The 57,671-nt window shown below is 65.3% G+C and carries 49 protein-coding genes and 2 pseudogenes (2 of these 51 running past the window's edge); 26 read left to right on the forward strand and 25 right to left on the reverse strand.

All coding sequences use genetic code 11. From position 1 onward, the window contains the following. The 17 genes from V5734_RS10385 to V5734_RS10465 all read right to left on the reverse strand — a co-directional run. Positions 1-935 carry the 5' portion of a TRAP transporter small permease subunit gene (locus V5734_RS10385; protein WP_347313427.1) on the reverse strand. The gene continues 391 nt to the left of window position 1, outside the view, so the window shows 935 of its 1,326 coding nt (coding positions 1-935); the start codon lies at positions 933-935; the stop codon falls past the left edge of the window. A gap of 90 nt (positions 936-1,025) precedes the next feature. Continuing rightward, positions 1,026-2,126, reverse strand: coding sequence for a TRAP transporter substrate-binding protein DctP (gene dctP / locus V5734_RS10390; protein WP_347313428.1), 1,101 nt, complete (start codon positions 2,124-2,126; stop codon positions 1,026-1,028). Positions 2,127-2,787: 661 nt separating this feature from the next. Further along, positions 2,788-3,915, reverse strand: coding sequence for an S-(hydroxymethyl)glutathione dehydrogenase/class III alcohol dehydrogenase (locus V5734_RS10395; RefSeq protein WP_347313429.1), 1,128 nt, complete (start codon positions 3,913-3,915; stop codon positions 2,788-2,790). 185 nt (positions 3,916-4,100) lie between these two features. Continuing rightward, positions 4,101-6,485 carry a phosphoenolpyruvate synthase gene (ppsA, locus tag V5734_RS10400; RefSeq protein WP_347313430.1) on the reverse strand — a complete coding sequence of 795 codons (2,385 nt, stop codon included), beginning with the start codon at positions 6,483-6,485 and terminating at the stop codon, positions 4,101-4,103. Between the two features lie 322 nt (positions 6,486-6,807). Further along, complete coding sequence (locus tag V5734_RS10405) at positions 6,808-8,013, reverse strand: ABC transporter permease (RefSeq protein ID WP_347313431.1); 1,206 nt, start codon at positions 8,011-8,013, stop codon at positions 6,808-6,810. Beyond that, entirely contained in the window at positions 8,010-8,720 is a 711-nt protein-coding gene (locus tag V5734_RS10410; RefSeq protein WP_347313432.1) for an ABC transporter ATP-binding protein, read from the reverse strand. Before V5734_RS10410 ends, V5734_RS10405 begins: the two co-directional genes overlap by 4 nt. A gap of 1 nt (position 8,721) precedes the next feature. Then, positions 8,722-9,969: an efflux RND transporter periplasmic adaptor subunit gene (locus tag V5734_RS10415; RefSeq protein ID WP_347313433.1), complete on the reverse strand. Its 1,248-nt coding sequence runs from the start codon at positions 9,967-9,969 to the stop codon at positions 8,722-8,724. 133 nt (positions 9,970-10,102) lie between these two features. Then, positions 10,103-11,107 (reverse strand): ABC transporter ATP-binding protein, encoded by a 1,005-nt coding sequence (locus V5734_RS10420; RefSeq protein ID WP_347313434.1) that lies wholly within the window; start codon positions 11,105-11,107, stop codon positions 10,103-10,105. After that, complete coding sequence (locus tag V5734_RS10425) at positions 11,104-12,099, reverse strand: ABC transporter ATP-binding protein (protein WP_347313435.1); 996 nt, start codon at positions 12,097-12,099, stop codon at positions 11,104-11,106. The genes V5734_RS10420 and V5734_RS10425 overlap by 4 nt, the downstream gene beginning before the upstream one ends. Then, positions 12,096-13,247 (reverse strand): ABC transporter permease, encoded by a 1,152-nt coding sequence (locus tag V5734_RS10430; protein WP_347313436.1) that lies wholly within the window; start codon positions 13,245-13,247, stop codon positions 12,096-12,098. Before V5734_RS10430 ends, V5734_RS10425 begins: the two co-directional genes overlap by 4 nt. 3 nt (positions 13,248-13,250) lie before the next feature. Then, complete coding sequence (locus V5734_RS10435) at positions 13,251-14,258, reverse strand: ABC transporter permease (RefSeq protein ID WP_347313437.1); 1,008 nt, start codon at positions 14,256-14,258, stop codon at positions 13,251-13,253. Positions 14,259-14,346: 88 nt separating this feature from the next. After that, positions 14,347-16,386, reverse strand: a complete 2,040-nt coding sequence (locus V5734_RS10440) for an ABC transporter substrate-binding protein (RefSeq protein ID WP_347313438.1) — start codon at positions 16,384-16,386, stop codon at positions 14,347-14,349. A 316-nt stretch (positions 16,387-16,702) separates the two neighbouring features. After that, complete coding sequence (locus tag V5734_RS10445; RefSeq protein ID WP_347313439.1) at positions 16,703-18,217, reverse strand: alkaline phosphatase family protein; 1,515 nt, start codon at positions 18,215-18,217, stop codon at positions 16,703-16,705. 82 nt (positions 18,218-18,299) lie between these two features. After that, positions 18,300-18,779 carry a DUF6505 family protein gene (locus tag V5734_RS10450; RefSeq protein WP_347313440.1) on the reverse strand — a complete coding sequence of 160 codons (480 nt, stop codon included), beginning with the start codon at positions 18,777-18,779 and terminating at the stop codon, positions 18,300-18,302. A 1-nt stretch (position 18,780) separates the two neighbouring features. After that, complete coding sequence (locus V5734_RS10455) at positions 18,781-19,503, reverse strand: biotin/lipoate--protein ligase family protein (RefSeq protein WP_347313441.1); 723 nt, start codon at positions 19,501-19,503, stop codon at positions 18,781-18,783. Next, a complete protein-coding gene (locus tag V5734_RS10460) occupies positions 19,500-20,567 on the reverse strand; it encodes an Mrp/NBP35 family ATP-binding protein (protein WP_347313442.1) in 1,068 nt (355 codons plus the stop codon). Before V5734_RS10460 ends, V5734_RS10455 begins: the two co-directional genes overlap by 4 nt. Further along, positions 20,564-20,764 (reverse strand): DUF6494 family protein, encoded by a 201-nt coding sequence (locus V5734_RS10465; protein WP_347313443.1) that lies wholly within the window; start codon positions 20,762-20,764, stop codon positions 20,564-20,566. The genes V5734_RS10460 and V5734_RS10465 overlap by 4 nt, the downstream gene beginning before the upstream one ends. Before the next feature lie 73 nt (positions 20,765-20,837). On the opposite strand from V5734_RS10465, the gene V5734_RS10470 reads away from it, so the two are divergent. After that, the gene (locus tag V5734_RS10470; RefSeq protein ID WP_347313444.1) at positions 20,838-21,578 is read left to right on the forward strand and encodes a hypothetical protein; all 741 of its coding nucleotides are present in this window, start codon (positions 20,838-20,840) and stop codon (positions 21,576-21,578) included. A gap of 8 nt (positions 21,579-21,586) precedes the next feature. Here V5734_RS10470 and V5734_RS10475 read toward each other — a convergent pair whose 3' ends face one another. After that, on the reverse strand, positions 21,587-23,542 hold the full coding sequence (locus V5734_RS10475; RefSeq protein WP_347313445.1) for a 4Fe-4S binding protein: 1,956 nt from the start codon (positions 23,540-23,542) through the stop codon (positions 21,587-21,589). A 355-nt stretch (positions 23,543-23,897) separates the two neighbouring features. Between V5734_RS10475 and V5734_RS10480 the strand changes: the two genes are divergently transcribed. The 10 genes from V5734_RS10480 (at position 23,898) to V5734_RS10525 (ending at position 34,378) form a co-directional block, all read left to right on the forward strand. After that, positions 23,898-24,461 carry a DUF3305 domain-containing protein gene (locus V5734_RS10480; protein ID WP_347313446.1) on the forward strand — a complete coding sequence of 188 codons (564 nt, stop codon included), beginning with the start codon at positions 23,898-23,900 and terminating at the stop codon, positions 24,459-24,461. Beyond that, positions 24,461-25,057 (forward strand): DUF3306 domain-containing protein, encoded by a 597-nt coding sequence (locus V5734_RS10485; protein WP_347313447.1) that lies wholly within the window; start codon positions 24,461-24,463, stop codon positions 25,055-25,057. Before V5734_RS10480 ends, V5734_RS10485 begins: the two co-directional genes overlap by 1 nt. Then, the gene (locus V5734_RS10490) at positions 25,054-25,662 is read left to right on the forward strand and encodes a TorD/DmsD family molecular chaperone (RefSeq protein WP_347313448.1); all 609 of its coding nucleotides are present in this window, start codon (positions 25,054-25,056) and stop codon (positions 25,660-25,662) included. The genes V5734_RS10485 and V5734_RS10490 overlap by 4 nt, the downstream gene beginning before the upstream one ends. Positions 25,663-25,715: 53 nt before the next feature. Then, the gene (locus tag V5734_RS10495) at positions 25,716-25,907 is read left to right on the forward strand and encodes a twin-arginine translocation signal domain-containing protein (RefSeq protein ID WP_347313449.1); all 192 of its coding nucleotides are present in this window, start codon (positions 25,716-25,718) and stop codon (positions 25,905-25,907) included. 80 nt (positions 25,908-25,987) lie between these two features. Further along, on the forward strand, positions 25,988-28,903 hold the full coding sequence (locus V5734_RS10500) for a formate dehydrogenase subunit alpha (protein ID WP_347313450.1): 2,916 nt from the start codon (positions 25,988-25,990) through the stop codon (positions 28,901-28,903). Between the two features lie 12 nt (positions 28,904-28,915). Then, a complete protein-coding gene (gene fdh3B, locus V5734_RS10505) occupies positions 28,916-29,512 on the forward strand; it encodes a formate dehydrogenase FDH3 subunit beta (RefSeq protein ID WP_347313451.1) in 597 nt (198 codons plus the stop codon). A gap of 81 nt (positions 29,513-29,593) precedes the next feature. Next, positions 29,594-30,808 carry a formate dehydrogenase subunit gamma gene (locus tag V5734_RS10510; protein WP_347313452.1) on the forward strand — a complete coding sequence of 405 codons (1,215 nt, stop codon included), beginning with the start codon at positions 29,594-29,596 and terminating at the stop codon, positions 30,806-30,808. 37 nt (positions 30,809-30,845) lie between these two features. Next, complete coding sequence (locus V5734_RS10515) at positions 30,846-30,971, forward strand: hypothetical protein (protein WP_347313453.1); 126 nt, start codon at positions 30,846-30,848, stop codon at positions 30,969-30,971. A gap of 22 nt (positions 30,972-30,993) precedes the next feature. Continuing rightward, positions 30,994-32,367 carry a sigma-54-dependent transcriptional regulator gene (locus V5734_RS10520; RefSeq protein ID WP_432759682.1) on the forward strand — a complete coding sequence of 458 codons (1,374 nt, stop codon included), beginning with the start codon at positions 30,994-30,996 and terminating at the stop codon, positions 32,365-32,367. Beyond that, positions 32,360-34,378: a sensor histidine kinase gene (locus tag V5734_RS10525; RefSeq protein WP_347313455.1), complete on the forward strand. Its 2,019-nt coding sequence runs from the start codon at positions 32,360-32,362 to the stop codon at positions 34,376-34,378. The genes V5734_RS10520 and V5734_RS10525 overlap by 8 nt, the downstream gene beginning before the upstream one ends. Here V5734_RS10525 and V5734_RS10530 read toward each other — a convergent pair. Beyond that, positions 34,366-35,985, reverse strand: a complete 1,620-nt coding sequence (locus tag V5734_RS10530; protein WP_347313456.1) for an amidohydrolase — start codon at positions 35,983-35,985, stop codon at positions 34,366-34,368. The two genes, V5734_RS10525 and V5734_RS10530, sit on opposite strands and share 13 nt — an antisense overlap. Positions 35,986-36,150: 165 nt before the next feature. On the opposite strand from V5734_RS10530, the gene V5734_RS10535 reads away from it, so the two are divergent. From V5734_RS10535 to V5734_RS10550, 4 genes are read left to right on the forward strand one after another with little or no spacing between them, the layout of a single operon-like run. Then, on the forward strand, positions 36,151-37,272 hold the full coding sequence (locus tag V5734_RS10535) for an ABC transporter substrate-binding protein (protein WP_347313457.1): 1,122 nt from the start codon (positions 36,151-36,153) through the stop codon (positions 37,270-37,272). Between the two features lie 7 nt (positions 37,273-37,279). Further along, positions 37,280-38,239: an ABC transporter permease gene (locus V5734_RS10540; RefSeq protein WP_347313458.1), complete on the forward strand. Its 960-nt coding sequence runs from the start codon at positions 37,280-37,282 to the stop codon at positions 38,237-38,239. A 2-nt stretch (positions 38,240-38,241) separates the two neighbouring features. Beyond that, entirely contained in the window at positions 38,242-39,045 is an 804-nt protein-coding gene (locus tag V5734_RS10545; RefSeq protein ID WP_347313459.1) for an ABC transporter permease, read from the forward strand. Beyond that, positions 39,045-40,133: an ABC transporter ATP-binding protein gene (locus tag V5734_RS10550; protein ID WP_347313460.1), complete on the forward strand. Its 1,089-nt coding sequence runs from the start codon at positions 39,045-39,047 to the stop codon at positions 40,131-40,133. The genes V5734_RS10545 and V5734_RS10550 overlap by 1 nt, the downstream gene beginning before the upstream one ends. Positions 40,134-40,151: 18 nt before the next feature. On the opposite strand, the gene V5734_RS10555 is transcribed toward V5734_RS10550, so the two are convergent. Further along, complete coding sequence (locus V5734_RS10555) at positions 40,152-40,790, reverse strand: TetR/AcrR family transcriptional regulator (protein ID WP_347313461.1); 639 nt, start codon at positions 40,788-40,790, stop codon at positions 40,152-40,154. A gap of 139 nt (positions 40,791-40,929) precedes the next feature. Here V5734_RS10555 and V5734_RS10560 point away from each other — a divergent pair, with 139 nt between their 5' ends. Next, positions 40,930-42,324, forward strand: a complete 1,395-nt coding sequence (locus V5734_RS10560; protein WP_347313462.1) for an aminotransferase — start codon at positions 40,930-40,932, stop codon at positions 42,322-42,324. Positions 42,325-42,419: 95 nt separating this feature from the next. On the opposite strand, the gene V5734_RS10565 is transcribed toward V5734_RS10560, so the two are convergent. Next, a complete protein-coding gene (locus V5734_RS10565; protein WP_347313463.1) occupies positions 42,420-43,016 on the reverse strand; it encodes a TetR/AcrR family transcriptional regulator in 597 nt (198 codons plus the stop codon). Between the two features lie 142 nt (positions 43,017-43,158). On the opposite strand from V5734_RS10565, the gene V5734_RS10570 reads away from it, so the two are divergent. The 3 genes from V5734_RS10570 to V5734_RS10580 are packed head-to-tail and all read left to right on the forward strand — an operon-like array spanning position 43,159 to position 47,476. Then, positions 43,159-44,763: a phytoene desaturase family protein gene (locus tag V5734_RS10570; RefSeq protein WP_347313464.1), complete on the forward strand. Its 1,605-nt coding sequence runs from the start codon at positions 43,159-43,161 to the stop codon at positions 44,761-44,763. Next, positions 44,760-46,277, forward strand: coding sequence for a phytoene desaturase family protein (locus V5734_RS10575; RefSeq protein WP_347313465.1), 1,518 nt, complete (start codon positions 44,760-44,762; stop codon positions 46,275-46,277). The genes V5734_RS10570 and V5734_RS10575 overlap by 4 nt, the downstream gene beginning before the upstream one ends. Next, positions 46,274-47,476: an aminomethyltransferase family protein gene (locus V5734_RS10580; RefSeq protein ID WP_347313466.1), complete on the forward strand. Its 1,203-nt coding sequence runs from the start codon at positions 46,274-46,276 to the stop codon at positions 47,474-47,476. The genes V5734_RS10575 and V5734_RS10580 overlap by 4 nt, the downstream gene beginning before the upstream one ends. Positions 47,477-47,603: 127 nt before the next feature. Here the strand turns inward: V5734_RS10580 and V5734_RS10585 are convergent, their stop codons facing one another. Continuing rightward, entirely contained in the window at positions 47,604-49,442 is a 1,839-nt protein-coding gene (locus tag V5734_RS10585) for a glucosyltransferase domain-containing protein (RefSeq protein WP_347313467.1), read from the reverse strand. Continuing rightward, a complete protein-coding gene (locus tag V5734_RS10590) occupies positions 49,429-50,370 on the reverse strand; it encodes a glycosyltransferase family 2 protein (protein ID WP_347313468.1) in 942 nt (313 codons plus the stop codon). Before V5734_RS10590 ends, V5734_RS10585 begins: the two co-directional genes overlap by 14 nt. A 381-nt stretch (positions 50,371-50,751) precedes the next feature. Between V5734_RS10590 and V5734_RS10595 the strand changes: the two are divergent. Together V5734_RS10595 and V5734_RS10600 are read left to right on the forward strand one after the other, a co-directional pair. Further along, positions 50,752-50,907: pseudogene (locus tag V5734_RS10595) on the forward strand (transposase); the annotation flags it as partial. Continuing rightward, positions 50,884-51,054, forward strand: a pseudogene (locus tag V5734_RS10600) (IS3 family transposase); the annotation flags it as partial. The pseudogenes V5734_RS10595 and V5734_RS10600, both read left to right, overlap by 24 nt. A gap of 297 nt (positions 51,055-51,351) precedes the next feature. Here the strand turns inward: V5734_RS10600 and V5734_RS10605 are convergent. Both V5734_RS10605 and V5734_RS10610 read right to left on the reverse strand, forming a co-directional pair. Further along, a complete protein-coding gene (locus V5734_RS10605; protein ID WP_347313469.1) occupies positions 51,352-52,443 on the reverse strand; it encodes an N-acetylneuraminate epimerase in 1,092 nt (363 codons plus the stop codon). 94 nt (positions 52,444-52,537) lie between these two features. Further along, a complete protein-coding gene (locus V5734_RS10610) occupies positions 52,538-53,407 on the reverse strand; it encodes a dihydrodipicolinate synthase family protein (protein WP_347313470.1) in 870 nt (289 codons plus the stop codon). Positions 53,408-53,535: 128 nt separating this feature from the next. Here V5734_RS10610 and V5734_RS10615 point away from each other — a divergent pair, with 128 nt between their 5' ends. The 5 genes in view from V5734_RS10615 to V5734_RS10635 are tightly spaced (at most 56 nt apart) and all read left to right on the forward strand, a layout consistent with a single transcriptional unit that may run on beyond the window. Continuing rightward, positions 53,536-54,264: an FCD domain-containing protein gene (locus V5734_RS10615; RefSeq protein ID WP_347313471.1), complete on the forward strand. Its 729-nt coding sequence runs from the start codon at positions 53,536-53,538 to the stop codon at positions 54,262-54,264. A gap of 10 nt (positions 54,265-54,274) precedes the next feature. After that, positions 54,275-55,234 carry a sialic acid TRAP transporter substrate-binding protein SiaP gene (locus V5734_RS10620; protein WP_347313472.1) on the forward strand — a complete coding sequence of 320 codons (960 nt, stop codon included), beginning with the start codon at positions 54,275-54,277 and terminating at the stop codon, positions 55,232-55,234. Between the two features lie 56 nt (positions 55,235-55,290). Then, a complete protein-coding gene (locus V5734_RS10625) occupies positions 55,291-55,776 on the forward strand; it encodes a TRAP transporter small permease (protein ID WP_347313473.1) in 486 nt (161 codons plus the stop codon). Beyond that, positions 55,773-57,047, forward strand: a complete 1,275-nt coding sequence (locus tag V5734_RS10630; protein ID WP_347313474.1) for a TRAP transporter large permease — start codon at positions 55,773-55,775, stop codon at positions 57,045-57,047. Before V5734_RS10625 ends, V5734_RS10630 begins: the two co-directional genes overlap by 4 nt. Further along, positions 57,044-57,671 carry the 5' portion of an N-acetylmannosamine-6-phosphate 2-epimerase gene (locus tag V5734_RS10635; RefSeq protein WP_347313475.1) on the forward strand. Its footprint extends 47 nt past the window's final position, so the window shows 628 of its 675 coding nt (coding positions 1-628); the start codon lies at positions 57,044-57,046; its stop codon lies beyond the right edge, outside the window. The genes V5734_RS10630 and V5734_RS10635 overlap by 4 nt, the downstream gene beginning before the upstream one ends.

Consider the following 57,671-nt stretch of genomic DNA (forward strand, 5'->3'; position numbering starts at 1 on the left):
CTTTCGGTCAGCATCGCGTAGGAACCGGCGATGAGGTATTGCATGCCGAACATCAGGTACATCGACTCGTGTGCCCAGTTGGTTGGCGAGTTGAAGACGTAGCGGCTGATAACCTCAAAATAGTAGACGAAAACGGCGATCACGGCCCAGTAACTGACGAACTCGCCGGCGAAGAGTGATAGCCGGTCGATCCAGTTCTCGGCCCATTCATGGTCGGCCTTGCGGGCATCGGGGTCGATCTGCGCGGCCTTCTCGGCCGTCTCGGCGTCGATCAGGCTTTCCTCGGGTACTTCCCTGGCGGCCAGCGCATCGGCGCGGCGGACGAGGCCCGGAATCAGCACGGCATCCACCGCCATGAGGGCGAGGATCGTGTAGAAGGCATAGCGGGCGACATTGGCCCAGAAGGCGCGATCCTTTCCGGCCGCCTCCGCAATTGGCGCCGCGCCTACCAGCTCGGCTTCGGCCGTCGTGATGCGATCCCGACCCGTGACGATCGCATCCTCGGCGCGCTTCAGCCGGCGCTCGGCGCTTTTCTTGGCGAAGCTGTCGGGTTCTGCCGCAGCGACCTCGGCGCGGAGCTGGTCGATATCGGCCTCGGCGGTCGCCAGGCGCGGCCGTTCCCGTTCCAGCGTCCGCTCGGCGACCTTCACGAGGTTGGTCGCGTCCGAAAGCACCGACCGCGCTTCCCGTTCCTGCGCGTTGCCCCAGAGGACACAGAGGAAGATCGGGATGTAGATGAGGCCAAGAAGGCTTTTCAGGTAGAACCGGTGCAGGCCGAGGATGCCACCGGTGACGAGCACCAGATAGGCAAGCGCCGCACTGTAGCCCGCCTGCCTGGGCCGCGCCCTGCGGGCAAGGATCATGCCCGCGACGGGAAAGATGATCAGGCCAAGCCAGTAGGCCCAATGGGGCAGCGTGAAGTCGATATGGGGCATTGCGGTTTCCTGAGGGTGGGCCGCGTCAGCGGGGCGCAAGGACCCGCGCGGGAACGCCCCGCGCGGGCCTCTGTCATTCCGTCGTGAGTGTCAGAGATCGAGCGTCAGGCCTTCGATCTGCGCCGGCGTCACATAGCCGAGCGAGCCGGACATCATGTAGTCGAGCTGGATCTTGAACACCCGCGCCGCGTTCTTGTCGCGGTTGGCGTAGCTGAACCAGATCGGCACCGCGACCTCGGTCAGAAGCTCCACGTCGTCCTGGCTCAGACGCGTGACTTCGGTGCCATCGGCCGCGAACTTGGCCCAGGCCTCCTGGTCGGCCTTCTGGATCGCGGCGTGGTGCATGTCGGAATAGACATGCGTCTCCATTTCCACGAACTGCTTCATGCCGGGCGAGAGGGCGTCCCAGGCGCCTTGCGCCACGGTGATGTCCATGAGGTCGACCGGCTGGTAGACCGACATGAAGCCCGGAGGGCCCATCGAGATGTAGTTGGTGACCTGGCTGAAGCCGAGCGCGTAGTTCACCGCCGGCCCGACATAGTCGGCGACGTCGATCGTGCCCTTTTCCAGCGCGGGGAAGATCTCCGACCCCGGAAGCACGGTGGTCTCGGCGCCGATCTCAGTGAAGACCTCGGCCACCATGCCGCCCGGCAGGCGCATCTTGCGGCCGCGGAAGTCGTCGATCGAATTGATCGGCACCTTGGAATGGATGATGTTCGGCCCGTGATGGACGGGGCCGACATAGTACATGCCCTGCGCCGCATAGAGTTCCCGCGCGATCTCGAGCCCGCCGAGGCCGTAGAAGAACACGTCGAATTCATGCGGATTGCGCAGCCCGAGGGGATAGGACGTCAGGAACGTTGCCGCCGGGATGATGCCTTGCGCGTAGATGGTGAAGGGGTTCACCGCGTCGAGAACACCGTTCTTCACCGCGTCGTAAAGCTGGAAGTCGCCGACGACGTCATTCGCGCCGAAGGGCTGGAAGGCCAGTTCGCCGCCGGTCTTCTCGACGATGGTCGCGCACCAGTCCTTGAAGATCTGCAAGCCGGCCCCGCCGGGCCAGGAGGTCTGGATCTTCCAGGTCGTCCCATTGGCCTGCGCCGACGCGATATACGGAGCGGCAACCGTGGTTGCGCCGGCCGCCGCGATGGTTCTCAGCGCTGCCCGCCGCGAACTGGGTTTCAATAGCATTGCGTTCCTCCCGATTTTCGGCGGCCCGTCATTTTCTCAGGATTGCGGTCGCCGCCTCGATCCGAAATCCCGTTCCTCGCCATTATTGGTAACATTAGTTTACCAGATGTCCACAATTGATATCGGTTACGCCGAACTTTCGGAGTGCGGCAAATTGGGCCTGCCGCCCGAGGGGCGCCGTTCCGCGGGCCGTCGTGCGGGTGCGAGACTGATCGCAGGAGGGCCGGGCCGCCGCCGCCGTCGAAGGTTGCGGTCCGGCCCGGTGCGGCAAGTCTGGGCAGGGAGGGAGCGAGGCAAGGGGCCGGTCCCGACAAGGACCGCCGGGCGGCATGGGCGCGGCCGGACCCGACAGGTGCCCCAAGACGGTAACCAAGGGGCCAAAAGACGGCAAAGGCAATCCCTGCTTCACAGGCGGTTGAGGTGCGGCGAAAGATCGGCCGGGATCCGCCGTATCACTGGTTCCGCGAGGCGAGTTCGATATCCTGCGTCATGCCCGCCCGCTTCCCTCTTTCCTGTCGGCAACGCCAATCCTGTCGGCAAAGAGACTTCGCGCTCCTTGCCGAGGGATCGAAACGGTGAGGCTGAACTCACATGTTGTTTTGCGTCAGTGTCTCGTGTCGATCTTCGCGCCTGAAACCGGCGCGAAGACGAAGGCCCTGCGTCAGTATACCACCACCGACCGGATGCTCTTTCCGGCATGCATGAGATCGAACCCCTTGTTGATCTCGTCCAGCTTCAGCGTGTGGGTGATCATCGGGTCGATCTCGATCTTGCCGTCCATGTACCAGTCGACGATCTTCGGCACATCGGTCCGGCCCCGCGCGCCGCCGAAGGCGGTGCCTTTCCAGACCCGTCCGGTGACGAGCTGGAAGGGCCGGGTCTGGATCTCGGCCCCCGCCGGCGCAACGCCGATGATGATCGACTGGCCCCAGCCGCGATGGGTGCATTCGAGCGCGTCGCGCATCACCTTGACGTTGCCGGTGCAGTCGAAGGAATAATCCGCGCCGCCGATCTGGTCGAAGGGGGTCTTGGTCAGGTTGACGATCTCCTGCACGACGTTCTCGCAGTTCTTCGGGTTGATGAAGTGGGTCATCCCGAAATGCTCGGCCATCGGCTTCTTGTCGTCGTTCAGATCGACGCCGATGATCATGTCCGCGCCGGCGAGCCGCAGCCCCTGAAGGACGTTGAGCCCGATCCCGCCAAGGCCGAAGACCACCGCCTTCGCGCCGATCTCCACCTTTGCGGTGTTGATCACCGCGCCGATGCCGGTGGTGACGCCGCAGCCGATGTAGCAGATCTTGTCGAAGGGCGCGTCCTCGCGCACCTTTGCGACCGCGATCTCGGGCAGAACCGTGTAGTTCGAGAAGGTCGAGCAGCCCATGTAGTGCAGGATCGGGTCGCCATCGAGCGTGGTGAAGCGCGAGGTCCCGTCCGGCATCAGCCCCTGGCCCTGCGTCGCGCGGATCGAGGTGCAGAGGTTGGTCTTCTGGGAAAGGCAGGACGGGCAGGCGCGGCATTCCGGCGTGTAAAGCGGGATGACATGGTCGCCCTTCTTGACGCTGGTCACGCCTTCCCCGACCTCGACCACCACCCCTGCGCCCTCATGTCCGAGGATTGCCGGGAAGAGCCCTTCGGGGTCGGCCCCGGACAGCGTGAACTCGTCCGTGTGGCAGATTCCGGTGGCCTTGATCTCCACCATGACCTCGCCCGCCTTCGGGCCCGCGAGGTTCACCTCCATGACTTCCAGGGGCTTGCCCGCCGCTACCGCAACCGCTGCACGTGTCCGCATTTACAGATCCTCCAAGAGTGATTTTTCCCACCTATAGCGGGTCACTTGGATGGAGTATAGGCGGGGAGGTACCCGATTATCGCGACCTTGGTTTGGAGGTCGGACCCTTGGGCGCGGGGCTGTACTCGGCCGGATCCAGGCGGAGGCGCGCGATGCATTGTTTCAGGGCTGCAGGGTCCTTTCAGTCATCCGTTCTCGGCCGCCGCAACGTGCCGTTTCACAGCGAGAAAACTGTCGGGCGTGACCGAGATCGAGTCGATTCCCGCCTCGACCAGAAGTCGCGCGAACTCGGGATCGTTGGACGGCGCCTGACCGCAGAGCCCGACCTTGCTGCCGGACCTGTGCGCCCGTTCGATCACCGTACGGATCATCCACAACACCGCAGGATCGCGCTCGCGGAAGAGGTCCGCCAGCGCCTCGCTGTCGCGGTCGACGCCGAGTGTAAGCTGCGTGAGGTCGTTCGAGCCGATGGAGAAGCCGTCGAAGCGCTTCGCGAAATCCTCGGCGAGGATCACGTTGGAGGGGATTTCGCACATAACGTAGACCTCAAGCCCGTTCTCCCCGCGCTTCAGCCCATTCTTTGCCATTTCGGCGATCACCCGGTCCGCCTCCTCGGGGGAGCGGCAGAAGGGGATCATCACGATGACATTTGAAAATCCCATCTCTTCGCGCAAGCGTTTGATCGCCCGGCATTCGAGCGCGAAACCGTCACGATAGGCATCGGAATAGTAACGGGAGGCGCCGCGAAACCCGATCATCGGGTTTTCCTCATGCGGCTCGAACTGCCGGCCGCCGAGAAGCTCGGCATATTCGTTGGTCTTGAAGTCGCTCATCCGCACGATGACAGGGTGCGGGAACCAGGTCGCGGCGATGCGCGACAGACCCATCGCCAGCGTTTCGACGAAATAATCCGCCTTGTCCGTATAACCGCGAGTCATCCGGTCGATCTCGGCCTTCGCCGCCTCGTCCTTCAACTCGCCGTAGCGGGTGAGGGCGACCGGGTGGACGCGGACGGCGTTGTTGATGACGAATTCCATCCGGGCGAGGCCGACACCGTCCACCGGCAATCGCCACCAGCGCGCGGCGGCGGCCGGATTGGCGAGGTTCAGCATCACCTTCGTCCTGGTCTTCGGCACGGCGTCGAGCTTCACGTCCTCGACCGTCACCTCGGCAGTGCCGGCATAGACGAAGCCCCGCTCGCCCTCGGCGCAGGACACGGTCACCTCCTGCGCGTCATGCAGGACATGGGTGGCGTTGCCGGTGCCGACGATGGCCGGCAGGCCCAGTTCGCGGCTGACGATGGCGGCATGGCTGGTGCGGCCGCCGTGATCGGTGACGATGGCCGCCGCGCGCTTCATGATCGGCACCCAGTCGGGGTCTGTGGTGGAGGTGACGAGGACCGCGCCATCGACGAACCGGTCGATCTCGGCGGCAGAATTCAGAAGGCAGACCTCGCCCGTCGCAACCGCCTCGCCGACGCTGAGGCCTTCGGTCAGGACCGGGCCCTTGGCGGCGACGGAGTAGCTCCGGAAACCGGCGGCACTGGCGCGCGACTGCACGGTTTCGGGCCGCGCCTGGACGATGAACAACTCGCCCGTCTCGCCGTCGCGCGCCCATTCCATGTCCATGGCCTGGCCGTAGTGATCCTCGATCGTCACCGCGAAGCGCGCCAGTTCGAGGATCTCGGCATCGCCCAGCACGAAAGCCTCGCGCTCGGCCATCGAGGTCGGCACGTTGCGGGTCGGATGCGCCGCGCTTTTGGCGTAGATCATCTTCTGCTCTTTGGCCCCGAGCGCCCGCGCCACGATCGGCGTCAGCGAGGGGGCCGAGAGGAAGGGCTTGTAGACCTGATATTCGTCGGGATCGACGGCGCCCTGCACGACATTCTCGCCAAGGCCCCAGGCGGCGTTAATCAGCACGACCTTGTTGAAGCCCGACTCGGTGTCGATGGAGAACATCACGCCCGAACCGCCGAGATCGCTGCGGACCATAAGCTGCACGCCAACCGACAACGCGACCTTTTCATGCGCGAAGCCCTTGAGGGTGCGGTAGGTGATTGCGCGGTCGGTATAGAGCGAGGCGTAGCAGCGCCGGCACGCGTCCAGAAGCGCTTTTTCGCCGCTGATGTTCAGGAAGGTTTCCTGCTGACCGGCAAAGCTCGCATCCGGCAGGTCCTCTGCCGTGGCCGAGGAGCGTACGGCGACCGCCGGGTTCTCGCGCCCGGTGCGGCGCGCAAGCTCGGCATAGGCGGCGCGGATCTCGGCGGCGATATCTTCGGGCCAGTCGGCGGTGGCGATGGCGGTGCGGATCGCGTGCCCTGCCGCCTGAAGGTCGATCCGGCCCTTGTCGAGCGCGGCGAGGCGTTCGGCGATCACGTCATCGAGCGCATTCGCCTCCAGATAGGCGCGAAAGGCCGACGAGGTCGTGGCGAAGCCGGGCGGCACCCGCACGCCCTTCTGGGACAAGGCCACCGTCATCTCGCCGAGCGAGGCGTTCTTGCCGCCCACCAGCGCCACGTCACCGCGCGCCACCTTGTCGAACCAGATCAGGTTCTGCTTGCTCCGGGACATGCGGACCTCCTCAGATTGACCTGCGGCGAAGATCGCCGATCCGCGCGGCCGTGCCGTTGATCTCGGTCAACAAGATCAGCCGCCGCCCATTGCCTGATCGTCGAGACCAATGGCGGGAAGCCCCTCCTTATCGACGAATGGACGATTTCGGAACCGATCCCGGTCGCCGGGTAGAAGACGTAAGGAATGAAATAAGACCAGCCGGCCGTCCGCAAGCGCGGCCGGTTTTCTTACGCGGATCACCTGAGTGATGAGAACGGGCCTCGGGGCGGCATGTCCTGTCACCCATAGTTCGCCTGTCAGCGGGAGGTGGTTGGAAGCTTCACTGGTAGCGCAGGGCCTCGATCGGATCGAGGCGGGCGGCGGAGCGGGCGGGGAAATAGCCGAAGACGATGCCGACGAAGGCCGAGAAAACAAAGGCCAGCGCGATAACCGGCAGGCTCGGCGAGAACGGAATCGTCATGATCTGCGCGCCGATAAACGCCAGCGCGAGGCCAAGGACGATGCCGATCACCCCGCCGATGAGCGACAGGACAATGGCCTCGATCAGGAACTGCATCAGCACCTGACGCGACTGCGCGCCGACCGCTAGACGGATGCCGATCTCGCGGGTGCGCTCGGTGACGGAAACCAGCATGATGTTCATAATCCCGATCCCGCCGACGAGCAGGCTCACCGCCGCGACGGCCGACAATAGCCCGGTGAGAACGTTGTTGATCCCGGTCAGCATGGAGGAGATCTCCTTCATGTCGGTGACCGAGAAGTCATCCATCTCGCCGATGTCGATCCGGCGGCGTTCGCGCATCAGGGCCTCGATCTCGCGGATGCCGCGGTCGGTGGTGACGGCTTGCGCCAGCGCGACCCGGATCGAGGAGACCTCGGCATTCCCGGCGATCCGGCGTTGCATCATGCGGATCGGGACGATGACGACGTCGTCCTGATCCATGCCGAAGGAGGACGCGCCCTTCGCTTGCAACAGGCCGATGACCTCGCAGGAAATCGTCTTGAGGCGGATTACCTCTCCGGTCGGGTCGGTATTGCCGAACAGAGTCTGGCGCACCGTCTCGCCTACGAGGCAGACGGCGCCGCCGGCCTTTTCCTCGGCGGCGGTGAAGCCGCGCCCGCGCAGGATCGGCCAGTTGTTGACCTCGAAGTAGCTCATGTCGCTGCCGGTGACGGTCGTGGTCGCGTTCGCGTTGCCATAGACGACCGTCATGTTGCTGGACGTGACGGGAGCGGCCGCTTGGACCACGCCAAGCTCCGCCAGAGCCGCGGCATCGGCAAGGCGAAAGGCGGGCGCATCGTCACGGGTGCCGGGGCCCATCATCGCCCGTCCCGGGCGCAGGATGAGGACGTTGCTGCCAAGGCTCTCGACGCTTGCCGTGACCTGCTCTGACGAGCCCTGGCCGATCGTCACCATCGCGATGACGGCGGCGACGCCGATCACCACGCCGAGCACCGTCAGGAACGACCGAAGCGCGTTGCGCAGGATCGCCTGAAACGCCAGCCGGACGGTTTCCCAGATCATTTCGCCACCTCCAAAGAGGTCTGGCGGTCGGACTCGATGTGGCCGTCGACGAAAGTGACGCGCCGTTGGGCGTAGGCCGCCATGTCCTCCTCATGCGTGACCATGACGATGGTCATCCCGTCGTCGCGGTTGAGCGCCGCGAGAAGCTCCATGATCTCGCGCGAACGGGCCGTGTCGAGGTTGCCGGTGGGTTCGTCGGCGAGGATCACCATCGGATCGCCGGCAAGGGCCCGCGCGATGGCGACGCGCTGTTGCTGGCCGCCCGAGAGTTGGGATGGATCGTGATGCTCTCGCCCCTGGAGCCCGACCTTCGCGAGGGCCTCACCCGCGATCCGTGCGCGTCGCGCGCGCGGCAGGCCCTTGTAGATCAACGGCAGTTCGACGTTTTCGAGCGCCGTGGTCCGCGCGAGCAGGTTGAACCCCTGGAACACAAAGCCGAGATAGTGGCGGCGGAGTAGCGCCCGCTGGTCGCGACTGAGGGCCGAGACATCGGTGCCGTTGAAGCGGTAAGTCCCACCCGTCGGCCGGTCGAGGCAGCCGATGATGTTCATCGCCGTCGATTTGCCCGAGCCTGACGGCCCCATGATCGCGACGAATTCGCCCTTGCGGATCGCAAGGTCCACGCCGTCAAGCGCGCGGACCTCGGCCTCTCCGCTGCCATAGGACCGGCAGATGCCGCTCAAGTCGATGAGCGCGGGCGCTGTCATCCTAGCCCGCCTCGCTCTGGTCGGTGATGACGGCATCGCCTTCCGCAACCTCGCCTGAAAGGATCACCGTCTGCCTGCCGTCGCTTGCCCCGGTCTCGACCGGGACCTCGACGGCGACACCGCCACGCAACACCCAGACGGACCGTCCGGAGGTGGCGCCGGACCCTGAACCACTCGGCCGCCGGGGCATGATCAGACCGAGAAGCCCGCTGCCATTGCCACCCTCATCCGCGATCTGCGGCGGCGCATACCGCAACGCGGCGTTCGGAACCTGCAGGGCGTCCTCGACCCGGTCCACGGTGATCGCCGCCGTCGCGGTCATGCCGGGGCGGAGCGCGAGGTCGTCGTTCTCAACCGTCAGCACCGCCTTGTAGGTCACGACGCCGTCCGTCGTTTCCGGCGCATAGCGCACCTGGGTGATCTCGGCCGAGAATGCCCGACCGCTATAGGCGTCGACCGTGAAGCTGGCCATGTTGCCGACCCGGACCTTGCCGATGTCGGCCTCGTCCACATCGACACGAAGCTCCATCGCCGTGAGATCCTCGGCGATTGTGAAAAGCGTCGGGGCGGAAAGCGATGAGGCGACGATCTGCCCCGGATCGGCGGCCCGGTCGAGGACGACGCCGTTGATGGGCGAGCGGATCACGGTCTTTTCGAGATCCGAGCGGTTGGAGGACAGCGCGGCCTCCGCAAGCACGACATCGGCCTCGGCAATGGACAACGCAGCCTTGGCGTTCTTGTAGGTGGTCTCGTACCCGATGAAATCGCGGCGCGAGGTGGCGCCGAGCTTGTCGAGCCTGCCTTGCGCCTCGTAGTTCGATTCCGCCTCGTAAAGATTGGCTTCGGCCTGCGCCACCCGCGCCTTGGCGGCGTCCAGTGCGGCTTCGGAATTCGCCACCTGTGCCTTGAGCTTGGTATCGTCGAGCCGGGCGAGGACCGCGCCGGCCTGAACCTGGTCGTTGTAATCCGCCGCCACCTCGACAAGCGTGCCCGAGAGTTCGGAGGACACGTCGACTTGCCGGGTGGGCTGGACCGTGCCGGTGGCGATGACGGTCACGGTAAGCGTGCCGCGCGTCGCCGCCTCGGTGAGATAGATCACGCGGCCGCCCGCGCTGTCGCGGCCGGACCAGAAGACCCAGCCGCCGACCGCCACCGCGACGAGGAGAAGCACGGTCAATGCCCCGACCCAGCGGCGCCCATGCGCTTCCTTGTGAAGCAGGGCCGATATGTCATCCACTTTCTCGGCCATGGTCCCGTCCTTCCGCGCAATCCGGTTCCGTCTAGGGCGAGGCCCGCCTGTTTGCCTTGATACGGATCATGGCCGCAATTCCGTCGCTGCGGGTGCGAAATGGCGGCGCTTTGGCAGCGGACTGCCGGTCGGATCAGGCGACCTTTTCGTCGAGAAGCTCGCGCCAGCGGTGGCAGGCCACTTCGTGCCCGTCGCCGGGATGTTCCAGAACCGGCTCCTCTGCCTTGCAGCGGTCGATCGCGTAGGGGCAGCGGGTATGGAACTTGCAGCCCTTGGGCTGGTTCGTGGGCGATGGGATCTCGCCGATCAGTTTCTGCGCACGACCCCGGTCGTCCGGGTCAAGCGACGGGATCGCCGAGAAGAGCGCGCGGGTGTAGGGATGGCGGGGTGCCGCGAAGAGGCGCCGCGTCGGCGCCGATTCCACGAGGCGCCCGAGATACATGACCGCGACGTGGTCGCAGGTATGGGCGACGACGGAGAGGTCGTGGCTGATGAAGAGGAAGGTCAGCCCCATGTCGCGCTGGATCTGCTTCAGGAGGTTCAGAACGTCGGCCTGGATCGAAACATCGAGGGCGGCGACGCTTTCGTCGGCGACGATGAATTGCGGGCCCGACACCAGCGCGCGGGCGATGGAGATCCGCTGCCGCTGACCGCCCGAGAAGGCGTGCGGGAAACGCCGGAGGTGTTCGAGGTTCAACCGGCATTTCGCCGCGATCTCGCGCACCCTTGCGTCGGTTTCCTCGCGCGTCCTGGTCAGGCCCATCACCTCGAGCGGTTCGGCGATGATGTCGCGCACGGTCATGCGCGGACTGAGGGCCGCGTAGGGATCCTGGAAGATCAGCTGCGCCCGTTTTCGGTAATCCTTGAGCGCCGGGCCGGTCAGCGTCGTCAGGTCCAGATCGACCTCGCCATCGGTGTAGCGCGCGGTGCCGCCCGTCATCGGCACGGCTTTCAGGAGCGCCCGGCCGAGCGTTGTCTTGCCGGAGCCGCTTTCGCCGACGAGGCCAAAGAAGGAGCCCTTTTCGATATCGAGGTTGACGTGATCGACGGCCTTGAGGATCGACTTTCCGAAGAAGCCGGACCCGATCCTGAACCCGACCGAAAGGTCGCGGGCCGAGATGAGAAGGTTGCCGCTCATGCCGGGACCTCCTGGTACAGGTGGCAGGCGACCCGGTGGGAGGCGTCGACCTGGGTGTCATGCGGCAGTGCCGTCTTGCAGATGTCGCCGATGTATTTCGGGCATCGGGTATGAAAGACGCAGCCCGTCGGCCGTTCGAGCGGCGACGGGATGTCGCCCGCGACCGGCGTGAGCGGCGCGTCGAGATCGTCGAGCTTCGGCAGCGCGGCAAGGAGCCCTTGCGTATAGGGATGCTTCGGATTGCGGATCACCTCGCGCACCGGGCCTTCCTCGATCAGCCTGCCGAGATACATGACGCTGACCTTGTCGGCGGTCTGGGCGATCACGCCGAGGTCGTGGGTGATGAAGATGATGCCCATGTGGAATTCGCTGACGAGGTCCTTCATCAGGTCAATCACCTGCGCCTGGATCGTGACGTCGAGGGCTGTCGTCGGTTCGTCCGCGATCAGAAGCTTCGGCTTGGTCGACAGCGCCATCGCGATCATCGCCCGCTGCCGCATCCCGCCCGATAGCTCGAACGCATACTGGTCGACGCGGCGGCCCGGATCCGAGATGCCGACCCGGTCGAGCATCTCAATGGAGATTTCCCGCGCCCGCGCCTTCGACATGTCGGAATGGAGCTGCAACTGCTCCACCATCTGCTTGCCGATGGTGATGGCGGGCGCGAAGCTCGCCATCGGTTCCTGAAAGATCATCGAGATCGCGCCGCCGCGCACGACCTTCAGCTCGCGCGCCGTCTTCAACGCCAGGACGTCGACGGGTCCGGTGTCCGTGTGCAGAGTGATCCTGCTTTCAGGGCTGTAGAACGCGTTCTTCGCATTGAGATGCATCAGGGCCTTCGCCGTCACCGACTTGCCCGAACCGCTTTCGCCGACCAGCCCCATGACCTGACCCTTGTCGATGGAAAAGCTCACATCGTCTACGGCGGTGATCAGCCCCTCGTCGGTGCGGAACTTGAGCGTGAGGTTCTTGACTTCGATCAGTGCCGTCATTTCTTCGTATCCGAATAGGGGTCCGCCGCGTCGCGCAAGCCGTCGCCGACGAAGACGAAGGCGAGAACCAGCGCCACGAAGAAGATGACGGGAATGAAATACCACTGGTAGTTCAGAAGGACGTCGGCCTTTGAGACGTTCTGCATCAGCGCGCCGAGCGAGTTGACCGGATCCTTGAGGCCGAGGCCGATGAAGGAAAGCGCGGTTTCCGAACGCACCATGTAGGGAAACGAGATCATCAGGTCGACGATTATGTAGCTTGTGAACGAGGGCAGCAGGTGCCGCCGGATGATGTGGCCGGGCGAGGCGCCGCAAAGCTCGGCGGCGAGCACGTATTCCTGTGTCCGCTCGGTCAGAAGGTGGGTTCGTATTCGTCGCGCCAGTGTCGGCCAGCCGATCAGGCCGAGGATGATCGAGATAAAGAAGAACCGTGTCTCGGACGACCAGTGGTCGGGCATGAAGGCGGCGAGCGCCATGAAAAGCGGGATCGAGGGCACTGTCCGGATCGCGTCGGTGATCATCTGGAGGACGCTGTCGATCCAGCCGCCGAAATAGCCGGCGACCCCGCCGATGATCAGCGCCAGGACGAAGGAGATGAGAACGCCGAGCGTGCCGACGGCGAGGGATGTCCAGATCGCGTGGAGGGTTCGGCCAAAGATGTCCTTGCCGCTGGCATCGGTGCCGAAGAGGTGAATCTTGCCGCCCTCGTCGACGCCGAAGAGGTGGATATCGGACGGAACGACGCCAAGAATCTTGTAGTCCCAGTCGCGGACGAAGAAGCGGACGTAGAGCCGGTGATCCCGGTTCTCCGTCACCACCCAGCGGAAGTTGGTCTTGATGGAGCGTTCACGCTCGGTCGCGTAAATGAAGGGGCGGATGGAAAACCCGTTCTCGTCGCTGAACTTCGGGAACTGCGGCGCGCCGTTCTCGTAATTCTCGTCCCGCCCGGCGATGGTCGGGTCGTAGGGCGACAGGAAGGGCGCGAACAGGCCCATCATGATCATGAGTACCAGCGCCCAGGCGGCGATCATCGCGGTGCGGTTGCCCTTGAAGCGCGCCCAGATGAGCTGGCCCTGCGAGGCGGTGAAATAGGCTTCCTTGGCCTTCTGGTCGATCCCGCCGACGGTGGCTGTCTTGCGTCCGAACATCGCTTATCCCATCATGCCGCGGCGCACGCGCGGGTCGATCAGGGCCAGCAGGATGTCGGTGGCGAAGTTCAGCGCCACGATACTGGCCGTCAAGAGGAAGATGATCGCGCCGGCAAGCTGCTGGTCGTTCGACCGGGCGAGGCTTTCGAAGAGAAGCGCGCCCGATTCCGTCAGCGTCAGGATCAGCGCGACGATGGGCAATTCGTTGAAGATGCGGTTGAGGTCGAAGCCGAGCGAGTTGATCACCGGCCCCAGTGAATGCTTGGCCGGATAGCGCCAGAGAAGCTTCGAGCCCGACACCCCGCGCGCGGCGGCGGCGGTGACGTAAAGCTTCCCGATCTCGTCCAGCATCAGCGCCCGCACCGTTTGGAGCGCGAAGGCGGTCGCCGACCAGCCGAGGATGAAGACCGGCAGCCAGGCCCGGCTGAGGAAGTCGCCGAACTTCGCCCAACTCCAGGCCGCGTCCCGGTATTCCTTCGAGAAGAGCCCGGTCAGACTGTCGCCGAAGACGACGGTCGAGAAGAGCATGATGATCAGCGCGAGGAGGAAGTTGGGCAGGGCGAGGCCAAGATAGCTCACGAAGCGAAGCGAATTGTTGGTCACCGGATTGGTGGAACTCGCCGATATGATACCGATCGGCACCGCGATCGCGTAGGACAGGATCAGCGCCGCCATGCAGATGCCGAGCGAGATCCAGAACTTGTCCGCGAGAAGCTGGTTGATGTTGAGGCGCAGGATGCAGCTGTCGCCGAACTCGCCGTGGACGAAGACGTTGTAGACCCACTTGCCCCAGCGTTCCGGGAACGGCCGGTCGAGGCCGAGGCGTTTTTCCTCCGCCGCGATGTCGGCGATGGTGATCTGGGAGCCTTGGGTGTTCTTGAACGCCAGGTAGCGTTCCGCGCAGGTGCCGGGTACCAGCTCCATCAGCGTGAAAACGATGAGCGACACGGTGAGAAGCGTCACCAGCGCCATGAAGGCACGGGTCAGCGCGAATTGGGCAAATTGGGCCATGGTCTAGCGCGTCCTGTCGGTCGGAGACGACGTCAGGCCGGGGCGAGCGATCACGCGCCCCGGCCGATGGCTCTGTCAGGTCACGCCGTCACTCGTCGAAGTACCACTGCGACGCCCGGTACGGGTAGGTGCGGTAGTATTCGTAGGACGCGGTCTTGAACTCCGGGAAGTTCTTGAGCGCGTTCCGGTGGTAGATCGGATCCGGCGTCAGCGCCGTGCCGATGAACAGCAGGTTCGAGGTCATGTTCTCGACCAGGCGGTTCGCGATCGCCTTGAACTCATCCGTGCCCGACGGCGTCGATTGCAGCAAGTTGATGTCGGCCATCAGCTGCTTGACGTAGTCGGGAGGCTCCACCCCGCTGGCGCCGTTGCTGTCGACCCATTCGGCCCAAAGCATACCGGTGCGGTGGGCGAAGTAGTTCTCGAACGGCGGCACCCAGAGCTCGTTGTTGCCCATGATGATGCCGACGGGCTGGCCCTTCTCCCACAGGCCCACATCAAGCTGGTTGGAGGATTGGGCCGAGCGGTATTCGTCCGGCGTGATTTCCTTCACAGCGGTCTTGATGCCGACATTGGCCCAATCCTGCGCGAAGAGCTCGACGACCTGACCGGCGATGCCTTGGGTCGCAAATTGCAGGTTCAGGACCAGGGGCGCCCCCGAGGGCAGGTCGCGCATTCCGTCGCCGTCCTTGTCGACGACGCCGACCTCGTCCAGAAGCGCCTTGGCGCCGTCCGGGTCGAACTCGGTCGCGAAGGTCTTCCACTTCGGATCGATATAGTCCGGCAGCGGCGAGAAGCCGGTATACTGCTGGATCGTTCCCTCGCCGAAATACGCGGTCTCGTTCAGCGCCTCGCGGTTGATCGCGATCGACATCGCCTTGCGGAACCGCAGGTCGCCGAAGACGGCGCGCTTTTCCTCATCCGCCGAGGTGACGTTGAACGACACCGCATGCATGGCGATCTTCGGCTTCAGCTGGATCGAGTAGCCGCCCTTTTCCTGGTTCTCGAGCAGGAACGGGGCGTCGGACAACTGGAGCGACTGGCTCTTGTAGTCCGCCTCGCCGTTGACGAGCTTCAAAAGGCGCACTTCCTGGTCGTTGGCGAAGAGTTCGTCCATCTCGTTGATGTAGGGAAGCTGCTGGCCCGTCGGGTCAACCTGGAAGAAGTAGGGATTGGCGACGAAGTGCCGGCCCTCGGTCGTTTCGCGGATGACGATATGGCTTTCTAGCGTCGGCGCCGCGTCGGCCGGCATGTTCGCCACCTTGTCGGGCGAGTTCAGCATCGGCGTGGCGGTGTCCATCCAGTCGGAGTTGCCGTAGTAGGCCTTGATCACCTCGTAGCCGTTCGCGAAGCCGAGCGCCTGGGCTTCCTTGTCGGCATCCGGGTTGATCTCCGGATGGAACTTGCCGAGGAAGTGCTTGGGCTGGAAGGCCTGCGCGAAGTGCGTCGCGAAGTGGGCGAGCAGCCCCGGCTTCGGCGCCGGAAGGTTGAAGACCACCATCTCGTCATCCGGCGTGTCGACCGTCATCCGTTCGCCGGCGACCAGAACATAGTCCTTCGGTTTCTCGATGACGTTCGGGTCGAGCGCGAGGTTGTCGTACCAGAACTTGACGTCGGCCGAGGTGAAGGGCTGACCGTCAGACCACTTGTGGCCCTTGCGCAGATGGAAGGTCAGCTTGGTGAAGTCGTTGTTCCACTCCCAGCTTTTCGCGACATTCGGCACGATGGTTTCAAGGTCGTCCGAGTAGCGTACGAGGTTGACGTGGCGAAGCGACATGAAGTCGGACGTGCCCGCCTCGGTCGCGTTCGACAGCGCGTCGAGCGTTCCGCCGTATTTGCCGACGGAATCGTAGGGCACGACGACCAGCGGGTCCTCGGGCAGACGCTCGGCGACCGAGGCCAGCGCCGGGTTCGCGCGGATCTGACCGTTCAGATCGCCGATGGCCGGGTTTTCGGACAGTTCCATCGTGCAGCCTGCGGCCGCCTGGAACTCGCTCAGGTCATATTGTTCGGGAAAGGCGCCGGCTGCGACACCCCCCATATCCGCAACGGTTATCCCCGGGCAGTTCGCGAACGCGGCGGCCGGGATGACCAGCAACGCCACGCTGCCTAACAGCAATTTCTTCATGATCTCTCCTGTCGTTTTTGCTTACCGGAAGCTTATGGTTTTTTTGACGTATCCGGCCACGGTAACAGAAAGGCTACGCAGGGCCGGCAACTCCGTATATGTCCAGTGCATCCTTTCGGGTAAGGCCAGGCGCCGGTTGCCATCGAGCTGCGTCAAGGCTGGCGGCGGGCGCGGGCCGGGTCATTCGGAACGGTGCGGACGCGTGACCAAATTATGTGATTGCGAACAATTTTCCGTCAAGCGGATTTGCTTTGCGACATTCGAAAGTCGAGGTGCGTGCGGGGATCGGGTCCCGTCGCCCGATTGGTCCGCGCGGTCACGCGCGGGGCACCGACACGACGCCGTCGCTGGTGACCATCGTTCGGGCGAAGAGCGCGTTGGCGTGGCGCATCCGATGGTCGAGCATCGCCCGCGTCATCGCAAGGAGCGCTGGCTGCGCGTCCGGCTCCGCCGCGATGTCGAGCATCTCGCCTTCCGCACGGTGATCGAAAAGAAGCGGCGGCAGGCCGGCGTTGACATGCACGAGCGTATGGGTCGGCCCGCGAAGAATCGCCAGGTTCGCCTCCTCCGGTGCGAGGCCGAGCGCCGCGAAGGCTGGGTGCGGGGCAACCGGGTCGCCGAAATCGAGTTCGGAGAACGTATAGGTCCGCCATGTCTCGGGAGTTTCGCCCTTCAGGTGTGGCGCGAGGCTGTGTCCGTCCATCGAATGCGGGACCGGCAGACCGAGGCAGTCGAGGATCGTGGGTGTGACGTCGACGGCCTCGGTCGGCAGGTCGACCGCACGGCCGAACTGCGCGGGCAGCGACGGGTCGCGGATGATCAGGGCGGTATGGTAGGCGGCGTCGTAGAAGGTCGACTTGCCCCAGGCGTGATGATCGCCGAGCATCTCGCCGTGATCGGCGGTGACGACGATCAGGGTGCTGTCGTACTGGCCGGTGTCCTTCAGAAAGCCGATGACCCGGCCGAGGTGGTGATCGACCTCGGTCGCGAGCCCGAGATAGATCGCCCGCAGTATCTGAACGTTCTCGTCCGTGGGGGCGAGGTCGGGAAAGCCCTCGACCGTGGAGGAGATCGGGGCCTTCGCATGGCTCGCCGCGATCAGCGGGTGGCGCGCGCGTTCGGCCTCCACCGGGCCGATGCGGACAGGCAGCGGCAGGGTGGCGGGGTCGTACATGCGGTTGTAGGGCGCGGGGGCCACCAATGGCGGATGCGGGCGGATATAGGTCAGATGCGCGAACCAGCCGGGCTTGCGAACCCGAAGCGCGGCGAGCGTCTGGTCCGTCAGGAAGGCGGTGTCGCTGTCCTCGGCCCGGTAGAGGGCCGGATCGTCGGGGCGCGGCCCGGCCGGGCGGAAGATGTCGGGATAGGGCGGAACGTCATAGCCCTTCGCCGTCAGATGCGCCCGCCAGGGCAAGCTTTCCTCAAGCCGCATCTCGACCACTTCCTGAAAACCCGGCATCACCTGCTCGTAGCTCTTCAGCACCGGATCACCGGGCGGAAAGGCGCGCGGGTCCTGCGTCGTGTCGGTGTAGCCGAAGAGAAGCGGCAGCCAGCCGGCCTTCCGCACCTCGGTCGCGAGGTTCGGCGTGTCGTGGCGCAGGGGCGTTCCGTTCCGGGTGGACCGGTGGTTCATCGCATATTGCCCGGTCAGGATCGACGCCCGCGACGGGCCGCAGGGATTGACCACGGAATAGTGGCGGCGGAACGACACCGCGTCCGCCATCAGGGCCCGGAGGTTGGGCAGATCCACGTGATCCGCGAGAGCCCCGAAGAGGCAGTCGGCCCGCAACTGGTCGATGACGACGAAAAGCACGTTGCGGTCGGCTGGCATGTGGCGGTCCTTGGGTTCCTGTGGGAGTCCGGCCGAAGAAGAACACCGGCGCGGGGGCCGGCGCAACCGGGAACGCGACGCGTCAGCCGTCAAGCTCTCCGTGGATCGCGAACTGGTCGAGCCCGGCCTCGCTCGCCTCGATGAACCGGAACTGTTCGCGAACACCTGCTTCCGTCAATTCGCGCAGGACGGTCAGGATCGTGTTCGGCGGATGATCGGCGCAAAGTTCGGCCATCTGCGAAATCTCCTCGGCCGCGACGGGGCGCGCGGCCTCGGCCGACGGCGCGCCGTAGACATCGACGAAATGCCGGGCGAGCCGGTCGACGAGGCTTTCGTATTCGTCGGGTTCGATCCGGGTAACGGCGACGAAGGTGACGCGGCCGAAGGTTTCCACGCCGAGCCAGCCATTCGCAAAGGCCTGCCGCGCCTTGCCGGTCAGATCCGCCTCGGACCAGTTGGAAAACTCGAACCCGCCCGAGATCGCCCATTCGCCGGTCCGCGCCGGGCTGTGAAACACGTTGCGGTCGCTTTCGTCGAAATGGATCGCGCGGGCGAGGTGCATATCAGTCCTCCTCGATGATCCGCGATAGCGGGATCAGCCGGGTTGTGCCGTTGGTCTTCAGGAGCATGCCGAAATTCTCGTCGACCCCGAGGAATGTCCCGGCGAGCCGCTCATCGGGCAGCGCCATCGCGACCGGCTTGCCGAGGTTCCAGGCGAGGCCGGACCATTCCCGGTGCAGCTCCGCCCGCCCACCCTGGTCGTCAAGCCGGTTGATCCAGACGAGGCTGTGGCGGGACCAGCCTTCGAGGATGTCGACGGGGTCGAGATCGCCGCAGCCCTCATGGTCGAGCGCGGTGCGGTCCGGGGTTTCGCCCGGTTCCCATTCCGGCGGCAGTTTCAACGTCAGTTCCAGCCCGACCACAAGCCAGTCGGGCAGGGCGGCGGGGTCGCGGGTGGACGACCAGAGCCGGAGCCCGCCGGTATGCGCGCCGTTGAGGCGAACGCCCCCCGACCAGTCGAGATGCACCGCCGTTTCCGGTGGTGCCAGAACGCCGAGTGCGTTCTGGAGCCCGAGCCCGCAGGCGATGAAGGCCGCCATCGCCGGTTCCAGGGCGACTTCGGGGGCAAGCACCAGCGCGGCGCGCAGGCGCTCGGGCGAGACCGACCAGGTGAGAAGCCCGGCATCGACCCCCCGCCGCGCCTGATCGCAGGCGATCTTGAACGGGTTGGCCGGCCCGGCCGCGAGCCCCCTCATCAGCGGTGGAAAGGTCGGGATCTGCGTCATGCAAGCCCGTCCGCGATGAGCCGTTTCGCAAGGTCGCGGAAGGCGCGGGCCTGGGGCGAGGCGGATTTCGACACCACGACCGGCGCGCCGCCGTCGGCGGCGGTCCGGATGTCGAGATGGAGCGGGATCTCGGCCAGAAGCGGCACCCCGAGCTTTTCCGCCTCTGCCCGCACACCGCCGTGGCCGAAGATATGCTCCTCGTGCCCGCAGTTCGAACAGACATGGACGGCCATGTTCTCGATCATGCCGAGGATCGGCGTGCCCATCTTGCGGAACATGTCGATCCCCTTCCGCGCGTCGAGAAGGGCGATGTCCTGCGGGGTCGAGACAATGACCGCGCCCGTTACCTCGGCCTTCTGCGCCAGGGTCATCTGCACGTCGCCGGTGCCGGGCGGCAGGTCGACGAGAAGAACGTCGAGCGCGCCCCACTGCACCTGGAAGAGCATCTGTTGCAACGCCCCCATCAGCATCGGCCCGCGCCAGACGACCGCCTCGTCGTCGCGCGTCATCAGGCCGAGCGACATCAGCGTCACGCCGTGATTGCGCAGGGGCAGGATGGTCTTTCCGTCGGGCGAGGCGGGGCGCCCCGTGACGCCGAGCATCCGGGGCTGCGACGGACCGTAGACGTCGGCGTCCAGAAGTCCGACGCGCCGCCCCTCGGCCGAGAGGGCGGCGGCGAGGTTGGCGGCGACGGTCGATTTGCCGACGCCGCCCTTGCCGGACGCGATGGCGACGATCCGGTCGATGCCCGCGATCTTCGCCGGCCCCTGCGGCTTCGGCTTCGCGCCGGTCTTCAGATCGGGCGGCGGGGGCGCGGCCGAATGCGCGGTCATCACGACCGAGACGGAGCCGACCCCCGGCAGGGCGCGTACCTTTGCCTCCGCCTCCGCGCGGGCGGGCTCCATCCGGGCCGCGCGGGCCGGGTCGATTTCCAGCACGAAGCGCACCGCGCCATCCTCGACGGTCAGGGCGCGCACCAGGCCGGCGGACACGATATCCTTGCCGCCGACGGGATCGGCGACGGACTTCAGAGCGTTCAGAACGTCGTCGCGTCCAAGGCTCATGCCGAGGGTCCGGTGATCTTGCCCGTCACCACATGCTCGACATCGAGCCCGTCGATCGTCAGCACCATCTTTGCGGTGAAACTGCGGCCTGCCGCATCGGCGCCGGCCTTGCGCACGCCGTCCTCGATCGCCTGTTGCGAGGTCACGCCGACCTGCTTGAGGAACTTGCGCATCGACATGTTGAACTCATCGTCCATAATGGACTCCTTTCCTTGATGGTTGACCCGTACCGCGTGCCGTCCCTAGCCTGTCCGCCGGGAGGAGTGCGCAATGCGGAATCTGTTCGGCCTCGCCCTCGCACTGACCCTCGTCCTGCCGCTTCGGGCGGAGGAGGCGCGGGAGTTCGGCCTGTCCGCCGCGCCGGAGATCGTGGCGAGCGGACTTCTGGACTATATCCTGCCGCGCTTCGCGCTCAAGACCGCACGACGGGTGCAGCTTGCCGACAGCGGCGCCGATGCGCGGCTCGGTCCCGACGACGGCACCGGGCAGCCGGTGATGGCGCGCGGCGGCGTGACCTATGCCGTGACGCTCGACAGCGGCAATCCGGCCGCCAAGGTCTTCGCCGACTGGCTCGGCTCCGAGATCGGCCAGACCGCGATCCGCGCCTTCCAGCCCGAGAACGGCCCACCTTTCGAGAGTGCGGCGGTAGAGGCCGCGGCCCCGCAAGTGACAATCACCGGGAACGCCGAACTCGGCCGCAAGGTCGCCGAGATCCACTGCGCCCGCTGTCACCGGGTCTCGGCCGATTCGCGGGGGATCGGGATCGGGTCCACCCCCTCCTTCCCGGCGATGAAGGCGCTGCCGGACTGGGCCGAGCGGTTCGGGCGCTTCTACGCGCTGAACCCTCATCCGGCGTTCCTTCGGGTGGACGGGCTGAGCCCGCCCTTCGACCCCATGCTGCCGCCGCCCATCGTGCCGGTGACGCTCTCCCTCGACGAGGTGGAGGCCGTGCAGGCCTACGCCGCCGGCCTGACCGCCGCCGATCTGGGCGGCGAGATCGTCAACCGCTGACCCCGGCATCAGTGATCCCGGCGCTTTGAAAGATAGTCGTCAGTGGTGCGCACGCGCGGCCGCTCGCCCGCCGCGAAGGGGTTGGCCTGCCCGTGATACTGCGCCCGGACCCGGCAGTCGTCGCACATCTGGATCAGCCGTCCGCTGTCGCTTTCCGCGAACATCGGGTGTTTGCCGGCGAGCTTCTCCATGATCTTCTCGACCGTGGAGCGGACCCCGAAGAGTTTGCCGCATTCGATGCAGGCGAAAGGCTCCTCCTCGTTCAGGACAGTCTGACCGAGGGCGGCGTCGGAGGGATCGAAGCGCGGGACGAGCGTGATTGCATCTTCGGGACAGACCGTCGCGCAAAGCCCGCATTGCAGGCAGGCATCCTCGCGGAACCTCAGTTGCGGCGTGTCGGGATTGTCGAGAAGCGCCCCGGACGGGCAGAGAGAGGCGCAGGACAGGCAGAGCGTGCAGGCCCCGGTGTCGACGAGAACCGCGCCATAGGGCGCGCCATGTGGCAGGGGGATCGGTTCCCGCGCAGCCCCGAGCAAGGTCCTGGCGGCGAGCCTTGCGACCTGGCGTCGATTGCCGAGCGGCAGGACTGGATCGAACTCGGCGCGTTCAAGGCGATGGCCATATAACGTATCGGACAGCGCCTCGGGATCGCTGACGTCAAGAAGGCGCAGGCGATCACCGCCGCCCATCGCCGCCGCAAGGGCGCGTTCGCTGCGGATCGGGTCCAGTTCCGTGCGCGGTGCGGGCAGGATATCGACGGCAACGAAGCCGAGGGCGAGTGCCGCCAGCATCTCGGCATGGCCGAACCCGGCGAGGGCCGGCACGTCCAGCGGGATGACATCGGCCGGCAGCCCGCGCCCGTATCGGGCGGCGAGGGAAATCATTTCCGCCCCGTGCGGAGTGTCATGGACGAGAAGGCGGGGTGCTGCGCCGCCGGCGGCGCGGTAGGTTTCCGCCAGAACCCGGATGCGGGTCAGCAGATGCGCGACCGGCGGCGCATCGTAGGTGATCGCGCCCGAGGGGCAGAGCGCCGAACAGACTCCGCATCCGGCGCAGACCAGAGGGTCGATGGCGACGTGATCGCCGTCGGGCCGGATCGCGCCGGTCGGGCAGATGTCGAGGCAGCGGGTGCAGCCGGTCTGCCCGGCGCGGGAATGGGCGCAGAGCGTCTCTTCAAAAGCGAGATGGAGCGGCTTTTCGAACGTGCCGACATGCTGGGCGGCCTCGAAGACCGTTGCCGCGACCGCGTTCGGGTCGCCGGGATCGGCGCGGATATAGCCGTCACGCTTGTGCGGGGCCGGGAAAAGCGGCGATGCGCCCGTCAGGTCGAGGATCACGTCGCAGCGCGTCACAGCCCCGTCACGCGCCTCGGTGAAGGCGAAGTCGCCGCGACCGCCGGGCTGCATCTGCCGGAGCGCGTCGATGCGGACCGAGAAGGCGCCGAGCGTGCCGGTCGCGCCGCGCAGGCGTCCGAGCACCACCTCGAAGGCCCGCGAGGCCGGCGGCTCCACCTCCGTGTCGAGCAGGACGGTCACGGCGAGCGCGTCCGCCAGCCGTTCGGCCGCCGCGAGCGCGACGTCCGGCTTGCCAAGGATCAGGCAGGTCCCCTCGCTGATCACGTCGAGTGACTTGACCGGGGCCGGGGGGATGAGCGCCTCGGCCACGAGCGCCGCCATCTTCGGTGCGGTATCGCCGTCCTCCGACCATCCCGCGCGGTCGCGAATGTCGACGATATCGGGGGCCGGCCTGCCGAGATCGGCGGCGAGTTCGGCAAAGCGCGCGGCTTCCTGCGCGCAGGCGATGATCGCATCGCCGTCGGTGATCGCAGCGGCCGCCCGGTCCATCTCCCGGGTGCAAAGTGCAGTGTGAACACGGGAGCAGGCGAGGCCCGTGGCTTTGCCGACGGTGTCCCGGTCGATTATCTGACTGCCGAGACAATCGCATAGAATCAAGTGCTTGGGCATCATCCTCCCCAGATGTGCGGCGCGGTTCTTGTTCTGGCGACCGTTTGCCGAAGGAAGCTAGGCACGAAAGGCCGGCCAGCGGCAAGGCAAATCCTCGGATCGTGAACGATTCGACGGTGTCGGGCGCGGATTTATTCCGACGAAAACAGGCGGGTATGGCCGGCGGGACAATTCGTCCAGACCGTTCAGGCCGGGTCGGCACCAATGTGGACAAAATGTCCCTCCGCCTTGGCGCCGGGACAAATTCGCTTGATTCGCGAAGATTTTTCTTGGTCCGCGCCGGTATTGGGGCAAGGCTTCACCTCAGGCGCCGCCTGACAGAGGCGGGCGCCTCAAGGGGAGGGTCTCTGTCGCGATGGCGCTTATCCGCGCATCCATGCCCATCGGCATCGTCGTCCGCAAGACACCGGGCGTGACCCGCTGGGCCGCCTGGGCCTGGAAGGTGACGGCGCTTTTGCCGGGGGCCGGCCCGGCGGACTGGCGCGAGCTTCGCCGCGAGGGTGAGGCGGTCGAGTATCATGCGGCGACGCTGCCGCTCGACCTCTTCTCCACCGATACCGAGGCCTATCAGGTCACGCTGTCGGCCCGCATCCCCGGCCTCGTCGTCGTTCTGCGCGACGATGATGCAGAAGATGCGGCGATGCCGTGGAAACCGGCGCTCGTCACCGCCTCGGCCTATGAGGGGCAGGATTACATGGACAGCGGCGACGGGCTGATCGAGTTGGTCCCGATGCCGGCCGGCCTGATCGCCTGGGTCGCCGACTTCGTCGCGACGCATTATGTCGAGGAGCCGTTCCTGAAGCGCAGGCGCGACCGCGAGCGGATCGACCTTGTCGAGGACGGGCGCGGCGATGCGCGGATCCGGCAGATGGCCGATGTCTATCGCGCCCCGCGTGGTGCCGTCCGGGGGGATGCGTGATGGTTGATGCGTCGCGCACCAACGATTTCTGGTCCCGCCGCCGCGCCGCCGTGGAAGCGGAGGCCGCGGCGGAAGAGGCGGCGCGCCGTGCCGCCGAGGCGGCAGAGGCGCGGGCGGAGCTGGAGCGGGAACAGGCCGAAAAGACCGACGAGGAACTGCTCGCCGAGCTGGAACTGAGCGATCCCGACACGATGGGGCAGGGCGACGATTTCGCCGCATTCATGCGGCCCTCGGTGCCCGAGCATTTGCGCCGGCGGGCCCTGCGGCGGCTCTGGCGAACGAACCCGGTGCTTGCCAACCTCGACGGCCTCGTCGATCATGGCGAGGACTTGTCGGACGCCGCGACGGTGACGGCGGATCTGAGGACCGCCTATCAGGTCGGGCGCGGGATGCTGCGCCATGTGGCGGCGCTGGCCGGGACGGCCCCGGAACCGGAAAGCGCGGCGCCGGGGGACACCGCGCCGGAGATCGACGCGACTGACGATGGCGCTGCCGAGGCGCTGCCCGCCACCGAAGAGGCGCCGGAGCCCGCACTTGCTCCACGCCGGCACATGCGCTTCAGCTTTGACGAGACCACGGAAGGAACATCCGCGTGAGCGAGACCGCCGAAAAACTGACCATCGCCGAGGAAGACCGGCTTCGTGCCGACCTTTACGACTTCCTCGCGGCCCTGCTGGCGGCGCCTCCCGATCTGCGGCTGTTGCGCAAATGCGCGACCCTGACCGGCGACGACAGCGCGCTTGGCCGTGGCATCGGGACGCTGGCGAAACTGGCGCAGTCCGCGGTGCCGTCCTCGGTCGAGCGGGAGTTCAACGACCTGTTCATCGGTCTCGGCCGGGGCGAGCTTCTGCCCTATGCGAGCTTCTACCTCACGGGTTTCCTCAACGAAAAGCCGCTGGCGCAGCTTCGCCGCGACATGGCCGCGGCGTCGATCGCGCGGGCCGACAACGTGTTCGAACCGGAGGACAATATCGCCAGCCTGATGGAGATGATGGCCGGACTGATCGAGGGCCGCTTCGGCCCGCCCGCGCCGCTCGCCCGGCAGCGGGAGTTCTTCAACCGCCATATCGCGCCCTGGGCCGGCCATTTCTTCGCCGATCTCGAAGGCGCGAAGGGATCGGTATTCTACGCTCCGGTCGGTGCGATCGGGCGCGCCTTCATGGCGATCGAGAAGGAAGCATTCCGCCTTGGCGGCGGATGAACGCAAGCGGGTGCGGGCAGGGCCCGCGCCGCAGGATCGAAGGGAGATGAGAGATGGGCAAGACCGTTGAGACCGAAAAGACCAGTCGCCGCGATTTCCTGAAACTCGCCACCACGGCCGCGCCTGCCGCCGCCGCCGCGACCGCGCTCGGCGCCGCCCCGGCAGCGGCCGACACGGAAGCGAAGGGAAGCGGGCTTCAGGACACCGCCCATATCCGCGCCTATTACGACAGCGCCCGGTTCTGATCGCGCCCGGGCCGCCACCGGCCGCCCGCCGCACGGACCAGACGCACCGGCCCCGCGCCGGACAGCCAAGGGAGAGAAGGATGCTCAGGAAGAAGACGAGCGACGTCGCGAGACAAACGCAGCGCACACCGATCCTGTCCGGCGCCACGGAGGCCCGCGTCGACCGGCGCGCGTTCCTGCGCGGATCGGGGCTGGCCATCGGTGGACTCGCCGCCATCGGCGCAACCGGCGGCACGGTGCGCCGGGCCGAGGCGCAGGAAACGGTCGCGGGCGCGGTCCAGACGGTGAAATCGGTCTGCACCCATTGCTCGGTCGGCTGCACGGTCATCGCCGAGGTCGACAACGGTGTCTGGATCGGACAGGAGCCCGGCTGGGACAGTCCCTTCAACCTTGGTGGCCACTGCGCCAAGGGGGCCGCGGTGCGCGAGCACGCGCATGGCGAGCGGCGCCTGAAATACCCGATGAAGAAGGAAGGCGGCGTCTGGAAGCGGATCAGCTGGGATGACGCGATCAACGAGATCGGCGACAAGATGCTGGCCGTCCGCAACGAAAGCGGGCCGGACAGCGTCTACTGGCTCGGCTCGGCCAAGCATTCGAACGAACAGGCCTATCTCTTCCGCAAGTTCGCGGCCTATTGGGGCACCAACAACGTCGACCACCAGGCGCGGATCTGCCATTCGACCACTGTCGCGGGGGTTGCGAACACATGGGGCTACGGCGCCATGACAAACTCCTACAACGACATCCACAATTCGAGAGCGATCTTCCTGATCGGCAGCAACCCGGCCGAGGCGCATCCCGTCTCGCTCCTCCACCTGCTCAAGGCGAAGGAAGAGAACAACGCGCCCCTCATCGTCTGCGATCCGCGCTTCACCCGCACGGCCGCACATGCCGACGAATATGTCCGCTTCCGTCCAGGGACGGACGTCGCGCTGATCTGGGGTCTTCTCTGGCACATCTTCGAGAACGGCTGGGAGGACAAGGAGTTCATCCGCACCCGTGTCTGGGGGATGGAGCAGATCCGCGAAGAGGTGAAGAAGTGGACGCCCGAGGAAACCGAGCGCGTGACTGGCGTTCCGGGAAGCCAGATGGAGCGCGTGGCGAGGACGATGGCCAACAATCGCCCGGGCACCGTGATCTGGTGCATGGGCGGCACCCAGCACACGAACGGCAACAACAACACGCGCGCCTATTGCATCCTGCAACTCGCGCTCGGCAACATGGGCGTCGCCGGCGGCGGCGCCAACATCTTCCGCGGCCATGACAACGTGCAGGGCGCGACCGATCTCGGCGTCCTCTGTAACGACCTGCCGGGCTATTACGGCCTCGCCCCCGGCGCCTGGGCGCATTGGGCGCGCGTCTGGGACGAGGATCTCGACTGGCTCAAGGGCCAGTTCGCGATGCTGAAGGATGCCGACGGCAACGACGCGAAGGACAATGACGGCAACCCGATCAGCCTGATGAACAGCAACGGTATCCCGGTGTCGCGCTGGATCGACGGGGTTCTGGAAGACAAGGCGAACATCGAACAGAACGACAATGTCAAGGTCATGGTGCTCTGGGGTCACGCGCCGAATTCGCAGACCCGCGGGAGCGAGATGAAGACGGCGATGGAAAAGCTCGACACGCTCGTCGTGGTCGACCCCTATCCGACCGTCTCGGCGGTGCTGCATGACCGCACCGACGGTGTCTACCTTCTGCCCGCCTCGACCCAGTTCGAGACGAGCGGCTCGGTCACGGCGTCCAACCGTTCGCTCCAGTGGCGCGAGCGGGTGGTGGCGCCCGTCTTCGAAAGCCTGCCCGATCACATCATCATCAACAAGTTCGCCGAGAAGTTCGGCTTCGCCGACCGGCTTTTCCGCAATATCGAGGTCAAGGACGGCGAGCCGGTGATCGAGGATATCACCCGCGAGTTCAACCGCGGGATGTGGACCGTCGGCTATACCGGGCAGAGCCCGGAGCGGCTGAAGCTCCACATGGCCAACCAGCACACGTTCGACAAGACGACTTTGCGCGCGGTGGGCGGACCGGCCGACGGCGATTTCTACGGCCTGCCCTGGCCCTGCTGGGGTACGCCAGAGATGAACCATCCGGGCACGGCGAACCTTTACGACATGTCGCTGCCGGTCAGCCAGGGTGGCCTCACCTTCCGCGCCCGCTTCGGCGTGGAACGCGACGGTCAGAACCTGCTGGCCGAGGGCGTCTATTCGGTGGGGTCGGAAATCCAGGACGGCTACCCGGAATTCACCATGCAGATGCTGATGGACCTGGGCTGGGACGGCGATCTGACCGACGACGAGCGCGCGGCGATCGAGGCGGCGGGCGGACCCAAGGCCAACTGGAAGGTGGATCTGTCGGGCGGCATCCAGCGCGTCGCGATCAAGCACGAATGCGCGCCCTTCGGTAACGCCAAGGCCCGCACCGTGGTCTGGACCTTCCCCGATCCGGTTCCCCTGCACAGAGAGCCGCTCTACACCAACCGGCGTGACCTCGTGGCCGATTATCCGACCTACGAAGACCGCCGTCTCTATCGCCTGCCGACGCTCTACGCCTCGATCCAGCAGAAGGATTTCAGCCAGGATTATCCAATGATCCTGACCTCGGGGCGACTGGTCGAATACGAGGGCGGCGGCGAGGAAAGCCGGTCGAACCCATGGCTTGCCGAACTTCAGCAGGACATGTTCGTCGAGATCAACCCCCGTGACGCCAACAACCTCGGGGTCCGCGACCGGGCGCAGGTCTGGGTCGAGGGGCCGGAGGGCGCCAAGGTCAAGGTCATGGCGATGGTGACCGAGCGGGTGGGCGAGGGGGTGGCCTTCATGCCCTTCCACTTCGGCGGCCATTTCGAGGGCAAGGACCTCAGGGACAAGTATCCCGACGGGGCCGACCCCTACGTCCTCGGCGAAAGCAGCAACACCGCGCAGACCTATGGCTACGACTCCGTGACGCTCATGCAGGAGACCAAGGCCACCCTCTGCAAGATCAGCGCAGCATAAGGAGAAACGGATATGGCAAGGGTCAAATTCCTCTGTGACGCCGAACGCTGCATCGAGTGCAACGCCTGCGTGACCGCCTGCAAGAACGAGCACGAGGTGCCTTGGGGCATCAACCGGCGTCGCGTCGTGACCATCAACGACGGCAAGCCCGGCGAACGGACGATCTCGGTCGCGTGCATGCATTGTTCGGACGCGCCCTGCATGGCGGTCTGCCCGGTCGATTGCTTCTACCAGACCGAAGAGGGCATCGTCCTGCACTCCAAGGATCTCTGCATCGGCTGCGGTTATTGCTTCTACGCCTGCCCGTTCGGGGCGCCGCAATATCCGCAGGCCGGCAATTTCGGGTCGCGCGGCAAGATGGACAAATGCACCTTCTGCGCCGGCGGGCCGGAGCCGGACAACTCCGCAGCCGAGTTCCAGAAATACGGCCGCAACCGGATCGCCGAGGGCAAGCTGCCGATCTGCGCCGAGATGTGTTCCACCAAGGCGCTTCTTGCCGGTGACGGCGATGTCGTCTCGGCCATCTACCGCGAGCGCGTGGTGGCACGCGGCTTCGGCTCCGGCGCCTGGGGCTGGGGCACGGCCTACGATCAGAAGGCGGCCAACTGAAGCCGCCGCGATGAAGCCTCATCCCGTGGCGCAGGGCGCCACGGGATGATTTTCCGACGAATAACGAGATCGGGGAAGACGATGATCCTGCGCAGGCTGCTGACCGTTCTGGCCGCGATCACCGTCCTGGCGCTGCCTGCGCCGGGGCAAGAGGCAACAGGAACCACGACACCCGACCCGCGGGCCGCGACGGGCGGCGCCCAGACGCTGGAGGACATCCTCGCCCGCCAGCAGGGGCTGGCGATCAACGACAGCTTCCGCCGTGACGCGATCGGCAACCCGGAGGAGGCGGCACCGACGACCGACCAGCTCGGCACGCTCGGCGGCGTCTCGGACCCCGAGTTGTGGCGGGCCTATCGCTACGGCGAGGCGAACCTGACCTTCTCCACCCGGATGCCGAGTTCGCACATGGTGGTGCAGGACAGCGGCATGCGCTGGCTCGCCTTCCGTGAAGGGCCGCTGCTGCGTTACGGCGGCTATCTGCTTCTCGGCATGATCGGGGTTCTCGTCCTCTTCTATCTGGTGCGGGGCAAGATCCGCATCGAGGGCGAGCATACCGGCAAGACCATCACCCGCTTCAACGCGATCGAGCGCTTCGGCCACTGGCTGATGGCGGGATCGTTCGTCGTGCTGGCGCTGACCGGTCTTTTCATGATCTTCGGGCGCGTGGCGCTGATCCCGGCATTCGGCAAGGATGCCTACGCGTCCATCGCGGCGGCCGGGAAATGGGCGCATAACAACATCGCATGGGCCTTCATGGCCGGCCTCGTTCTGGCCACCGTGGTCTGGATCGCCCACAACATCCCCAACCGGCACGACCTGAAATGGCTGGCCGTCGGCGGCGGGCTTTTCTCGAAGGGCGTGCATCCGCCGGCGCGGAAGTTCAATGCCGGGCAAAAGATCATCTTCTGGGCGGTCGTGGTGCTCGGCATCTCGATCTCGGTCTCCGGCCTGTCGCTGTTGTTCCCGTTCGAACTCCCGCTCTTTGCCAAGACCTTTGCCATCCTCAACGGCACGGGCTTGCCGCAGGCCCTTGGATACGGCGAATTGCCGACAGCGCTGAGCCCCTATCAGGAAATGCAGCTTGCCCAGATCTGGCACGGGATCGTCGCCTTCGTCTTCATGGCGATCATCATCGCCCATATCTATCTTGGCTCGGTCGGAATGGAGGGCGCTTTCGACGCGGTCGGGACGGGCGAGGTTGACGTCCAGTGGGCGAAGGAACACCATGGCCTCTGGTACGAGGAAGTGACCGGCGAGGCGCCGGCGCACCCGGCACCGGAGCCGGCGGAATGACGGGGCGGGACAGCTTGCTGAGGGGAAAGGACGGGCGATGAAAGTCATGGCTCTTGCATTCCTGACCGCGATATTGATTTCGGTGATCGCAGATCTCGGGCTCCATCGCGCGGGCTTTTCGTCCAGCGAGGTGACAAGCGGGCCCGACGTCCGGCTGGATTGATGCGGAAAGGTCGTTGACGGAAATGCTGCAGGGCGGGACCCCGCCGAAACAGGACGCCGAAGCGGCCGCGCCTACCGAGATTGATCGGGTGCTCCGGCACGTCTCGATTCTTGTCGTCGATGACGAGCCGGGGATGCGGAACTTCCTTGTCCGGACGTTCGAGCCGCGCTGCAAGCGGATCGAAGCGGCGGCGAGCGCCGAGGAAGCCTCGCAGGTTCTCGACAAGGCGCATTTCGACCTCGTGCTTCTCGACAACGTGATGCCCGGCCAGTCCGGCCTCGACTGGTTGACCGAACAGCGGCGGGTCGGGCTCTTCGCCGAGGCGATCCTGATGACGGCCTATGCCGATCTCGACACGGCCATCCAGGCCCTGAGGGTCGGGGCGGCGGATTTCGTGCTGAAGCCCTTCCGGTCCAACCAGATCCTCAATGCCGTCAACCGCTGCATGGACCAGCGCTACCTCCGGCGCGAGAATTACCTTCTGAAATACGAACTCAAGGCCGATGCGCTGGCCGCGCGCGGACGTCTCATCGGCAAGTCGCCGCGGATCGAGGCGGTGCGCAAGACGCTCGAACGCGTTGCGCCGCTGCCGACCCCGATCCTGTTCACGGGCGAAAGCGGCACCGGCAAGGAGATTGCCGCGCGGACGCTGCACGCCCTGTCGGACCGGGCCGACAAGCCCTTCGTCCCGATCAACTGCGCCGCGATCTCGCCAGACCGGCTCGCGGTCGAACTGTTCGGAGAAGTGGGCGGCGGCGGCCGCGACGGGCTTTTGATCCATGCAAGCGGCGGAACGCTGTTTCTGGACGAGATCGCCGAATTGCCGCTGCCGATGCAGGCGACGCTTCTGAGGGTGGTCGAGGACAACCGCATCCGTCCCGACGGGTCGGAGCGCGAGGTGCCGCTGAGCCTCCGCTTCGTTTTCGCCAGCAATAACGACCTCGACCGTGCCGTTGCGGAAGGCCGGTTCCGCCGCGACCTCTTCCACCGGATCAATGTGCTGACAGTCGATATGCCGCCGTTGCGCGAACGGGTGGGCGACATCGCGGAACTGGCTGAACTCTTCATCGGCAGCCTCGCCCGCCAGCTCGGCGTGCCACCCCTGACGGTGACGGAAGAAGTGCTTCGCAACCTCGCCCGCTACGACTGGCCGGGCAATGTGCGCGAACTGAGGAACCTCATCGAACGGTCGCTGATCCTTGGCGAATTCCCGACCGAGATCGCGGGCGGGGGCGGTCAGGGCAGGGCCGAGCCTGTCGAAAGCCTTCAGGCGGTCGAACGCCAGCACATCCTCGCCATTCTCGAAGCCTGCCGTGGCAACCGGGCCGAGGCGGCGCGGCGATTGGGCGTGTCGCGGAAGACCATCGACCGGAAATGCGCGCAGTGGAATGTCTGAGCCCAATCCCGTGACCCCGGCGCCGCGTTTCTGGCGCTCGGTCCGGGCGCGGATGCTGGTGATCGCGCTTCTGCCGGCGCTCATCCTGTTGCCGCTGGTTCTCGCCTCGACCGTGAAGAACTGGATCGACCGCTTCGACGAGGTGCTGACCGCCAAGGTCGCGAGCGAACTCACCATCGCCCATCAACATCTCGCCGGGCTCCTGAGCCGCCGTGGCGCCGATATCGAGGCGCTCGGCCAGTCCGCCGCCTTCGTCGCGGTCGGCGACGCTCCGGGCGCACTCGATGCGTTTCTTGAGGAGAGGCGCGCAGCGCTCGGGCTCGACTTCCTCTATTTCCTCGACCAAAACGGCGCGCTCCACACGGCCCCTTCGGGCGGCCGGATACCCGATGCCACGCGCTGGCCGGTTGTCGCCGCAGCGCTCGCCGGACGGGCGCAGGTTGGCATCGACATCTTCGACGCGGCCGCGCTGGAAAACCTCTCGCCCGATCTTGCCCGTCGCGCCCAGCTGCCGCTGGTGGACACGCGCGCCGCCGTGCCGACCGACCGGACCGAGGAAACCCGGGGCATGGTCGTTCATGCCGCCGCGCCGGCGCGGGGTGGCGCGCTGGTGGGGGGGACGCTTCTCAACCGAAACCTCGCCTTTATCGACGAGATCAATACCCTCGTCTATCCCGTGGGGCGGTTGACCGATGGAGAGCAGGGCACCGCCACGATCTTCCTTGACGACGTGCGGATCAGCACCAATGTCCGGCTTTTCGAAGATGTCCGCGCCCTCGGCACCCGTGTGTCGGCGGCGGTTCGGGCGCGGGTCCTGGATGAAGGTCAGGTCTGGCTCGACCGCGCTTTCGTCGTGAACGACTGGTACGTGTCGGCCTACGAACCGATCGTCGACACGTTCGGCACACGTGTCGGCATGCTCTATGTCGGTTTCCTCGAATCCCCCTTCAAGGAGGCCGAACGCCAGACCCTGATCGAGATTGCCGTAACCTTGATGCTCGTTCTCGCGATCTCGGTGCCGATCCTTCTTCGGTGGGCCAAGGGGATCTTCGCGCCTCTGGAACGGATGAACGCCGCGATCGAGAAGGTGGAGAAGGGCGACCTCGGCGCCAGGACGGGGTTGGCGTCGGCCCAGGACGAGATCGGGCGCGTGGCGACCCATCTCGACAACCTTCTCGACCAGTTGCAGGAGCGGGACCGGGCGCTGCGCGATTGGAATGAGGAGCTGGAGGCAAGGGTAAAGGACCGCACCCGGGACCTCGAGGATGCAAACCGCCAGATCGAGGCGACGACACGGCAGCTGATCGTCTCGGAAAAGCTTGCGTCGATCGGCGAGATCACTGCCGGCGTCGCGCATGAAATAAACAATCCCCTCGCGGTGATACAGGGCAATCTTGATGTGGTACGTGAAGACCTTGGCGCGCGCGCCGACCCGCTTCGCACCGAATTCACCCTGATCCAGGAGCAGATACAGGCGATCCACATTCTCGTCTCGAAGCTCCTGCATTTCGCTCGGCCGGAGGAATATGCGGATTCCGGCTCCGGCAACGACCCCGACGCAGTGATCCGCGATACGATGCCGCTGGTGCAGCACCTCCTGTCGAAGGCCCGGGTCGAGGTGGAACTGGATCTTGACGCCGGCGTCGTCGTCGCGATGAACCATACCGAGTTGCAGCAGGTCCTGATCAACCTCATGGTCAACGCGGTTCAGGCGATGCCGGAGGGTGGCCGGCTGACTGTCCGCACCCGGCGGCAGGAGGCGACGGAGCGGCCGATGGTGTGCATCGCGGTCAGCGATACCGGAACCGGCATGGCGCCCGACGTGCTCGGGCGGATCTTCGACCCGTTCTTCACCACGAAGCGGAGCGAGGGCACCGGGCTTGGGCTGTCGATCAGCCGCAACCTCGTGACCCGGGGCGGCGGCACGATCACCGCCGACAGCGCGCCGGGCCACGGAACGCGGTTCGAGATCCTGCTGCCCGCCGTCGCGACCGGCGGTCAGGCGCTGTAGACCTCCCGCCCGGCAAGAAGCGTCAGAAGGACCTTGGTGTCGCCGATCTCGTAGACGCTGCAATCATAGATGTCGCGGTCGAGCATGATGAGATCGGCCCATTTCCCCAAGGACAGCGACCCGGTCTCGGCCTGGCGCCATCCGGCGGTCGCGGCGTTGATCGTGTAGCTTTCGATGCACTCGCAAAGCGTCAGCCGCTCTTCCGGCAGGAAGATAGGATGGTTGCCTTCCTTCTTCGGCGGCTGGCGGGTGATCGCCGTCTCGATGATTTCGAACGGGTTGAGGGTAGAGACGGTCCAGTCGCTGGACAGCGCAAGGAGCGCGCCGGCGTCGCGGAGCGACCGGAAGGCATACATCCAGCGGCCGCGCGCCGCGCCGACCATCGGCAGGGCGACGTCCGTGACCGACGGTTCGTGGCGGGCCCAGAGGGGCTGGATGTTGGCGACGACGCCAAGTTCGGCAAAGCGCGGGATGTCAGCGGGATCAATGCACTGGACATGCGCGATCTGGTGCCACGAGGGCCAGGGGGCGTTCTCGGCCCGCGCCGCCGCCATTCCATCAAGCGCCGCGCGCACGGCCAGGTCGCCAATGGCGTGAACATGGATCTGGAAGCGCGCCGCGTCAAAAGCGACGAACATGTCGTTGATCTGGTTCGGAGAAAACATCAGGGGGGCATTTCCCCCCTGCGCGTCGGAATAGGGTTCGATCATCGCCGCGGTGCGGTTCTCGATCACGCCGTCGAGGAAGAACTTCGCCGAATGTATGCGGAACATCGGCGTCTGGCTGTCGCGGCGCATCGCTTCGACCCGCGCTAGCGCGGCTTCGGTCGTCTCGGACGAATCGACCCGTGCCGTCGCGAGAACCCGCACCGTCAGCGCGTCCTCCGCCGCGAGGCGGCGGTAAACGCGGGCGTGCTGTTCGTGGACCGAGGCATCGAGCACGCCGGTGATCCCGTGGGCGTTGGCATGCGCCTGGGCATAACGGACCCCGGCGGCGAAGTCGTCGTCGGTCGGCTTCGGCTTGCGGTCGTCGACCCAGTTCGTCGCGCGTTCGTAGAGAAGGCCGGTGGGCGTGCCGTTCGTGTCGCGGACGAAGTGGCCGTTCTCGGGATCGGGCGTGCCAGCGGCCAGGCCGACGCGGGCGATCGCGGCGGAGTTGATGCAGCCGTTATGGCCGTCCGATGCCATGACCATGCAGGGCCGGTCCGGCACTGCGGCGTCGAGCACATGGCGGTCGAGGTTCTGTTCGCCGAAGATGCCGGAATAGTAGAAGCCGCCGTAGACCCATTCGCGCTCATGACTCGCCGCGAAATCACGCAGCATGGCCTGCAACTCCTCCACCGTGCGCGCGGCGGAAAGATCGGCGCTTTCTGCATAGTGCTGCCCGCCATCCTGCACATGCAGATGGGTATCGTGAAGCCCGGGCAGGATCAGCCGGCCGGCCGCGTCGATCACCCTGGTGCCGGACCCGGCCAGCGCCTTGATGTCGGATGTGGACCCGAGCGCCGCGACGCGGCCGCCCCTGATGGCCAAAGCCTCGACATGCGGGAAATGCGGATCCATCGTGCGGATGTCGCCGTTGATGACGATGGTCTCTGGCGAGGTCATGCGGGCCACTCCTGCGCTGGATGGGCCGACTGTCCTCCTCCGGCAGGATTCAGGCAAGGGGGGGAATGCAGTGTCCTGTTGTAGGATTGTATAATTTCTCTTTGCGGTTCGGAAAACAGTGTTAATCTCGACCAATAAATTGCCAGTCCCGGGGAGAAATGGAATATGCAACGCATTAAGTTCCTTGACAAAATGATCGATGGCAAGCTGTCGCGGCGGCAGATGATGCAAGCCGCGGGGGCCTTTGGCGTGGGCACGCTCGTCCTGCCTCGCCCGTCGGTTGCCGCCGAAATCCTGACCTGCCTCGAGTGGGGCGGCTACGATTCGCCGGACTATTTCCAGGCTTATGTGGACAAATACGGCGCCCAGCCGAACTTCTCGATCTTCGCGGGTGAGGAGGATGCGCTGGCGAAGGTGCTGGCGGGCTTCGCCGCCGATGTCATGCACCCGTGCAACTATTCCGTCGCCCGCTTCGTCAATGCCGGCGTCGCGGCCGAGATCGACACCTCGCGGCTCACGCACTGGAACGATGTCTTCCCCGCGCTCCAGACCGCCGAGGGCGTGGTCTGGGAGGGCAAGACCGTGATGGCGCCGGCAGACTGGGGCAACTCCTCACTCGCCTTCCGGCCCGACCTTCTGCCTCCGGACTTCGCCGAGAACCCGACCTGGGGCATTTTCTACGACGAGGAATACAAGGGCCGCGTGGCGATGACCGACAACGAGATGGCGATCATCATCGGCGCGATGGTCGGCGGGATGCCTTATGACGAGGCCTACAAGCTCGAAGGTGCCGCGCTCGAGGCGGCGGCGAAGGAATGGGGCACCAAGGCCGTCAACACCTCCAAGTTCCTCTGGACCGACTCCTCGGAAGTGCAGCAGGCGATGGCCTCGGGCGAGATCGTCGCAGCCTATGCCTGGAACGACCTCGTCGCCAACCTGCGCAACGAAGGCGTGCCGGTCGTCTTCGCCAAGCCGAAGGAAGGCATGTTCACCTGGTTCTGCGGGCTGACACTCCTCAACACCGGCAAGGCGGACGAACAGGCGGCCTATGACTTCATCGACGCCTGGCTCAGCCCCGAAACCGGCAAGGCGCTGATCGAGGGGTCGGGCTATGGCCACGCCAACATGAAGTCGTTCGAGATCGCCGATCCCGAAGCGATCGCCAATATGGGCATTACCGATCCGGTGGCGATGATGGCCGACACGATCGTCTTCAAGACCCCGACCGATGCGGTGCAGGAAGGCTTCAACAAGGTCTGGGGCGACACGAAGGCACTCAAGTACTGATCCGATCGTGTCTGCAACCATCGAACCCGATACGGCGTCGCGGCCCCGCGACGCCGAACGGATGCGCCGCTGGCTGAGGGGCTACGGCCTTCTGTCACCCGCGCTCGCCGTGATTGTCGCGATGCTGGCGCTGCCGGTGGCAGCGCTGGTGCTTTTGAGCTTCTGGACCCAGAACGGGTTCGAGCTTGACCGGACGCCAACCCTGGAGAACTACGCCCAGCTTGTCCGCCTGACCGATGAGCCGACGGTGTGGTTCGGCATTCCATTCTACTTTTCCTATCCGGTTCCGGCGATCCTGATGATCAAGTCGGTGGTCATGTCACTGAGCGCGACCATTGCCGTGATCGCCCTGGCCTATCCGATGGCCTATTTCCTCGCGTTCCGGGTGCACAAGCACAAGGCGCTCTGGATCATCCTCATCACCATTCCGTTCTGGACGAGCTACCTTCTCAGGGTCTTTGCCTGGAAGATCGTGCTCGGCTTCAATGGTGCTATCAACTCCGGTTTGAAAGCGCTTGGAATCATTGACCAACCCCTGGAGTTCCTGCTCTACAATCCCGGTGCCGTGGTGATCACGCTCGCCCATTCCTGGGTGGCTTTCGCGATCCTGCCGATCTTCGTCTCGCTCGAAAAGATCGACCGTTCGCTGCTGGAGGCGGCCTCGGATCTCGGCGACAGCAAGCTGAAGCGGTTCCTGCGGATCACGCTGCCGCTCTCCGCCCCCGGCACGGTAGCGGCCGCACTTCTGGTCTTCATTCCGACCGTGGGCGACTACGTGACCCCGACGCTGGTCGGCGGGCCCGGCGGCACGATGATCGGCAACCTCGTGCAGGAGCTTTTCCTCCGTCAGAACAACGCCCCCCTGGGGGCGGCGGTAGCGATCACGATGATGCTGATCATCGCATTGATCGTCGCGATCTTTCTCTGGGCGATCGGCTATCGCCGCATTCGCGCGCGGAGGGCATGACGATGCTGAAAAAGATCGACGGAATATGGGTTTATGCGGTCTTCTTCGTGATATTCCTCTACGGCCCCGTGCTTCTGATGCCGGTATTCGCGCTGAACGACGGGACCTTCGCGACCTTCCCCCTCAAGGGGTTCACGCTGAAGAATTTCTCGGCGATGGCCGCGAACACCTCGATGATCCTCGCGTTCCAGAACAGCCTCAAGATCGCGGTCGCGGTCGCGGTGCTCTCGACCGTGCTCGCGATGCCCGCCTCGCTCGCGCTCACCCGGTTCCGGCTGCCGGGCGGCGGACCGATCCAGAGCTTCATGATGTTGCCGCTGGTCATCCCGTCCATCGTCATCGCCGTGGCGCTGCTGGTGATCATCCTGAAGATCTTCGGCATCCAGCTTTCGCTCTGGACCGTCGCGGCGGGCCATGTCCTGATCTGCCTGCCATTCTGCATGTCGGTTCTCATGTCGCGGCTCGAAGGCTTCGATCCGAACCTCGAGGAGGCGTCGCGCGACCTCGGCTGCAACGCTTGGCAGACCTTCTGGCGTACGACCTTTCCACTGGCGCTGCCGGGGGTAATCTCGAGCCTTCTGATGGGCTTCATCATCTCCTTCGACGAGTTCGTCATCGCCTTCTTCCTGACCGGGACAGAGAACACTTTGCCGGTCTACCTCTTCAGCCAGCTCAGGTTCCCCAACAAGCTGCCGGGCGTGCTGGCGCTCGGCTCCCTGATCCTCGTCGGCTCGGCCGTCCTCGTCATCGCGGCCGAGATCATTCGCAAGCGCGGCGCGCCGTCGAACAATCCCGGAGACTACTGATGCATACCGAGACCCCGATCATCGAGCTTCGGGACATCGTCAAGCGGTTCGGAACATTGACCGTGCTGCGCGACATCAACTTCGACATCGGGCGAGGAGAGTTCTTTTCGCTTCTCGGCGCGTCGGGCTGCGGCAAGACCACGCTTCTGCGAATGCTGGCAGGGATCGAGCAGCCCTCGGGCGGCACGCTCCTCATCGACGGGCAGTCGATGGCGGGCGTGCCCGCCAACCGGCGGCCCACCAACATGGTGTTCCAGAGCTACGCGATCTTCCCGCATCTCAATGTCGAGGAGAATATCGGCTACGGGTTGCGCAACATGGCGATTTCCAAGGACGAGGCGCGGGCGCGGGTGGCCGAGGCGATCGGACTCGTGAAGCTCCACGGGCTGGCGACGCGCAATGCCCACCAGTTGTCGGGCGGGCAGCGGCAGCGGGTGGCGCTGGCGCGGGCGCTTGTCTGCAGGCCGAAGGTTCTGCTTCTGGATGAGCCCTTGTCGGCGCTCGACAAGAAGCTTCGCGAGGAGATGCAGCTTGAACTTCGCGCCCTGCAAAGGACCGTCGGCATTACCTTCGTCTTCGTCACCCACGATCAGGAAGAGGCGCTGACCCTTTCCGACCGAATCGCCATCATGGCGGAGGGGCGGGTTCTTCAGATCGACAGCCCGCGCGGGCTTTATGAACGGCCCTCGAACCGCCGGGTGGCGGAATTCGTCGGCACGATGAACCTCATCCCGGGTCGGATCGCCTCGGCCAATGGCGGTACGGCCGCGATCGACGCAGGGCCCCTCGGCCAGTTCGACGCGCCGTCGGTCGGGAACTTCGAGCGTGGCAAGGATGCCTTTCTGGCGCTCCGTCCGGAAAAGCTGGTCCTGTCGGGGGCGGGCGCCGGTTCAGACGCGCGGCTGAAGGGCAGGGTGGCCGAAGCCGCCTATCTCGGCGACCGTATCCATTATCAGGTCGCGGTCGAGGGGCTGGACCGGCCGCTCGCCGTCTCGGTGAACAACCTTTCGGACAGTACCGGCTTCGGTCTTGGCGCCGGGGTCGGCGTGACCTGGGCGGGGGAGGCGGGGCTGATCCTCGGCCCTTGAGGGCAGGCGTTTCGGGCGTCAGTCCCCGGTGAAATGGCGCGGAAAGAACGCCCGCGCCATGTGCATTACCACGGCCTGCGCCTCGTCCCGGCTGAAGCGCTCGGAATAGAGGTGGAAATCGTTCCAGAGCCCTTCGAGGAGCGCCATGAACGCCAGCGCCGCGAGACGCGGATCGACGTCGGGATAGGGGCCGGTCGTGCAAAGCTCCGCGCAGATCTCGATGAACGCCGCCTGGAGCCGGGCGTCGCGCGAGTCGATGAAGGGCATGTAGTCGGGCGAGGACTGCGCCTCGCTCCGGAAGGCGAGCCAGACCGCCATCATCCGGCGATTGAGCACGGCCGTGTCGAAATCCGCCGCGACAATGGCGCGAAGGCGATCCTCGGGGCGGGGACCTGCCGCATCCATCGCACGCTGCCAATGGGCGACGTATTCATCGGAGAAATGCCGCACGACCTCCAGCAGGAGCTTGTTCTTGCTTTGGAAATGGAGGTTGATCATGCCGCGCGACAGCCCCGCGCGTTCGAGGATCCGGCTGACCGAGAGGTTCGCCAGCCCGTGCTCGAGAATAGCGTCGGCCGTCGCCTCGATCAGCACCATCCGGTGACGCTCCTTTGCCGCTTCGCGGCTCCCGCGCGGCGCGGCTGATCCCTCTGCCATCTTGGCCATTCCTCCGTCGGACCTGCCGCAAAGGAGTCGCGTATGTGACCGGGAAAAACAAGGGTTTTGACTTTGAATGAACGTTTGTTCATTATGGTGGCGTCAGGGAATCGCCTCCCCGACAGACAAGAGGTGCGAGATGACCAAGCTGATCAACGATTTCGACCGGGTCCGGGACTGGGACAACGCCCATTTCCTTCATCCGTGGGAGGCGATGGAGGATCATGGCCGGAACGAGCGGACCTTCGTTGAGGCAGCGTCGGGCATCCATGTCCGGGACGAAACGGGCCGCAATCTCATCGACGGGCCGGGCGGCATGTGGTGCGTCCAGATCGGCTACGGTCGCGAGGAGATGGGGCGCGCGATCGCCGAGCAGGCGGTGAACATGGCCTATTACTCGCCTTACTCGATGGGTCATTCCGCCGCGGCGGAACTGGCCGCGAAGATTGCCGAGCGGACGCCGGGTGACCTCAACAAGGTCTTCTTCACCACCGGCGGATCGACGGCCGTCGATACCGCAATCCGGTTCCTGCATTTCCGCAACAACGTGCTGGGCAAGCGCGAGAAGAAGATCGTGATCTCGCGCCAGAAGGCCTATCACGGCTCCTCCTACCTCTCGGCTTCGGTCAGCGGCAAGGAACGCGACAGGAACTGGTTCGATTTCGCGAGCGATCTCGTGCACTTCCTGCCGGATGTTAATCCTTACCGTCGCCCCGAGGGGATGACCGTCGAGGCCTTCCTGGATGCGAAGGTCGAGGATCTTGAAAGCGCCATCCTGACGCTCGGCCCTAACCGTGTGGCCGCGTTCATCGCCGAACCGATCCTCGCCTCCGGCGGCGTGATCGTGCCCCCGGCGGGCTACCACAAGCGGTGCTTCGACATCTGCCGCAAATACGACGTCCTTTACATCTCCGACGAGGTCGTGACCGGCTTCGGCCGGCTTGGCCACTGGTTCGCCTCGAAGGATGTTTACGGCATTACCCCGGACATCATCACCTGCGCCAAGGGCATGACGTCGGGCTATGTGCCGATGGGGGCCTGCATCATCTCCGACCGGCTGGTCGACGAGATTTCCGGCGCCTCCGCCAAGGGCGCGATCTTTTCCAATGGCTACACCTATTCCGGCCATCCGGTCGCCGCGGCGGCGGGTCTGAAGAACATGGAGATCATCGAACGCGAGGGCATTCTGGAGCATGTCCGCGCCGTCACGCCGCATTTCCAGGAACGGATGCGGGCGCTCGCCGACCTGCCGATCGTCGGCGATGTGCGCGGAGAGGGGTTGATGGGTTGCGTCGAATGTGTCGCCGACCGGGTGAGCCGCAATCCCTTGGCGCTCGACAAGGAGGTCGGCACGCGGATCGACGCGCATTGTCAGGAACTGGGGCTGATCGTGCGGCCGCTGATCAACATGTGCGTCTTCTCGCCGCCCTTGATCATCACCGCGGACGAGATCGACCGGATGTTCGACATCCTCGCCGAAGGGATCCGCCGGGCAAGCGATGACCTCGCGCGCGAAGGGCTTTGGGCGGCGTGACGTCTGGTTTCGCCGCGCTGGCGCGCGGCGACCGGCCGGGGAGGCGCTGCCTCCCCGGACCCCTCCGGAGTATTTGGACAAGGAGAAGACGGGGGTCAGATCCGCGCCGCGTGATCGGGCAGGAGGAGCCGGAGGTGGCCGAGCGCCTTGTCGAACGCGTCGGCGCGGCTGACGGTGCGGCCATAAATATGCATCTGGAGCCAGAGCCCGTCGGTCATCGCGTCGATGGAGTTGGCCAGCAGCACCGGATCCGGGCCCCCGTTCAGCGCCTCGCAGGCGCCGACCATCGCGGCGTAGCGGATCTGCTCTGCCTCTTCGCAGATGCGGTTGTAAAGCGGCTCGGCCCCTGCCTCGCCCCAGAAGGCGAACCATAGGGCGAGCTTCTTGCGCGTGCAGACCGAGGCGCCGAAATCGGCGCGGACGAGGCCGAGGATCCGGTCGAGCGGGTCGGGGGCGGCGAGGGCGGGTTCCCAGGCCTTGCGGTATTCGTCCGAAAGCCTGCGGAGGGTTTCGGTCAGGAGGCCCTCCTTCGTCTTGAAGTGGAAGATGAGGACGCCCTGCGAGACCCCGGCCGCCGCCGCGACATTGGCGAGCGTCGTGCCGGAGATCCCGTGCGTCGCCACGGTCTCCACCACCGCGTCGATGATGCGGGCCTGGGTGCGTTGGCTGGTGGGCGATATCTTTGCGGTCATTGGGAGCGGTCCGGGGCAGTTGGTGCGATCTTAGAGACCATGTCGGCAAAGTCAATTTATTGACCATTCGCTCAGAAATAATTTTGACTGGACGCTCAGAAAATGCTAGTCGGAGGGAAAGCGCAGGAACGCAGGAGGGGGGATGACCTACGACGCCATCATCGTCGGAGCCGGGCATAACGGGCTGACGACCGCCTGTTTCCTGGCGCGGGCCGGGCTGAAGGCCCTCGTGATCGAGAAGAACGACTATGTCGGCGGCGCCGCGGTCAGTCGCGAGCTGACGCCGGGTTGGACCTATTCCAACTGTTCCTATGTCTGCTCGCTTTTGCGCCCTGAGATCATCCGGGCGCTGGAACTGCCGAAATTCGGGCTGCAGGTCATTCCTTACGAAAGTGGCGCCACGTTCAATTCGAAGGGGGAGTATTTCAACTATTCCTCGGACCATGATGCGCTTCGGCGCGAGCTTGTCCGCCACAATCCGCGCGATGCCGACGGGTATGAGCGCTATTCCCGCGCGGTGATGAAGCAGTGCAGGTTCATCAAGCCGCTTCTCCTGCGCACCGCCCCCGACCCCGCCTCGTTCCGCCCGCGCGACCTGTCGGAGCTTCTCTATATCGGCAAGCGCTTCCACGATCTCGGCGAGCGCGACATGGCCGAGACGGTGCGGTTCTGGACCATGTCGATCGCGGAGTTCCTCGACGAATATCTTGAGACCGACATCGTCAAGGCGCATCTCGCCGGATCGGGGATCATTGGCACCGGGCTCGGCCCGTATTCCCCGGGCACGGCCTATGTGCTCCTGCACCACTACATGGGCGAGGTTGACGGCGCGATCGGCGCCTGGGGCTTCGCGCGGGGCGGGATGGGGGCGATCACGCGGGCGATGGCCGACAGTTTCCACGCGTCTGGCGGCGAGATCCGGGCGGGATCCGGCCTTGACCGGTTCCTCGTATCGAACGGCCGGGTGACCGGGGTCGTGCTGGAGAACGGCGACGAGTTCCATGCGAAGACCGTGGTTTCGGGAATGGACGTGCGGCGGACCTTCGTCGACCACACCGATGCGGCCGACCTGCCCGAGGACTTCCTCAAGGGCGTGAAGCGCTACCGATTCCGGGGGTCGTCGGGCAAGCTGAATATCGCGCTCGACGGGATGCCCTCGTTCCATGCCGCCCCGAAGGGCGCGCGCTTCCTGCGGGGCGATCTCCACTTCCTCGACGACATGGAGGAGATCGAGCGCGCCTATGACGACTGGAAGGAAGGTCGTTGGTCATCAAGCCCTTACGTGGATTTTCTTATCCCGACCCAGATCGACCCGACGATGGCGCCGCCGGGCAAGCACTATGCGACGATCTTCGTGCAATACGCGCCCTATGAGTTGGCCGATGGCGCCTGGGACGATGCCAAGCGGGAAGCCTTCGCCAAAACGGTGATCGACAAGATTTCGCGTCACAGCCCGGATTTCGAAAGCCTCATCGTCCACAAGGAGGTGCGCAGCCCCGCCGATATCGAACGCGAGGTCGGCCTGACCGAGGGCAACATCTTCCAGGGCGAACTGACCTTCGACCAGCTTCTCTTCAACCGGCCGGTGCCGGGCTATGCGCAGTACCGCTCGCCCATCGGGGGGCTTTACATGTGTGGTTCCTCGACCCATCCGGGCGGTGGCGTCATGGGGGCGCCGGGGGCCAATGCGGCGCGCGAGGTGTTGAGAGACCTTGGCAAGCGCATCGACATGGGGGCGGCGGCATGAGCGTCGATGCGATCGTCATCGGCGCGGGCCACAATGGCCTCGTTGCGGCCGCACGGCTGGGGCAGGCGGGCCGGAAGGTGCTGGTGCTGGAGGCGCAGGACCGTCCCGGCGGGCTTCTCGGCGCGTCGGGCGGGATGCGCATCGCGCCGATGCCGACCGGCCTGCATCCCGACATCGCCCGGACCCTCGCGCTGCACCGCCACGGGCTGAGCTACGACAAGCCGATGACAACCATTGTCCTCGGGAGCGGTGCGCCGGTGCGGATCGACGGCGGCAACGCCGCTGGCGTCGATGCCGCGATGGCGGCGGATTACGCCCGGCTGCATCGGCGGCTGGTCAAACAGGCCGGCGCGCTTGGGCAGATGCTCCTGAAGGTGCCGCCGCGTCTCAGCGATGGCGGGGTCGCCGATCTGATCAGCCTCGGGCGGATGGGGTTGTCGGTGCGGATGCTCGGCAAGGCCGACATGCGCGACCTTCTGCGGATCCTTTTGTCGAATGCCTGGGATCTTCTGAACGACGAGATCGGCGACGGTCCGCTGGCGGCGGCGCTGGCCATGGATGCGACGCTGGGCGGCGCGATGGGGCCGCGGTCGCCGGGAACGGTTCTGGCGCTTCTTTACCGCATGGCGGGTCAGGGGGCCGGCGCTGCCGGGCAGCGGGCGATCCCCCTGGGCGGGCCGGAGGCGTTAGTGCAGGCGCTGGTGAAGGCGGTGGAGGAGTCGGGCGGCCAGATCCGCGCTGGCGCACCCGTCGAGCGCATTCTCGTCGGCGACGATGACCGGGTTGCCGGTGTGCGCCTCGCGGGCGGGGAGGAGTTTCGCGCGCCGCTCGTTCTCTCGAACGCGCATCCGCGCCGGACGCTGGTCGATCTTCTCGGCGTGGCCGAGATCGACTCCGAAGACGCCCGCCGGGCCCGGCTGATGGCGACCGAGGGCATGGTCGCGCGGCTCGATCTCGCGCTCTCGTCCATGCCGGAGGTGGAAGGGCTGGGCGCGGGCGATCTTGGCCAGCGGCTGGTGATCGCCCCGGACATGCGGGCGATCGAAACCGCCTTCAACGCGGCCAAGTACCGTGCGCTTCCCGCCCGGCCGATCCTGGAATGCACCATCGTGCCCGGCGACAATCCCAGCCTGTCGGTCAGTGCCCAGTTCGTTCCCCGCACCCTGAAAAGCGGCTGGATCGATGCCGACCGCGCGCAGTTGGCGGCCTCCGTCCTTGGCGTTCTCGATGACGCGCTCCCCGGTATCGCGAAGCGCGTCACCGATACCGCGATCGCCACCCCCGCCGATATCGAGGCGCGCTTCGGCCTGCCGGGCGGACACTGGCATCACGGGGAGTTCCGCGTCGACCAGATGCTGATGCTGCGCCCCTTCGGCGGCGCCGCGCAATACCGGATGCCGGTCGCGGGCCTCTATCTTTGTGGCGCGGGCGCCCATCCGGGCGGCGACATCTCCGGCGCGCCGGGCTGGAACGCGGCCGGTCGGGCTTTGAAGGACGGGAGGGCCGCGACATGACGGCGATGAGGAAAGCCCATCCGCCGGTGCCGATGGGATTGCAGCCCACGCCCTTTCACGACCGGGTCGCGGCCGCGAACCACCAGCGTGGCTGGATGAACTGGATGGGGTTCGCCTCCGCGTCCGTCCTCGATTCGGTGGAGTTCGAGTATTTCGCCATCCGCAATCAGGCGACGGTCTTCGACATCTCGCCGATGATGAAATACCGAATTTCGGGACCCGATGCGGAAGCGGTGGTCAACCGCCTCGTCACCCGCGACATCAGCAAGCTTAAGCCCGGCCGCGTGGCCTATGTCATATGGTGCGATCAGGACGGCAATGTCGTCGATGACGGCACGGTGTTCCGGTTCTCCGAGACGGACTTCCGCCTCTGCTGTCAGGAACCGCAACTCGCCTGGCTCGACGACATCGCCTGGGGGTTCGACGTCACGGTGGAGGATGTGAGCCACCGGATTTCCGGTCTCGCCTTGCAGGGTCCGACCTCCTGCGCGGTTCTGAAGGATATGGGCCTGACCGGTGTCGAGACGATGAAGCCGTTCGATATCAGGGAGTTCAAGGTCAAAGCTAAGGCTCTCACCATCTCCCGCACCGGCTTTACCGGCGACCTTGGCTATGAACTCTGGATGGCGCCGGAGGACGCGCTGCTGATCTGGGATCACATGATGGAGGCGGGACATCTGCGCGGGATCCGGGTCATCGGCTACGAGGCGGTGGAGATGGCGCGAATCGAGGCGAGGTTTCTTCTGCCGCGCGTCGATTTCGTCTCTTCCCAGACCCACCTGCGCCCCGGACGCGCGCGCAATCCCTATGAGCTTGGCCTCGACTGGCTGGTCGCGCTCGACAAGCCGCATTTCAACGGCCGCCGCGCATTGCTGCGCCTTGCGGAGGAGAAACCGAAACGCAAGCTCGTCGCGATGGAGATCGACCGCGACAAGCCCGCGCATCATGCGCTCGTCTATCACCGCCAGAAGAAGGAGGTCGGCTTCGTCACCTCCGCCCTCTGGTCGCCGACGGTGAAGCGCAATATCGCCTATGCGTGGCTCGACGCGTCCTATTACGAGGCGGGGAGTGACCTCTGGGTCGAGATCTATCTGCAACGGGAATTGGTCTGGCAGCGCCGCATGGCCCGCGCTCGGATCGTGGAACGGCCGTTCTTCCGCAACCCCCGCCGCACCGCGACGCCGCCGGCGGATTTCTGACGGTTCGCCGCGACGACTGTTCCGAGGCGTCCGCCATCGCCGCAGATGTCGCTATCAGTCACGCGAGCGACGGCGTGACGGAGCGCGCCAGCCGCGACCGCCGGCCGAAGGGCATCAAGGGCCCGGACTAAGGCGCCGCGTAAGGACGCAACGCCGAAAGGTCTATCCGTTCCTCTGACAACACCTTGCCATCGGCACCCCGGACCAGGACGCTGAGCGCGGCAAGCCGTGTCTGACCGGGCGCGAGGGCGGTCGTGAAGCACTTGCCGCCGATGGGAATCGGAAAGCTCGCCACGCTGAACGACCGCTCGGGCGAAAAGCTGCGGCCCTCGTAATGAAATGCCACCCGCATCTCGGGATCGTCGGGTCCGGTCGCAAGACAGGTGTCGGCGATATGCACGAAGACATGCGGGCCGAGGCAGATCTCGCCGCCAGCGGCGAGGGGCGCACAGGCGATTTCTGCCGTGAAGGGCTGGAAGTCCTCGAGACAGAGATAGGCCATGCCGTGATGGACGAAGGCCGCGTCGGCGGCGGGGAAGGCATGGCAGGCGCGTGGACTGACGGGCAGGGAGGCGGTGTCCTCTCTGCGCCCGTAGAGTTCCTTGAAGATGCCAAGGCGGGGATTGCCGGCATGAAAGCTCGACCAGCCGGCGAGGCTGCCCCAGGACAGATCGGGGTAGTCGACGCCACCGACGATGCGGAAGGGTGGACCGGCATAGCCGGGCAGGGCAGCCAGCCGGGCGTCGATGGCGCGGGCCAGTTCCTTGTCGCGGGCGCCGACCCGCGCGCTGTCGTACCAGAAGGCGCTTGAGGTCAGGGCGAAGACCACGCCGACCGCCGCCATGACGGCCAGTCCGGCGGGGAAGCGACGACCGGTCTTTCCTTCGGCCCCGGCCAGCGTCAGCCCGAGAGCGAAGATCGCCGCGATCCAGAACCCGATATAGCCGAAGGCACGGGCCGGGGGCGGGTCGCCCTCGTAGCCAAGCCAGAAGAGCACCGGAAAAATGAAGAGCGCCAGCATGAGGCCAATGCCGATCCGCAGGACCGGGAGCACCCTCGCACCGATTGATCCCGTCCCTGCCAGCGCCCGCAAGGCCGCCACCGCGAAAAGCGCGATCGCGGCCAGCGAGAAAAGCCCCATCGTCGCCCGAAGCACGAAGGGTAGGACCATCAGTGTCCCGGTATGGAGGCTTCGCACCAGTGCCGGCAACGCATCAAGCTTGGCGGTGAACCCCGCCGCATCGGTGCCGCTGAACCGCTCCGACACGATGGCGACGCCTTTCAGCGCGGCGTAAAGCCGCCATTCCCCGAGATAGAGCGCGATCGCCAGAACCGACGCAATGGCCCCCAATACCGCAAGGCGCACCGCGCCGGCGAATGTCACCCGGTCGATCCGCAGAAGCGCCAACACCGGCACGATAAGCCCCGCGACCGCGTAGGTCTGATAGATGCCAAGGCTGAGCGCGAGGAGCTGCGCCGCCGCAAGGATTGCCGCCCCTTGAGCGACCGGCGACCGGTTCTCGACCCGGGCAATCAGGTCAAACGCCCCGACCGACAGGGCAATCGCCAGTGGATAGGCAAAGACGTTGCTCGCGAAACTCAGGGCATCGGCGAGGAAGATGTGGTTGGCCGCGACCGCGAAGATCGCGAGCGTCGCGGAAGGCTGCCAAGCCTCGGGGGCCGCATGTCGGGCGAGGGTCCGGGCAACCCAGTAAAGGCAGGGGAAGGCGAGCGCGAGCTGCACCGGCAGCAGGAAGCGCTCCCCAAGCAGATCGCGGAAGATAACTTCGAGCACCCAGCGACCTTCGACGGCGGTCCAGAGCGGCGAGACGCCGGCGACATGGCGCCAGTCGTCCGAATGGAAGCCGTCGTTCAGAACCCCGTAGGCCGTCGTCAGCACGTAAAGCAAAGCGGCCGCTGCGATGGCCCAAACCTCGCCGGGGAAAGCCCGGTCACTCTTCCACATCGTCGAACCCCATCGCGCTTTCGACGATGTAGAGCGGGCGCTGCTTCGCCTCGCTGTAGAGCCGCCCGAGATATTCGCCGATGATCCCCAGAACAAAAAGCTGGATCCCGCCCATGAAGATCACAGCGACCATGGTCGAGGCATATCCCGGCACATCCGCACCGAACATCATCGTCCGGATCAGGAGGTAGACGCCGTAGAGCATCGCAAGCACCGCGAAAGCGAGTCCGAAATACGTCGCGGCGCGCAGGGGCAACGTCGAATAGCCCGTGATCCCGTCGAGCGCGAAGTTCCAGAGCTTCCAGTAGTTGAACTTGGTCTTGCCCGCCGCCCGGCGAGGCCGCTCGTATTCGACGCTCGTCTGGCGGAACCCGACCCAGGAAAAAAGGCCCTTCATGAACCGGTTGCGTTCGCGCAAGCCCTTCAGCGCGTCGACGACACGCCGGTCCATCAGCCTGAAATCGCCGGCATTCTTCGGGATCTCGACGTTCGAGACGCGGTTCAGCATCGAATAGAACGCGGCCGCCGTCGTCCGCTTCATCCAGCTGTCGGTATCTCGGGCATTGCGAACCGCGTAGACGACATCGTTCCCCTCGCGCCAAAGCCTAACGAATTCGGCGATCAGTTCCGGCGGGTCCTGAAGATCGGCGTCGAGCGGCACCACCGCACGCCCCCTTGCATGGTCGAGCCCGGCGGTCATGGCAACTTCCTTGCCGAAGTTCCGCGCGAGGTTGATGACCCGGATCCGCTCATCCCGCGCCCGCGCCGCGGCGAGGATCTCTGCCGTGCGGTCGCGGCTGCCGTCATTGACACAGACAATCTCGTAGCTTTCGCCGAGCCCGCCCAGAACCGCCTCGAGGCGCGCAAAGAAGAGGTCGAGGACGTCTTCCTCGTTATAGGCGGCGACCACGATGCTGAGCGTCGGCACATCCCCGCCCCCCGGACCGCGGGCCGCATCCGCCGGTCGTTCCTGGCCTTGAGCCGCTATCCGGGACATCGGGAAACCTGCCTGATCCTTGAATGCGAACGACTTTTTCAATTCCACCCTCTATAGCGCGAAATTCGGCGCTGTCAGGGATATTTCGCGCCGCATCACGCCCCGGTTTCCAGAGTCGCGACAACGTGGACATCCCGGCGACATTGCGCCGGGCAGAAGGGTCAGAGGGGGATTTGGCTCCGGCGGTAGGGGCCTCCGCCGGCGTGCAAGTCTATTGATTCAAAAACGAAATTATGAACGTGCCAGCCTAGGGTCAGGACCCATTGATCATCGGCTCGCGTCGTGATTCAGCCTCCGCCGGGAGACTGACCGATGAGCAACCTTTTCTGGCTGACGGAAGCACAGATGGCGCGTCTGGAACCCTTCTTTCCGAAGAGCCACGGCCCGAAGAGCCAACGCAAGCCGCGCGTGGATGACCGGCGGGTTCTGAGCGGCATGATCTTCATTCATCGCCGCGGCCCTTGGCGCAGCTTCGAGAGCGTCGAATATGCCACGCTTGAATGGGTGGACTGGTTCAACAACCGCCGACTTCTCGAGCCCATCGGGAACATCCCGCCAGCAGAAGCAGAAGCCAACTTCTATGCGGCTCTGGAAACTGAAGACATGGCCGCGTAACTAACCAAAATCAGCCTCCGGCAAACCCGGGACGGTTCAACCCTGTTCTGCTCCCAACTTGTGGCGGTCCCCGATCAAGCGGGTGCACCGACCACGGAGCGAAAAATGAACCCGGCCGGGACACAGATGCCAGCGCGGTAAAGCCGCCTGAAGGACTTCACGTGTGCAACCCGATTAGCGAAGACGAGTTCGAATTCGTCTGGCAGCTCCGTGAACGGCTTCGTCGCAAGGCAAACAGGACGGGACTGACGCCAAAACCTCGCCAGCCGAACCGAGCTTCATCGACCATTGGCGACTTCAGCGGGTCTCGACGATTGCGCCGTTCTCAACCGAGAGCAGAAACACCTCGGAGCGAGCGTTGCCTTTGCGGTCCTCGCCGCCGACAATCAACACGCCTTCGGGCAGGCTGAAGCTTGCACCGTAGGCCAAGCCCTCGGTCAGCCGACCGACGAAGGTCCACTTGCCCTCGGCAAAGGCGAACACGTCGCGGCTCCACGTCTTGGCCAGACCTTCATGCGCGAACCACCGACCGCGATCGGCCGCGTCTCGCGCGCCGGGAAAGGCCGCGCCGCCCGCAACGATCAGTCGCTCGCCGATCCTGCCGGAGTACGCTCCGGCAACGCCTTCCTGGCGGGATCCGCCATGACCGGGCGGCAGCGCCGGAAGCGCCTGCCACACCGCCGTATCGCCGGATAAATCCACGGTCTTCGCCATGTCGGTGCGCAGGCCCGGCTTCACTTCACCGCTGATCAACGCCACCCGCTGTTCCCCAAGTTCGATCAGTGCCGCACCAGCGTTCGGCAGGTAGGGCGAGCGGCCGAGGTCGGACCATTCGTTCGAATGCGGATGAAACAGAAGGACGCGGCCGTTCCAGCGATAGGCTTCGGGCGGCATCCCCATAAAAGCGCACTGCGTGCTGTTCCAGAGGTCCGGTTCGCTGTCCTTGTCGATGGCGGCGATGTCACTCATGTAGCGGTCGAACAGCGCCTTGTTGAACCCGCCGAAGAGGGCGATCGACCCGTCGCGGCGCGTCACCGCCGAGGCCCCGAGCAGGCCAGCGGGGGTGGCCGTCTCGATCCGCTCCCAAAGGTCGCGCGCGGGGTCATAGCAATGGACGGTGTCGAACACGATCGGCGATCCGACATCCCGGCATTCCTTCCCGGAACCGGAAAACACGTAGATTCTCCCGCCCGACGCTGCGGCGGCGGGCTGGCTGGGCGCCGGCCCGGCGAAGGGCGCCAGGTCTTGCCACCCAGCGCCGCGGTTGCGCAGATCCAGCTTGAAGCTCCGCAGGCCAGCGCTGCCGAGACCGGTGTAGATCGTGTCATCGATGCGCGCGGCAAAGCCATTCTTGATCGCGACGGGCAAGTCTGGCCAGGCCTTCGTCATGACGGCTCCATTCACGCTTGCGGGCGCCGCCCCGTCGCGGCCGGGCGAGTTCGGCGGCACGTCGGCGCCGCAAAGCCGGACCGGTCCGTGCCGATCAACTGATCCACTCCGCAATCTCCGGGCGCCTGACGAGCTTCTCCATCCTCTCGGCGCCGTCGCTGATCCGCATCGCCATGGGCGCGCGCGTGGGGCCTACATCGATGCCGATGGCGCGGAACGCCGCCTTCATCCCCGGCAATACGCCGGTGTCGAGCAGGCCCTCGACGAACACTGCCGAGATGTCCTGCAGACGCTGAGCTTCAGGCAGATCGCCCGCACGGATGGCGCGGTCGAGTGCGGCATAAAGTTTGCCCAGAAGGTTGTAGGTGGTGCCGATGCCGCCGTCGGCGCCAAGCACCGCGCCCGATAGGTATACCTCGTCGAAGCCGAAGAACAGCGTGGCGGCCGGGCAACGCCGGCGCAGCATCGACAGCTTGAACATATCGGTCGAAGTGAACTTGATGCCCGCCACGTTGGGCAAGTCCATGATTGCGACAAGCGCCTCGAGCCCGATCGGCCGGCCGGTGCGGATCGGCACTTCATAAACGATCAGCGGAAGGTCCGTCGCCGCCTGAAGCTCCGAGTAGTAGCCGAGGATTTCGGCATCGGTGAACGGATAGGAATGTGGCGGCAGGGCCGAAAGGCCGGCATAGCCGAGCCGCGCCGCGTTCTTTGCCAGCTTAACCGAATCGCGAACGGAAGGCGCGCCGACATGCGCGATCAGCGTGACGCCCTTCGCGTCGGCCGCGACCACGGCTTGCTGCTCGATCAGGTCCTCGACATCGAGCAGACCTGACTCGCCGCTACTGCCGCCCACATAGAGGCCAGTAAGCCCTTGGCGCAGAACATATTCGTCGAGCGCGCGCTGGCGGTCCGGGCTGAAGGCGCCGTCGTCAGCAAGCCCAGTCATCAGGGCGGCATACATCCCCGAAAGTATCTTGGTCATGGGTTCCTCCGATGAGTTTATGGTAAGAATAGATGTGTATTTTGGTTTGACAAGATATTATTTTGGTATTACCAGAATGTTCGTGCGAACACATCCGGAGGGGGGGCATGACCGAAGAATCAACTTCGATGCGTATGCCGAGCATGATCGCGCTGGCGCTGATCACCGAGATCCGCGAGGGGAATATTCCGGTAGGCGCCCCATTGCCGACCGAGCGCGAATTGGCAGAGCGGTTCGATGCCTCCCGCCCGACGATCCGCGAGGCGCTGGCGCAGATGCAGATGCGCGGTTTCCTGGATGCCGGTGGCGGCCGACGGCCCCGCGCAACCCGGCCCTCGATCCAGACCATCCTTGAGTCTGCCGGCGAGCATATCCGCGACCTGCTCGGGGACGCCGAGAGCGGCGCGCATCTCGAGCAGACGCGCCTGTTCATCGAGACCGGGGCTGTGCGGGAAGCCGCCAAGCGCCGCGACCGTATTCAGATTGCCCGCCTCCAGGACGCACTTGACCGCAACGAGGCAGCCATCGGCAGGCCTCACTTCGCCGAGACGGACATCGCCTTCCACCGCGAACTGGTCTCAATCGTCGGCAACCCGGTGATCCTGACCCTGCATGACATGTTTGTCTCGGGCCTCCTGGCGCAGCGCCCGCCGGTCGACGATCCGGCAAGCTACGACGCCGTCGCCCATGGCGAGCACCGCGCGATCTTCGAGGCCGTCGTCAACGGCGATACGGCGATCGCGACCGATGTGATGGAACGGCACCTGGCCCGTTCGTACCAGGCGCGATTGACGATGAAGAAACCCGCCATCGCGGCGGACAAATCTGCAAAGTGAGGAGAAGACTATGTTGCTCAAGAACTTCCTTATTGCCGGTGTTGCGACAATGGCGTTTGCGACGGGCATCGATGCGCGCGAGCTGACGCTCGGGATGCAGGACAACGAGGCGACCCCTGTCTACAAAGGCGCCGAGGAGTTCGCCAGGGTTCTGGCTGAGGTCTCCGGCGGCGAGTTGACGGTAAAGATGTTTCCGTCGGCCACGCTTGGTGACTTCAAGGCGATGGTGCAGCAGGCTCAGGCGGGCGAACTGGACATCGTCGTTACCGGCTATCCGGACATGTCCTATGTCATCCCGGAACTGAAGCTGATCGGTGCGCCCTATGTCGTCGGCGACTTCGCCCAACTCAAGGACGTCGTGAACGGGCCCTGGGGCCAGAAGATGGCCGGCAAGTTCGAAGAGCAGGGTATCCACGTCCTTGATCTTTGGTATTACGGTACTCGCCAGACCACGTCGAACCGGCCGATCAACTCGATGGACGACATGAAAGGGTTGCGGCTGCGTACGCCGAACGTGCCCTTCCTGATCGCCTATGCCGAAGCTGTCGGCGCGACGCCAGCTCCGGTCGCTTTTGCCGAGCTTTATCTGGCGCTCCAAACCAACCAGGTCGATGCCCAGGAGAATCCGCTGACCACGATTGACGCGCAGAAGTTCTACGAAGTGCAGAACTCGATCGCGATCACCAACCACTTCGTCGCCTCGGCGGCGATCCTGTTCGGCAAGTCGAGCTGGGACGGCCTCTCCGAGCAGGAGAGGGAATGGGTGACGACGGCGATCCACGCGGGCGGTGAACTGAACAATGGCCTGCTGGCGACCGGCGAGGCCGAATTGCTCAAGGTCTTCGAAGACAAGGGGCTGACGATCACCCACCCCGACCTCGCACCGTTCAAGGCCGCCATGCAGCCCTACTACGACACGCTCGAATCGGAATTCGGTGCGGGCGCTATCGCCGCGGTCACAGGGCAGTAAATGACCCCTCGCGCCAGGGGTCTGATCCCTGGCGCCCATTCTGTGGGAGGAAGTCGTTGAAACCGATTAGAAGATACAGCCTCGAAGGCATCGTTGCGTCAGTCATTTTCACGATCCTTATCGCCGTCCTGGTGATCCAGATTCTCGGCCGCACCCCATTGTTTGTCGGCCCGGTCTGGACCGAAGAAACCGCGCGCTGGCTCTGGGTCTGGATGGTGATGATCGGAATTGCAGAGGTCGAGCGCAACGACGGGCAGCTTCGCATGGCGTTCCTTGTCGAGGGCCTGCGACGCAAGCTCCGCTTCGCCATCCTGACACTGATCGATCTCGTCTATCTTGGGGTCGTCCTCAACCTGATCTGGATCGGCTGGAAGACCATTCTGCGCACCTGGTCGAACGAGGCCGTGACCCTGCCCCTGACCGACGCCGTTCTCTACGCCTCGGGCTTCGTGGCAATGGTCCTGGTCGCAAACCGCCTTGTGCGTCGACTGATCGGCGTAGGTCATCGTCATGACCCCGAGGATGTGGAGGTGCCCAAATGACCCTTTTGATCATCGTCGTTGCCTGGCTGATCCTGGTCCTCGTGGGCGTTCCGATCGGGATCTCCATGATCATGGTGTCGATGGGCTATTTCTACTGGTCCGGCATCGGTCTGGCCTTCGCCGTATCACGCATGGTCGACGGGCTGAACAGCTTTCCGATGCTCGCCGTGCCGCTCTTTATCCTCGCTGCGGCGATCCTGAACGGCGCCGGGATCACCAATCTTCTCTTTGGCTTCGCCCGTGCCTTGGTGGGCCATATCCGAGGCGGCCTCGGCCATGTGAACGTGCTGGCGAGCCTCTTCTTTTCCGGGATGTCGGGTTCGGCCCTCGCCGATGCGGCCGGTCTGGGCAAAATGGAAATCGAGGCGATGCGAAATGCCGGCTACGACGACGACTTTTCGGGATCCGTCACCGCCGCCTCGTCGATGATCGGCCCGCTGGTGCCACCGTCGATCACCATGGTGCTATACGGCGTGATCTCGAACACCTCGATCGGCAAGATGTTCCTCGGCGGTGTCGTGCCGGGATTCTTGTGCGCCGCCGCGCTGATGGTGATGGTCTATGTGATCGCGCGTCGCCGCGACTATCCGCGCGACACCTGGCCGGGCCTGCCGACGGTGGCCCGTCTGTTCGTCAGATCCTTCCCGGCGCTTTTCACGCCGGCAGTGATTGTCGGCGGTATCTTCAGCGGCTGGTTCTCGCCCACCGAGGCCGCGGCCGTGACCGTGGTCTACGCGATCCTCGTCGATCTGATCTTCTATCGCGAGCTGACCTGGCGCCGCCTATGGGATGCGCTGTACGAGACCACCGTGACCTCGGCGGGTATCGGCACGATCATCGCCGGCGTAGCGCTGCTTGGCTTCGTGCTGGCCCGCGAACAGGCGCCGCAGCAGATCGCGTCGATGTTCCTGGCGGTCGCGGACGGTCCAGTCAGCTTCCTGATCGCAGTCAACCTGCTGATGTTCGCGCTCGGCATGTTCATCGAGTCGCTGGTGATCCTGCTGATCGTAGTACCGATCCTGGTGCCGATCGCTGTGGGTTTTGACATCGATCCGGTCCACTTCGGCATCATCGTGGTGCTCAACCTCATGATCTCGATCCTGACCCCGCCCATGGGCATGGCGCTGTTCGTGGTCGCGCAGGTGGGAAAGATCCCCTATCAGCGGCTGGCCTGGTCCATCCTGCCCTGGCTGATCCCGCCGATCGTCGTCCTCATTCTGGTCTGCATTTTCCCGATCCTCGCAACGGGGCTGCCGGGGCTGATGAAATGAGTGTGATTGAACAGCTCAAGGGCGGATTGGTGGTGTCGTGTCAGCCCGTCGACGGTGGGCCGATGGACCGCCCCGAGATCGTGGCCGCGATGGCCCGGGCGGCAGTCGCCGGCGGCGCGGCCGGGCTGCGGATCGAGGGCATCGCCAATTTGCAGGCGACGCGGCCCCTGGTGCGAGTGCCAATCATCGGCATCGTCAAGCGCGATCTGCCCGACAGTCCGGTGCGCATCACCGTGACCGTCGAAGATGCCAGGGCGCTGATCGCGGCGGGTGCCGATATCGTCGCCTATGACGCGACGCCACGACCTCGGCCCGACCGTCGCCAGGATATTGTGCGGGCTATCCTCGCCCAAGGTGCGCTCGCCATGGCAGATTGTGCGACCGTGACGGACGCGCAGACCGCACTTGCCGAAGGGGCGGCGATCCTAGGCACGACATTGTCTGGCTATACTGCGGAAACGGAGATTGGCAATGATGGCCCCGATCTGGAACTTGTAAGCCGTTGCCGGGGACTCGGCGCGTTTGTAATGGCCGAGGGGCGTTTCAACACGCCCGAACTCGCAGCGCGAGCGATTGTCGCGGGCGCGGATGCCGTCACGGTGGGCAGCGCCCTAACCCGGCTTG

The organism is Defluviimonas sp. SAOS-178_SWC (genome assembly GCF_039830135.1).
In the GTDB taxonomy this organism is placed as follows: Bacteria; Pseudomonadota; Alphaproteobacteria; order Rhodobacterales; family Rhodobacteraceae; genus Albidovulum.

Bases quoted from the DNA above. Each gene is read 5' to 3' on its own strand.
- V5734_RS10525 (WP_347313455.1), top strand. From the start codon at position 32,360: ATGTCTGAGCCCAATCCCGTGACCCCGGCGCCGCGTTTCTGGCGCTCG.
- V5734_RS10565 (WP_347313463.1), bottom strand. From the start codon at position 43,016: ATGACCGCAAAGATATCGCCCACCAGCCAACGCACCCAGGCCCGCATC.
- V5734_RS10510 (WP_347313452.1), top strand. From the start codon at position 29,594: ATGATCCTGCGCAGGCTGCTGACCGTTCTGGCCGCGATCACCGTCCTG.
- V5734_RS10420 (WP_347313434.1), bottom strand. From the start codon at position 11,107: ATGAGCGGCAACCTTCTCATCTCGGCCCGCGACCTTTCGGTCGGGTTC.
- V5734_RS10615 (WP_347313471.1), top strand. From the start codon at position 53,536: ATGACCGAAGAATCAACTTCGATGCGTATGCCGAGCATGATCGCGCTG.
- V5734_RS10435 (WP_347313437.1), bottom strand. From the start codon at position 14,258: ATGGCCCAATTTGCCCAATTCGCGCTGACCCGTGCCTTCATGGCGCTG.
- V5734_RS10460 (WP_347313442.1), bottom strand. From the start codon at position 20,567: ATGAGCCTTGGACGCGACGACGTTCTGAACGCTCTGAAGTCCGTCGCC.
- V5734_RS10430 (WP_347313436.1), bottom strand. From the start codon at position 13,247: ATGTTCGGACGCAAGACAGCCACCGTCGGCGGGATCGACCAGAAGGCC.
- V5734_RS10515 (WP_347313453.1), top strand. From the start codon at position 30,846: ATGAAAGTCATGGCTCTTGCATTCCTGACCGCGATATTGATTTCGGTG.
- V5734_RS10560 (WP_347313462.1), top strand. From the start codon at position 40,930: ATGACCAAGCTGATCAACGATTTCGACCGGGTCCGGGACTGGGACAAC.
- V5734_RS10630 (WP_347313474.1), top strand. From the start codon at position 55,773: ATGACCCTTTTGATCATCGTCGTTGCCTGGCTGATCCTGGTCCTCGTG.
- V5734_RS10465 (WP_347313443.1), bottom strand. From the start codon at position 20,764: ATGGACGATGAGTTCAACATGTCGATGCGCAAGTTCCTCAAGCAGGTC.
- V5734_RS10445 (WP_347313439.1), bottom strand. From the start codon at position 18,217: ATGCCAGCCGACCGCAACGTGCTTTTCGTCGTCATCGACCAGTTGCGG.
- V5734_RS10520 (WP_432759682.1), top strand. From the start codon at position 30,994: ATGCTGCAGGGCGGGACCCCGCCGAAACAGGACGCCGAAGCGGCCGCG.
- V5734_RS10455 (WP_347313441.1), bottom strand. From the start codon at position 19,503: ATGACGCAGATCCCGACCTTTCCACCGCTGATGAGGGGGCTCGCGGCC.
- V5734_RS10450 (WP_347313440.1), bottom strand. From the start codon at position 18,779: ATGCACCTCGCCCGCGCGATCCATTTCGACGAAAGCGACCGCAACGTG.
- V5734_RS10425 (WP_347313435.1), bottom strand. From the start codon at position 12,099: ATGACGGCACTGATCGAAGTCAAGAACCTCACGCTCAAGTTCCGCACC.
- V5734_RS10545 (WP_347313459.1), top strand. From the start codon at position 38,242: ATGCTGAAAAAGATCGACGGAATATGGGTTTATGCGGTCTTCTTCGTG.
- V5734_RS10480 (WP_347313446.1), top strand. From the start codon at position 23,898: ATGGCGCTTATCCGCGCATCCATGCCCATCGGCATCGTCGTCCGCAAG.
- V5734_RS10485 (WP_347313447.1), top strand. From the start codon at position 24,461: ATGGTTGATGCGTCGCGCACCAACGATTTCTGGTCCCGCCGCCGCGCC.
- V5734_RS10610 (WP_347313470.1), bottom strand. From the start codon at position 53,407: ATGTATGCCGCCCTGATGACTGGGCTTGCTGACGACGGCGCCTTCAGC.
- V5734_RS10555 (WP_347313461.1), bottom strand. From the start codon at position 40,790: ATGGCAGAGGGATCAGCCGCGCCGCGCGGGAGCCGCGAAGCGGCAAAG.
- V5734_RS10475 (WP_347313445.1), bottom strand. From the start codon at position 23,542: ATGCCCAAGCACTTGATTCTATGCGATTGTCTCGGCAGTCAGATAATC.
- V5734_RS10605 (WP_347313469.1), bottom strand. From the start codon at position 52,443: ATGACGAAGGCCTGGCCAGACTTGCCCGTCGCGATCAAGAATGGCTTT.
- V5734_RS10535 (WP_347313457.1), top strand. From the start codon at position 36,151: ATGCAACGCATTAAGTTCCTTGACAAAATGATCGATGGCAAGCTGTCG.
- V5734_RS10585 (WP_347313467.1), bottom strand. From the start codon at position 49,442: ATGTGGAAGAGTGACCGGGCTTTCCCCGGCGAGGTTTGGGCCATCGCA.
- V5734_RS10575 (WP_347313465.1), top strand. From the start codon at position 44,760: ATGAGCGTCGATGCGATCGTCATCGGCGCGGGCCACAATGGCCTCGTT.
- V5734_RS10405 (WP_347313431.1), bottom strand. From the start codon at position 8,013: ATGATCTGGGAAACCGTCCGGCTGGCGTTTCAGGCGATCCTGCGCAAC.
- dctP (WP_347313428.1), bottom strand. From the start codon at position 2,126: ATGCTATTGAAACCCAGTTCGCGGCGGGCAGCGCTGAGAACCATCGCG.
- V5734_RS10495 (WP_347313449.1), top strand. From the start codon at position 25,716: ATGGGCAAGACCGTTGAGACCGAAAAGACCAGTCGCCGCGATTTCCTG.
- V5734_RS10500 (WP_347313450.1), top strand. From the start codon at position 25,988: ATGCTCAGGAAGAAGACGAGCGACGTCGCGAGACAAACGCAGCGCACA.
- V5734_RS10570 (WP_347313464.1), top strand. From the start codon at position 43,159: ATGACCTACGACGCCATCATCGTCGGAGCCGGGCATAACGGGCTGACG.
- V5734_RS10530 (WP_347313456.1), bottom strand. From the start codon at position 35,985: ATGACCTCGCCAGAGACCATCGTCATCAACGGCGACATCCGCACGATG.
- V5734_RS10440 (WP_347313438.1), bottom strand. From the start codon at position 16,386: ATGAAGAAATTGCTGTTAGGCAGCGTGGCGTTGCTGGTCATCCCGGCC.
- ppsA (WP_347313430.1), bottom strand. From the start codon at position 6,485: ATGTCCCGGAGCAAGCAGAACCTGATCTGGTTCGACAAGGTGGCGCGC.
- V5734_RS10620 (WP_347313472.1), top strand. From the start codon at position 54,275: ATGTTGCTCAAGAACTTCCTTATTGCCGGTGTTGCGACAATGGCGTTT.
- V5734_RS10410 (WP_347313432.1), bottom strand. From the start codon at position 8,720: ATGACAGCGCCCGCGCTCATCGACTTGAGCGGCATCTGCCGGTCCTAT.
- V5734_RS10470 (WP_347313444.1), top strand. From the start codon at position 20,838: ATGCGGAATCTGTTCGGCCTCGCCCTCGCACTGACCCTCGTCCTGCCG.
- fdh3B (WP_347313451.1), top strand. From the start codon at position 28,916: ATGGCAAGGGTCAAATTCCTCTGTGACGCCGAACGCTGCATCGAGTGC.
- V5734_RS10415 (WP_347313433.1), bottom strand. From the start codon at position 9,969: ATGGCCGAGAAAGTGGATGACATATCGGCCCTGCTTCACAAGGAAGCG.
- V5734_RS10580 (WP_347313466.1), top strand. From the start codon at position 46,274: ATGACGGCGATGAGGAAAGCCCATCCGCCGGTGCCGATGGGATTGCAG.
- V5734_RS10550 (WP_347313460.1), top strand. From the start codon at position 39,045: ATGCATACCGAGACCCCGATCATCGAGCTTCGGGACATCGTCAAGCGG.
- V5734_RS10395 (WP_347313429.1), bottom strand. From the start codon at position 3,915: ATGCGGACACGTGCAGCGGTTGCGGTAGCGGCGGGCAAGCCCCTGGAA.